Annotated in this window: 57 protein-coding genes (1 of these 57 cut by a window edge); 26 read left to right on the top strand and 31 right to left on the bottom strand. The window is 52.3% G+C overall.

Translation table 11 applies throughout. The annotated features are described in order from the left end of the window. Positions 1-36: 36 nt before the first annotated feature. Positions 37-615 (bottom strand): hypothetical protein, encoded by a 579-nt coding sequence (locus QMG16_RS16345; protein WP_281795971.1) that lies wholly within the window; start codon positions 613-615, stop codon positions 37-39. Positions 616-641: 26 nt separating this feature from the next. Between QMG16_RS16345 and QMG16_RS16340 the strand changes: the two genes are divergently transcribed. Beyond that, a complete protein-coding gene (locus QMG16_RS16340) occupies positions 642-1,187 on the top strand; it encodes a transposase (RefSeq protein WP_281795969.1) in 546 nt (181 codons plus the stop codon). Between the two features lie 380 nt (positions 1,188-1,567). On the opposite strand, the gene QMG16_RS16335 is transcribed toward QMG16_RS16340, so the two are convergent. Further along, complete coding sequence (locus QMG16_RS16335) at positions 1,568-2,644, bottom strand: branched-chain amino acid aminotransferase (protein WP_281795967.1); 1,077 nt, start codon at positions 2,642-2,644, stop codon at positions 1,568-1,570. A 246-nt stretch (positions 2,645-2,890) separates the two neighbouring features. Then, the gene (locus QMG16_RS16330) at positions 2,891-5,557 is read right to left on the bottom strand and encodes a 1-acyl-sn-glycerol-3-phosphate acyltransferase (RefSeq protein WP_281795966.1); all 2,667 of its coding nucleotides are present in this window, start codon (positions 5,555-5,557) and stop codon (positions 2,891-2,893) included. 166 nt (positions 5,558-5,723) lie between these two features. Here QMG16_RS16330 and QMG16_RS16325 point away from each other — a divergent pair, with 166 nt between their 5' ends. Both QMG16_RS16325 and recN read left to right on the top strand, forming a co-directional pair. After that, the gene (locus QMG16_RS16325; RefSeq protein WP_281795965.1) at positions 5,724-5,924 is read left to right on the top strand and encodes a hypothetical protein; all 201 of its coding nucleotides are present in this window, start codon (positions 5,724-5,726) and stop codon (positions 5,922-5,924) included. 128 nt (positions 5,925-6,052) lie between these two features. After that, positions 6,053-7,747: a DNA repair protein RecN gene (gene recN, locus QMG16_RS16320; protein ID WP_281795964.1), complete on the top strand. Its 1,695-nt coding sequence runs from the start codon at positions 6,053-6,055 to the stop codon at positions 7,745-7,747. Positions 7,748-7,751: 4 nt separating this feature from the next. Here the strand turns inward: recN and QMG16_RS16315 are convergent, their stop codons facing one another. Continuing rightward, positions 7,752-8,534 carry an ATP-grasp domain-containing protein gene (locus QMG16_RS16315; protein WP_281795961.1) on the bottom strand — a complete coding sequence of 261 codons (783 nt, stop codon included), beginning with the start codon at positions 8,532-8,534 and terminating at the stop codon, positions 7,752-7,754. A gap of 334 nt (positions 8,535-8,868) precedes the next feature. On the opposite strand from QMG16_RS16315, the gene QMG16_RS16310 reads away from it, so the two are divergent. The 7 genes from QMG16_RS16310 to QMG16_RS16280 all read left to right on the top strand — a co-directional run bounded on the left by QMG16_RS16310 (position 8,869) and on the right by QMG16_RS16280 (position 15,817). Beyond that, the gene (locus QMG16_RS16310) at positions 8,869-9,543 is read left to right on the top strand and encodes a TetR/AcrR family transcriptional regulator (RefSeq protein WP_281795959.1); all 675 of its coding nucleotides are present in this window, start codon (positions 8,869-8,871) and stop codon (positions 9,541-9,543) included. Between the two features lie 171 nt (positions 9,544-9,714). Then, positions 9,715-10,806: an aminofutalosine synthase MqnE gene (mqnE, locus tag QMG16_RS16305; protein WP_281795958.1), complete on the top strand. Its 1,092-nt coding sequence runs from the start codon at positions 9,715-9,717 to the stop codon at positions 10,804-10,806. A gap of 39 nt (positions 10,807-10,845) precedes the next feature. Next, positions 10,846-11,913, top strand: coding sequence for a cyclic dehypoxanthinyl futalosine synthase (gene mqnC, locus QMG16_RS16300; RefSeq protein WP_281795957.1), 1,068 nt, complete (start codon positions 10,846-10,848; stop codon positions 11,911-11,913). Next, positions 11,891-13,165 (top strand): amidohydrolase family protein, encoded by a 1,275-nt coding sequence (locus QMG16_RS16295; RefSeq protein WP_281795956.1) that lies wholly within the window; start codon positions 11,891-11,893, stop codon positions 13,163-13,165. The genes mqnC and QMG16_RS16295 overlap by 23 nt, the downstream gene beginning before the upstream one ends. After that, positions 13,138-14,067: a menaquinone biosynthetic enzyme MqnA/MqnD family protein gene (locus tag QMG16_RS16290; RefSeq protein WP_281795955.1), complete on the top strand. Its 930-nt coding sequence runs from the start codon at positions 13,138-13,140 to the stop codon at positions 14,065-14,067. Before QMG16_RS16295 ends, QMG16_RS16290 begins: the two co-directional genes overlap by 28 nt. A 336-nt stretch (positions 14,068-14,403) precedes the next feature. Continuing rightward, positions 14,404-15,201 (top strand): 2-amino-3,7-dideoxy-D-threo-hept-6-ulosonate synthase, encoded by a 798-nt coding sequence (locus QMG16_RS16285; RefSeq protein WP_281795952.1) that lies wholly within the window; start codon positions 14,404-14,406, stop codon positions 15,199-15,201. A 43-nt stretch (positions 15,202-15,244) separates the two neighbouring features. After that, positions 15,245-15,817: a UbiX family flavin prenyltransferase gene (locus QMG16_RS16280; RefSeq protein ID WP_281795951.1), complete on the top strand. Its 573-nt coding sequence runs from the start codon at positions 15,245-15,247 to the stop codon at positions 15,815-15,817. A 257-nt stretch (positions 15,818-16,074) separates the two neighbouring features. On the opposite strand, the gene QMG16_RS16275 is transcribed toward QMG16_RS16280, so the two are convergent. Next, positions 16,075-17,364 carry an IMP cyclohydrolase gene (locus QMG16_RS16275; protein WP_281795949.1) on the bottom strand — a complete coding sequence of 430 codons (1,290 nt, stop codon included), beginning with the start codon at positions 17,362-17,364 and terminating at the stop codon, positions 16,075-16,077. A gap of 278 nt (positions 17,365-17,642) precedes the next feature. On the opposite strand from QMG16_RS16275, the gene QMG16_RS16270 reads away from it, so the two are divergent. Together QMG16_RS16270 and QMG16_RS16265 are read left to right on the top strand one after the other, a co-directional pair. After that, positions 17,643-18,713, top strand: a complete 1,071-nt coding sequence (locus QMG16_RS16270) for a uroporphyrinogen decarboxylase/cobalamine-independent methonine synthase family protein (protein ID WP_281795947.1) — start codon at positions 17,643-17,645, stop codon at positions 18,711-18,713. Positions 18,714-19,281: 568 nt separating this feature from the next. Further along, entirely contained in the window at positions 19,282-19,749 is a 468-nt protein-coding gene (locus QMG16_RS16265; RefSeq protein WP_281795946.1) for an AbrB/MazE/SpoVT family DNA-binding domain-containing protein, read from the top strand. Between the two features lie 215 nt (positions 19,750-19,964). On the opposite strand, the gene QMG16_RS16260 is transcribed toward QMG16_RS16265, so the two are convergent. From QMG16_RS16260 to QMG16_RS16235, 6 genes are all read right to left on the bottom strand, one after another. Beyond that, complete coding sequence (locus tag QMG16_RS16260; protein WP_281795944.1) at positions 19,965-20,606, bottom strand: CDP-alcohol phosphatidyltransferase family protein; 642 nt, start codon at positions 20,604-20,606, stop codon at positions 19,965-19,967. Between the two features lie 170 nt (positions 20,607-20,776). After that, on the bottom strand, positions 20,777-22,015 hold the full coding sequence (locus QMG16_RS16255; RefSeq protein WP_281795941.1) for a molybdopterin molybdotransferase MoeA: 1,239 nt from the start codon (positions 22,013-22,015) through the stop codon (positions 20,777-20,779). Then, positions 22,015-22,581, bottom strand: a complete 567-nt coding sequence (mobA, locus tag QMG16_RS16250) for a molybdenum cofactor guanylyltransferase (RefSeq protein WP_281795939.1) — start codon at positions 22,579-22,581, stop codon at positions 22,015-22,017. Before mobA ends, QMG16_RS16255 begins: the two co-directional genes overlap by 1 nt. After that, positions 22,582-23,235 carry a molybdopterin-guanine dinucleotide biosynthesis protein B gene (mobB, locus tag QMG16_RS16245; protein WP_281795937.1) on the bottom strand — a complete coding sequence of 218 codons (654 nt, stop codon included), beginning with the start codon at positions 23,233-23,235 and terminating at the stop codon, positions 22,582-22,584. It lies immediately after the preceding gene. Between the two features lie 87 nt (positions 23,236-23,322). Continuing rightward, positions 23,323-24,750: an aldehyde dehydrogenase family protein gene (locus QMG16_RS16240; RefSeq protein WP_281795935.1), complete on the bottom strand. Its 1,428-nt coding sequence runs from the start codon at positions 24,748-24,750 to the stop codon at positions 23,323-23,325. Positions 24,751-24,843: 93 nt separating this feature from the next. Further along, positions 24,844-25,137, bottom strand: coding sequence for a DUF8180 domain-containing protein (locus QMG16_RS16235; RefSeq protein WP_281795933.1), 294 nt, complete (start codon positions 25,135-25,137; stop codon positions 24,844-24,846). Between the two features lie 85 nt (positions 25,138-25,222). On the opposite strand from QMG16_RS16235, the gene lgt reads away from it, so the two are divergent. The 14 genes from lgt (at position 25,223) to QMG16_RS16165 (ending at position 40,058) form a co-directional block, all read left to right on the top strand. Beyond that, positions 25,223-26,023 carry a prolipoprotein diacylglyceryl transferase gene (gene lgt, locus QMG16_RS16230; protein WP_281795932.1) on the top strand — a complete coding sequence of 267 codons (801 nt, stop codon included), beginning with the start codon at positions 25,223-25,225 and terminating at the stop codon, positions 26,021-26,023. Between the two features lie 33 nt (positions 26,024-26,056). Continuing rightward, a complete protein-coding gene (locus QMG16_RS16225; protein ID WP_281795929.1) occupies positions 26,057-27,988 on the top strand; it encodes a bifunctional acetyl-CoA hydrolase/transferase family protein/GNAT family N-acetyltransferase in 1,932 nt (643 codons plus the stop codon). Positions 27,989-28,020: 32 nt separating this feature from the next. Continuing rightward, complete coding sequence (locus tag QMG16_RS16220; protein WP_281795927.1) at positions 28,021-28,578, top strand: DUF4178 domain-containing protein; 558 nt, start codon at positions 28,021-28,023, stop codon at positions 28,576-28,578. Between the two features lie 43 nt (positions 28,579-28,621). Further along, positions 28,622-29,392 (top strand): hypothetical protein, encoded by a 771-nt coding sequence (locus QMG16_RS16215; protein WP_281795925.1) that lies wholly within the window; start codon positions 28,622-28,624, stop codon positions 29,390-29,392. A gap of 21 nt (positions 29,393-29,413) precedes the next feature. Beyond that, complete coding sequence (locus QMG16_RS16210; protein WP_281795923.1) at positions 29,414-30,259, top strand: DUF350 domain-containing protein; 846 nt, start codon at positions 29,414-29,416, stop codon at positions 30,257-30,259. A gap of 65 nt (positions 30,260-30,324) precedes the next feature. Next, positions 30,325-30,726, top strand: a complete 402-nt coding sequence (locus QMG16_RS16205) for a YbjN domain-containing protein (RefSeq protein ID WP_281795921.1) — start codon at positions 30,325-30,327, stop codon at positions 30,724-30,726. 132 nt (positions 30,727-30,858) lie between these two features. Beyond that, the gene (locus QMG16_RS16200) at positions 30,859-31,581 is read left to right on the top strand and encodes a PspA/IM30 family protein (RefSeq protein ID WP_281795919.1); all 723 of its coding nucleotides are present in this window, start codon (positions 30,859-30,861) and stop codon (positions 31,579-31,581) included. Positions 31,582-31,817: 236 nt separating this feature from the next. Then, positions 31,818-32,705, top strand: a complete 888-nt coding sequence (locus QMG16_RS16195; protein WP_281795917.1) for a cell division protein ZapB — start codon at positions 31,818-31,820, stop codon at positions 32,703-32,705. A gap of 129 nt (positions 32,706-32,834) precedes the next feature. Beyond that, positions 32,835-33,524, top strand: a complete 690-nt coding sequence (locus tag QMG16_RS16190; RefSeq protein ID WP_281795916.1) for a cell division ATP-binding protein FtsE — start codon at positions 32,835-32,837, stop codon at positions 33,522-33,524. Positions 33,525-33,648: 124 nt separating this feature from the next. After that, positions 33,649-34,542, top strand: a complete 894-nt coding sequence (locus QMG16_RS16185) for a cell division protein FtsX (RefSeq protein WP_281795913.1) — start codon at positions 33,649-33,651, stop codon at positions 34,540-34,542. Between the two features lie 162 nt (positions 34,543-34,704). After that, complete coding sequence (locus QMG16_RS16180; RefSeq protein WP_281795911.1) at positions 34,705-35,715, top strand: murein hydrolase activator EnvC family protein; 1,011 nt, start codon at positions 34,705-34,707, stop codon at positions 35,713-35,715. 10 nt (positions 35,716-35,725) lie between these two features. Continuing rightward, positions 35,726-37,042 carry a S41 family peptidase gene (locus QMG16_RS16175; RefSeq protein WP_281795910.1) on the top strand — a complete coding sequence of 439 codons (1,317 nt, stop codon included), beginning with the start codon at positions 35,726-35,728 and terminating at the stop codon, positions 37,040-37,042. 18 nt (positions 37,043-37,060) lie between these two features. Then, a complete protein-coding gene (locus QMG16_RS16170) occupies positions 37,061-38,626 on the top strand; it encodes a divergent polysaccharide deacetylase family protein (RefSeq protein ID WP_281795908.1) in 1,566 nt (521 codons plus the stop codon). A gap of 307 nt (positions 38,627-38,933) precedes the next feature. After that, positions 38,934-40,058: a DUF1573 domain-containing protein gene (locus tag QMG16_RS16165; protein WP_262987232.1), complete on the top strand. Its 1,125-nt coding sequence runs from the start codon at positions 38,934-38,936 to the stop codon at positions 40,056-40,058. 191 nt (positions 40,059-40,249) lie between these two features. On the opposite strand, the gene QMG16_RS16160 is transcribed toward QMG16_RS16165, so the two are convergent. From QMG16_RS16160 to rimM, 20 genes are all read right to left on the bottom strand, one after another. Further along, positions 40,250-40,771, bottom strand: coding sequence for a rhodanese-like domain-containing protein (locus QMG16_RS16160; RefSeq protein WP_281795903.1), 522 nt, complete (start codon positions 40,769-40,771; stop codon positions 40,250-40,252). 11 nt (positions 40,772-40,782) lie between these two features. Further along, positions 40,783-41,931, bottom strand: coding sequence for a heme b synthase (gene ahbD, locus QMG16_RS16155; protein WP_373878753.1), 1,149 nt, complete (start codon positions 41,929-41,931; stop codon positions 40,783-40,785). A 323-nt stretch (positions 41,932-42,254) separates the two neighbouring features. After that, entirely contained in the window at positions 42,255-43,229 is a 975-nt protein-coding gene (gene hemB / locus QMG16_RS16150; RefSeq protein ID WP_281795899.1) for a porphobilinogen synthase, read from the bottom strand. Positions 43,230-43,272: 43 nt separating this feature from the next. After that, entirely contained in the window at positions 43,273-44,460 is a 1,188-nt protein-coding gene (gene ahbC, locus QMG16_RS16145; protein ID WP_281795897.1) for a 12,18-didecarboxysiroheme deacetylase, read from the bottom strand. A gap of 22 nt (positions 44,461-44,482) precedes the next feature. Then, on the bottom strand, positions 44,483-46,261 hold the full coding sequence (locus QMG16_RS16140; protein WP_281795896.1) for an AAA family ATPase: 1,779 nt from the start codon (positions 46,259-46,261) through the stop codon (positions 44,483-44,485). A gap of 126 nt (positions 46,262-46,387) precedes the next feature. Then, positions 46,388-47,194 carry a glutamate racemase gene (murI, locus tag QMG16_RS16135; protein ID WP_281795894.1) on the bottom strand — a complete coding sequence of 269 codons (807 nt, stop codon included), beginning with the start codon at positions 47,192-47,194 and terminating at the stop codon, positions 46,388-46,390. Positions 47,195-47,270: 76 nt separating this feature from the next. After that, positions 47,271-49,316 (bottom strand): rhodanese-like domain-containing protein, encoded by a 2,046-nt coding sequence (locus QMG16_RS16130; protein WP_281795892.1) that lies wholly within the window; start codon positions 49,314-49,316, stop codon positions 47,271-47,273. Then, positions 49,309-49,827 carry a YeeE/YedE thiosulfate transporter family protein gene (locus QMG16_RS16125; protein WP_281795890.1) on the bottom strand — a complete coding sequence of 173 codons (519 nt, stop codon included), beginning with the start codon at positions 49,825-49,827 and terminating at the stop codon, positions 49,309-49,311. Before QMG16_RS16125 ends, QMG16_RS16130 begins: the two co-directional genes overlap by 8 nt. An 8-nt stretch (positions 49,828-49,835) precedes the next feature. Continuing rightward, positions 49,836-50,504: a rhodanese-like domain-containing protein gene (locus QMG16_RS16120; protein ID WP_281795889.1), complete on the bottom strand. Its 669-nt coding sequence runs from the start codon at positions 50,502-50,504 to the stop codon at positions 49,836-49,838. Positions 50,505-50,932: 428 nt separating this feature from the next. Continuing rightward, positions 50,933-51,970, bottom strand: a complete 1,038-nt coding sequence (locus QMG16_RS16115) for a hypothetical protein (RefSeq protein ID WP_281795888.1) — start codon at positions 51,968-51,970, stop codon at positions 50,933-50,935. Beyond that, a complete protein-coding gene (locus tag QMG16_RS16110) occupies positions 51,954-52,535 on the bottom strand; it encodes a glycogen-binding domain-containing protein (RefSeq protein WP_281795886.1) in 582 nt (193 codons plus the stop codon). The genes QMG16_RS16115 and QMG16_RS16110 overlap by 17 nt, the downstream gene beginning before the upstream one ends. 52 nt (positions 52,536-52,587) lie before the next feature. Next, entirely contained in the window at positions 52,588-53,193 is a 606-nt protein-coding gene (locus QMG16_RS16105; RefSeq protein ID WP_281795885.1) for an RNA polymerase sigma factor, read from the bottom strand. 75 nt (positions 53,194-53,268) lie between these two features. After that, positions 53,269-53,535 (bottom strand): isoamylase early set domain-containing protein, encoded by a 267-nt coding sequence (locus QMG16_RS16100; protein ID WP_281795884.1) that lies wholly within the window; start codon positions 53,533-53,535, stop codon positions 53,269-53,271. Positions 53,536-53,750: 215 nt separating this feature from the next. After that, positions 53,751-54,626: a 16S rRNA (cytidine(1402)-2'-O)-methyltransferase gene (rsmI, locus tag QMG16_RS16095; protein ID WP_281795883.1), complete on the bottom strand. Its 876-nt coding sequence runs from the start codon at positions 54,624-54,626 to the stop codon at positions 53,751-53,753. Beyond that, a complete protein-coding gene (locus QMG16_RS16090) occupies positions 54,604-54,969 on the bottom strand; it encodes a YraN family protein (protein WP_281795881.1) in 366 nt (121 codons plus the stop codon). The genes rsmI and QMG16_RS16090 overlap by 23 nt, the downstream gene beginning before the upstream one ends. Continuing rightward, positions 54,944-55,618 carry a ribonuclease HII gene (gene rnhB / locus QMG16_RS16085; protein ID WP_281795880.1) on the bottom strand — a complete coding sequence of 225 codons (675 nt, stop codon included), beginning with the start codon at positions 55,616-55,618 and terminating at the stop codon, positions 54,944-54,946. Before rnhB ends, QMG16_RS16090 begins: the two co-directional genes overlap by 26 nt. After that, entirely contained in the window at positions 55,619-55,960 is a 342-nt protein-coding gene (rplS, locus tag QMG16_RS16080; protein WP_281797100.1) for a 50S ribosomal protein L19, read from the bottom strand. Positions 55,961-56,025: 65 nt separating this feature from the next. Continuing rightward, on the bottom strand, positions 56,026-56,601 hold the full coding sequence (locus QMG16_RS16075; RefSeq protein ID WP_281795879.1) for an RNA methyltransferase: 576 nt from the start codon (positions 56,599-56,601) through the stop codon (positions 56,026-56,028). Then, positions 56,540-57,361 carry a tRNA (guanosine(37)-N1)-methyltransferase TrmD gene (gene trmD / locus QMG16_RS16070; protein WP_281795878.1) on the bottom strand — a complete coding sequence of 274 codons (822 nt, stop codon included), beginning with the start codon at positions 57,359-57,361 and terminating at the stop codon, positions 56,540-56,542. Before trmD ends, QMG16_RS16075 begins: the two co-directional genes overlap by 62 nt. Then, positions 57,351-57,671, bottom strand: the 3' portion of a protein-coding gene (gene rimM / locus QMG16_RS16065; protein ID WP_281795876.1) for a ribosome maturation factor RimM. The gene runs 216 nt beyond the window's last position; only the last 321 of its 537 coding nucleotides appear in the window; its start codon lies beyond the right edge, outside the window; it ends in the stop codon at positions 57,351-57,353. The genes trmD and rimM overlap by 11 nt, the downstream gene beginning before the upstream one ends.

Raw genomic sequence — 57,671 nt, 5'->3', positions numbered from 1 at the left:
AAGGTCTTCATGGGGAGCACGGCCATGATGAGAATTCTAAGCTGCGAGAGCGTAATGAGCGGTGCTTTTTTTTCCCAACCGTATCCGAAGATGCCAAAGGAAGAAGTGAGCGAGCATGCTGGTGAGGATATGGCGGTTCCACGCCGGATATTTTCTCACCTCGTAGTGATCCATCCCGACCTCTCCTTTGCTCTCCTCAAAACACTGTTCGACCGCCCACCGAATCCCGCTCAGCCAAACAAAGGTAGAAAGCCTTGTGCTGAGAGGGGCATTGCTGATGAAAAACCAGCATTTCGTATGGTCGAGGCTTCGCTTCATGACCAGCCAAACCGTACGGGCGGGAAGCCCGTCTTTGCAAAGAGTGACCCGTCTTTTGGTGAATTCGTAGGTGATGGGTCCTTTGGTCCCTTCCGAGACGGTTCTTCGATACCAGAAAGCATCGGGGATCTTCTGGGAAAGCGCATCGAGCCTCATAGGCTTTTTCTCCTCCTCGGATACGACTTTCTTCGAGCGGGCTTCCCCCCGAAACCGGTAGGTCTTTGTCTCAATTCCCGGACCTTCTCCCGGCCAGCACAGGTTACTCAATGCGACTTCAACAAAGTAGACAATTCCCATCTGCAAACATCCTCAGAGAGATAGGCATGCTGGACTCCTTTCCCGTTATTATGGCTTCTGAGAAGAGGAGCGGCAAGGCGCGAGTGGCATCCTTTTTTGCCAATAAGGGCTACTGCTCTTCCAAGAAGATGTACTACTATGGAGTGAAGGTGCATGTTCTTGGGCTCAGATCTCCCGGCACCCTGCCACAGCCTGACCGAGCTCTGGTCACTCCGGCATCAGAGTTCGATCTAAACGTTCTGGAAGGCATCGCCTCAGAGTTACACGACATCGATCTGTTCGTAGACAAAGCCTATATCGATTCACAGCTTTCCGAGCAACTTTGCCCTCAAATGGTTCACATCTATGCTCCTTTTAAGAAGAAAAAGGGGCAAGAGATTCTACCCCTTGCTCAGAGGGCCTTCTCTAAGGCGGTCAGTGCAATCAGGCAACCTCTCGAGTCACTCTTCTCCTGGATTGGGGAGAAAACGGGTATCGAGATCGCTTCGAAAGTCCGCTCCTTCAAGGGGCTCTTGGTTCATGTTTTTGGAAGGCTTGCGGCAAGTTTTCTGCTGCTGAGCCTCAACCCTTAATTCGCATTATATGTATACGGCCCTGAGCGGCGAAGGCGAAGACTTCGTTCTCGGGTATACGGAAAGTTTTTATGAGAAGTTCATGAAACAGTGGGAAACCGCCCTCAACAGTTATCTGCAGTACCTGCGTGCCAAAAGGGCGAAAGCTTGAGCTGCCTGAAGACGTTAAGACATGAAAAACCCCGTTCAGCCGGAGGGGGAAAAGCCGAACGGGGTTCGGAGGGGTTAGGAGAAGGCGACTTGTTGTCAACCTCGGCTTTATAGTAACCACCTGATCACAAGAATTCAAGCCCCCTTCTATTGCCAGCGATTTTCATTTTGAAAAACCTACACTCCCCTACTCCCCTCAAAGGGAGGAATTTTCAGGACAAAGTCCCGCTCTAAAATTTCACTTCGTAGATCCAACCGAAGGGGTCTTCTTTTTCACCATACTGAATGCCTACGATTTCATCGTAGAATCTCTGAGACCACTCACCGACTTCGCCCTTCTGAACCCTGTAGGACTTCTCCTTGTAAGACATCTCGGCCACGGGAGAAATAACGGCGGCGGTTCCCGTACCGAAGACTTCCTTCATGTCCCCGGACCTGATGGCGTCCACCACCTCGGCAATTTCGATGGGACGTTCGTGAACTTGAATGCCCCAATGGGCGGCCAGCTGGATGACCGAATCCCTAGTGATTCCCGGCAGTATGGAACCGGTCAGAGGAGGTGTCACCAGCTCGTCCTTGATGCGGAAGAAAATGTTCATGGTGCCCACTTCTTCTACAAAGCGGCGTTCCACACCATCGAGCCACAGGACCTGAGTGAATCCCTTTTTCTTCGCAACTTCGGCGGCATAAAGGCTGGATGCGTAGTTGGCCATGGTCTTGGCTTCTCCGAGTCCCCCACGCACGGTCCGCACGAACTCATCCGAAACATAGATGGTCACCGGATTGAACCCTTCGGGGTAGTAGGCCGCCACGGGACCCGTGATGATGTAGTAGAGGTACTCATGAGCCGGCCGCACTCCCAAGTGGGGTTCGCTGGCGATCATCGTGGGACGGATATAGAGGGAAGAACCGATGCTGTGGGGAATCCAGTCCTTATCGATTTTCAGGAGTTCATGAAGGGCTTCGAACTGGAATGCCACATCGATTTCAGGCATGCAGAGCTTGCGTGCGGAACGGTTAAGCCTTTCCCAGTTTTTTTGGGGGCGGAACAGATGAATTCTCCCATCCCGGCATCGATATCCTTTCAACCCTTCGAAAATGCCCTGACCATAGTGCAAAACCATGGCTGAGGGGTCCATTTCGAGCGCTTGATAAGGTACGACGCGCGGATCTTGCCAACCGGCCTCGGCCTTGTAATCCATGAGGAACATGTGGTCACTGAATGTTTTACCAAAAACGAGTTTGCTTTCATCTGCCGGTTTGGGACGTCGTTTGGCAGGGTCTACCGGTTGAATCTTAATCTTCATCTAAGCACCTCCCTAAAAAAGGATCATCACACTCCTTGATATGAAAAAAAGGCTCGTGGTTCATAGCTTATGGCTCATGATAATATCGTTTTTCAAGAACACTTCCCGCCTTCCCTGTCGCCTTGCATCGCATTGCCTTTTTTCATTTTTCGTTGTGACCGCCCCGTCATGGGGGTTAATATAAATTTATAGATAAAAATATGGCCTCTATCGAGAACCGGCACCGAGTGTAGACCTCTCCAACCATTACTGCAAGGCAAAATGTGGCGACCGCAGGAATCGACTGATCTGTTTGCTGTAGTGCTGCACAAGAAGCCGGTTCCCCGTATCGGCATAGCATTCGGCTTCCTTGTCCTTGCCCTTTTCCTCCTCTATCTTCTTTTCGACAATCCCTTTTTCGACATAAAATTTCAGGGCGTTATTGAATATGATCTTTGAAACGGATTCGGGACGTTCGACCAATTCCAGCTTGAGAGCTTTCTGGCCGAGGCTCAACACTTTTTTCATGAAATCCTTTTCACTGTAAGGATTTTTCTGAAGGTACCTGAAAGCGCGCAAAACCAGCCAATAGCCTTCAAAATAGTTGCGGAGCAATCCGTGGAAACAGTGCGCGAAGCGGAGTCCTTTGTGGGTCAGTATATACGGCTTGTCGTCTTCCCCCACCCGTTGCACCCAGCCCATCGCTTCAAATGTGGACAAAACTTCTGAAACCAGCTTTTCAGTGCTGACTTCGTTGTCGTAAACGAACTCGAATTTGAAAAAGTTGTTCATGAAATCCACATCTTCCAGAACCTCGGCCAGACTGAAGCGGAAGGAATCCTGGGCCAGAATGGAAGTGGAAACGAAAGCGGCGGGGAGCAGGAAGTGAATGATATTGTTCTTGTAGTATTCCAATGTCAAACGCTTACTGTCTTCCATGGTAAATACTTCTTCTTCCAGATCGTCATCCTCGTCTTTGAGCTTCCCCACGAGCTTGCTGCGTTCGAGATCCCAGAGTGTCTCTTCCATGCACTTGTCATAACTTTTGAAGGTCTTGGAGAATCTTACGCCGCAAATGGAGAGATAGTCATAAAAAGCCCTGGAAATCTCCTGCACTTCGGCCAGGGAAACACCATGCCGGGAAGAGGTAAGAAGGGCGGAAGCGGTCAGGGCATGAGGGGTCACCATGGAGGCCTTGTTGATGCTGTTGATGATGCGGTAGGCAAAGTCCCTGTACATGGCATGCCGCTCCTTGGGACGCATTACATGGGAACCGGTTCGGTAGCGTTCCAGATGGTTCTGCAAGGAGAGCGGTTCGGCAAACTGTACATAGACTCTTCCATATCGTTTCTTGAGAAAACGCCTCGCACGAACCAGTTGGCCGATATTTTCCTGCACCTTGGCTCCTCCCGAAATTTCCTTCAGGTAGGATTCTTCCTCGGGGATGCGGTCGTAACAGATGGATGTCGGAACGAAGACTAGATCGTCGCAGAACCCCTCCTCCACGGCCTGGATGAGGATGGCGAGCAGCCCCATTTTGGGCAAAACCATTTTGCCGGTCCGGCTTCGGCCGCCCTCTATGAAGAACTCGATGTTGTGTCCGAGTTGCACCATGGTTTTCACATAGAGGGAAAAGACTTCCGCATAGAACCGGAGCCCCTTGAAGCTGCGCCGAATGAAGAACGCGCCGCAACGCCTGAAGATGGGGCCCAGGGGCCAGAAGGCGAGATTTTTCCCTGCAGCCACAAAGGGAGCGAACAGGTTGTTCTTGAAGAGGAGGTACGACAGAATCAGGTAGTCGATATGACTCTTGTGGCAAGGAATGTAGACAATCGTATTGTGGCGGGCCGCACGTTTGACTCTTTGAAGGCTGTCCATATCCAGATCGATGCCGTCGAAAAGATTGTTCCAGACCCAGGTCAGGATCTTTGCCCCCAGCTCCACCAGGGGATAGCTGTAGCTTGCGGCGATCTCATCGAGATATCCATCCGCCTCCATTCGGACCTTCCAGATCTCCAGGCTGCTCGAACGGGCCCGCCGCTGCATGAAGGCCTCCAGCCTCGGGTGATGCAAAATGATTTCCTTTAGTTCGAGATTGCTCTTCATGGTGGGCCCCACGATGGCCCGCCGGATCTCATCCACAGAATCGATGAGTCCCCGCCGCACTTGAAAGATCTGCTTGCGCCGTTCGGAGATTTCCTCGGAAAGCTCGGGCAGGATCTCCTGAAGGTTCAGGGCTTCACCTGCCTCCAGCACGGCGTTCGAATAGCCTTGAAGAAAGGAAATGAGCTTTCGAAGAGGCCCGGGACAGTCCTTTTGTCCCTGAAAGAGATCCAGGAAACCGCGGCGTTCACGACTGGGGTGGCGAGTGTAAAGCAGCATGAGAGGAACGACGAAAATGGGACGCTCTCTCTCTTTTTGAATTTCGAAAAGGTGCTCTATAGGATCGTTTCCCACCAGAACGGTACGCTTGTAATAGCCTTTCTTTCCCAGAAGAAAGAACAACCCCGACTGCCCGGCCTGAATTTTTTCCCGGTAGTAGCCATCGTCATAGGGATCGGGAAGGCACCCGTGACGTATCAAGTGCCAGAAGTGGTACACCAGTATTTTGGCGGCATACCACCGGGGTTGCCAAAGATAGGGATGCTGGTCAAACACAAAGGACGCGGGAGGCAACCCCAGTTGATAGAGGCGCAGCGCCGCATAGACATAGTCAAACTGGGAACGATACTTGATAGCGTACACCACGGTCCCGCGTTTGGCGAGCTCCTCAAGCAGACGCTGCTGATCCTCGGGCATGGAGATCCTGGAGATCAAACGCTCGAACCATCCCTGCATCAGGAAGCGGGGTTTCCGCTGCACACTATACCCATAACGGTCTTCATCAACTGAAAGATTCAGATTTTTTCTAAATTTCTGCCACCACTGGCTCATGGCTTGTCTACCTTCCTCATTCTGCCTATGCAAAACAAAAGGGCTATAGATAATACAAAGAGCGCTAACTTAACAAAAAAGCCGAAGAGAGACCAAACTTTTTTATTCTCACGAAAGCCGGGGGGAAGTCTAGCCTGCACCGTTCCTTCAGCGGGGGGAAAAATCGATGAAAGGATTCCCGGGTAGCGCCGCCGTGGAAGGCGGCGCTACCGTTTTTAATGAAATCATGATATTAGATAAAAAGGAGAGTTTTTTAAGGGATGAGGGAAGTTTTGGAAAGGCTTTTGCAATGAAAATCGGAGAATGGCAATCAGAGACCTTTTCATTCTGTTTTTATCGGCAGATTGCTCAGATTTTCGCGGATTAAGAAGCCTTTTATCTTTGCTGGTGGGATTTATTTCATCTGTGCAAATCTGCGTAATCTGCGGATCAATTTAGCCCGATTTTTATCACACCGGGCTTTTGCCGACATGAAGGTCCGCGAGGAGAGACGGAGTGCTGAGCGAGCTGGTCGTACACAATTTTGCAATCATTCGACACCTGGACGTTTCCTTTCAGCCGGGACTGAATATCCTTTCGGGTGAAACAGGGGCCGGAAAATCCATTCTGGTGGGAGCGGTCAACCTCATATTGGGAAGCCGCGCTTCGCAGGAAATGATTCGCACCGGGACAAACGAAGCGACCGTCGAAGCCGTTTTTCTTTTGTCCGACCGGGCCGGGCTGCGTGAACGACTTCATGAGTGGGGGCTGGAAGCGACCGATGAAATATTGATTCGGCGAACCATCAGCCGCAGCGGTCGCAACCGGGTGCATGTGAACCATCAATTGCTCACTCTTCAACAACTCCAGCAACTGGCCAAGGGGCTCATCTCCGTTTCAGGTCAGCACGAACATCAACTGCTGTTGGACTCGGAAATCCACCTGGGGCTTCTGGATGCCTTCGGGAACCTGGAATCCGCCTCCGAGGCCGTGGGAAAGATTTACGCCGGGTGGTCCAAGACCTGGGAAGAACTTCATAAGCTTCGAAAATTCAAGCAGGATCAGGCCTCCCAGATGGACTGGATGCGTTTTCAGCTCCAGGAACTGGAATCCGCAAAGCTCGAACCCAATGAAGACAAGGAGCTGGAGCAGGAAAGGAATCTCCTGAAGCATGCCGCTACGATCCGGGATGCCGCGCAGGGTGCGCATCAAATAATCTATGCAGGCCGTGGAGCCATGCTGGAACAGCTGGCCGCCGTCGAGAAAAACGTTGAAACGCTCCAATCCATCGACCCGAGCCAGGCTCCTCTGACGAATCACCTGGAACAGGTCCGCATCCATCTCGAAGAGCTTTCCCATTCCCTGCAGCAGTACGCTCATAAAATTTCCTTCGATCCTCAGCGTATGTCCGCCGTGGAAGAACGGTTGGCGGTTTTGCAGAAACTGGGCAAGAAGTACGGGGGAACCGTGGAAGCCATGCTGCAGCGCCTGGAGGAACTGAAAAAATCTCTTTCCCTGGAAGAAGACGTGGAATTCCAGGAAGAGCAGCTGGAAAAGGAACTGGAAAAACTGAGCCGGGAATACCTCCAGGAAGCGAAAGAACTTTCGCGCCGGCGCCGCGAAGCGGCACTACGGCTTTCGGAGGAAGTGGAAAAGACTCTTGCGGCCCTGGACATGCCAAAGGCACGCTTCGCCGTGGGTTTTTACGAAGAGGACTCCTCTCAAAAGGATTCCAAGCCCCCCTTCACTCCAACGGGCATCGATCGCGTGGAATTCCTCCTCTCCGCCAATCCGGGCGAAGACTTGAAACCCCTGGTTCGAGTGGCCTCAGGCGGGGAACTTTCGCGCATCCTGCTGGCGCTCAAAAGCCTTTTGAGCCGCCGGGGAGAGGCGGAAACACTCATATTCGACGAGGTGGATACGGGAATCGGGGGCCGAACGGCCGAACTGGTGGGGCTGCAACTTGAACGTCTGGCCGCCCGGCACCAGGTGATCTGTATCACCCATCTTCCGCAAATCGCCTGCTACGGCGAACATCATTATAAGGTGATGAAGCAGACAGTGGATGACGAAACCGTGACCGACATCAGGCTCCTTTCTCCTGAAGACCGCATCGAAGAACTGGCTCGCATGCTGGGGGGGATCGCCATATCGGAAAAGACCCGCGCACATGCCGAGGAACTGCGTCAGCGAGCCCGGGAAAGCCGGTGACCTTTCACAAAAGCCCCTCGATATCCATTTGCTTCAGAATGTCATAAAAGTCCATGCCCGCCCGGCGAAATCCCTCGAAGCCGAATACCATGTTCGCCTCGATCACATAATATCTGCCATGCGCATAACACACATCCAATCCCACGTCGTCAAAACGGCACCGGCAAGCCACGTTCCGCGCAAACGCCAACCCCTCTTCCGGGATGTCATCGAATGAAATCCGAGCTCCCTGCGCGACATTGTTTCGAAAATTTCCCGGAGAATGAATCCTCCAGTAGGCGTGAACCACGTGTCCCTGGATCAAAACAACCCGCAGATCCCGATCGATGGGCAAATATTCCTGGATATAGGCGGGATTGTGGGCATTGAGATAACTCATCAGCGCCTCTTCGTTTTGGATGAAGAAGACTCCCTTCCCCTGAGAGGAACCCACAGGCGTTTTGGCCACGAAGGGAAAGGAGAAATCCTCGAGGACCCGCTTTTGGCGGTGACGACCATAGTAGACACGGGTGCGGGGATGGGAAATCTCCAAAAGACGAAAGAGATCGGTCTGCCGAATCTTGTTTCCCATGAAATAATAATAACTTCGAGGAAAAACCCTTTTCCCCAGGGAGCGGAAAAGAGGGTCGTACAACGGGCTGGGATAAAAGATTTCGTCTGCGGATTGAATCAGTTCCTTCACATGGAAATCATAATCCTCCCAGTTGGACATGACCCCAAAAGAACGGAAAGAAGGACACGAACGCAGTCTTTTTCCCAAAGAAATGCGAAGTTTTTTTTCTTCCATGTTTTGCAAACCTCATGAGGGGCTAACCCTCTTTTATCGGTTTTCCACACTCTTCTTTTGCAAAGATAGCATCAAACCCTTCGAACTGCACTTAATGCCTATCCGAAAATCTTCCTTCGCAGCGCCCCCCCCTTCAATTCCTCCCCGCGAGGGGGGGGACTAAGGGGGGTGTTCCAAAGTCCACAGGAGGTTTCCCGATAGGTATTATCCCCTGCGGCCCGCCTTCGACGTCTTTCCAATTCCGAGAAATGAACCCTTCTCATTTATTGACTTTCCGTTTCACTTTCCTATAATGACCACGTGGTCATTTTCAAAAAACAGCAATGAGTGGGATATGGCGCCTCGCGATACGTTCAAAAAACTTGAAGACGACAAACAGCTGAGAATCATGGACGCCGCCATCGATGAATTCGCAGACCATGGGTTCAAGCAGGCCAGCGTGAACCGGATGGTACAGAAGATCGGCATCGCCAAGGGTTCCATCTTTCAGTATTTCGGAAACAAAGAAGGGCTTTTCCATTTCATATTCAACCATGCGGTGGAACTTGTGAGGCATTCACTGCGGCAGGTCAAACAGGAAACGGCGGATACCGATTTTTTCCAACGCATCGAGCAAAGCCTTTTAGCGGGAATTCGGTTCATCGAGAAACACCCGAGGGTCTATCGCATCTATCTCAAGATGATTTTTCAGGAGGACTTCCCGCTGCGAACGGAATTTCTTCAGCAGGTGCACCTTTTTTCCGGGGAATACCTGAAGCCGTTGGTGGAAACAGGGCTTGCCAGGGGGGAACTGAGGCCGGACCTCAATGTGGACATGACGGTCTTCTTTCTCGACGCCCTCATGGACCGTTTCCTCCAGGCCTACTGCGTCTCGTTCCTGGATGCAGGAGCGGGATTGTACCAGGCGCCCGAAGAACAGATTCAGCAGAAAGTGAATGAATTCATCCGCCTGCTTCGAGCCGGCATGGGAAAGCCGGAAGGCGAATTTGGCCAATTATTAAGGGAGTGAGTCGCTCTTGAAATCCCCATTTACCACGGAGGCACAGAGATCACAGAGGAATTCCATAAGAATTCCAAAATCTTCTCCGTGCCCTCCGTGTCTCCGTGGTAAATAACGGGATATTGGAATCCGCCAACTTCCTAACTCCGAAGTCCCTAAATCGAGGAGAACGAAATCGAGATGTTGGATATCAAGTGGTATGAAAAGCTCGGCATGGGAAGCATCTGCGAAAAGGTTCTGGAAGGGCAACGCCTGGACATGGAGGACGGCGAGCGGCTTTTTGCCTGTCCCGATGTCGTAGCCGTCGGGTCGCTGGCACACCACGTGCGCACCAGGCTCCACGGGAATGCGGCCTATTATGTCATCAACCAGCACATCAACTACTCCAACATCTGCGTCAACGGCTGCCGCTTTTGCGCCTTTCACCGAAAGAAGGGTCAGAAGGGGGCTTTCCAGCTCACCGAAACCGACGTTCTCGATAAACTCAAGGAACGCGAGCACGACCCCATTACCGAAGTGCATATCGTGGGGGGATGTCATCCCGACCTCCCCCTTTCCTATTTTGAAACCATCCTTCGCGAAGTCAAAAAATTCCGACCGAAGGCTTTCATCAAGGCTTTTACAGCTGTGGAGATCGCTCATTTTGCAAAAAACGAGGGCATTTCCACCCGGGAGGTCCTTCTGCGGCTGAAGTCCGCTGGGCTCGATATGCTGCCCGGAGGGGGAGCGGAGGTCTTCAGTCCTCGCGTCCGGACTCTTCTCTGCCCTGAAAAATTGAGCGGAGAAGGCTGGCTGAACGTTTCACGCGAAGCACACCGGCTCGGCATCAAGTCGAACGCTACCATGCTCTACGGCCACATCGAAACGGTTCGCGAGCGATTGGAACATCTCGTGGCTTTGCGAGAGCTTCAAGACGAAACCCAGGGGTTTGTCTGTTTCATTCCCCTTTCCTTCCAGACCGCCAACAACCAGGTGCAGGGAGTTTCAGGATGTACCGGTGTGGAGGACCTGAAGACCATGGCCGTGAGCCGGCTCATGCTGGACAACGTGCCTCACATGAAAGCCTACTGGGTCATGCTCACCGTCAAGCTCGCCCAGGTGGCCCTCTATTTCGGCGCAGACGATTTCGACGGGACGATCATCGAGGAAAAAATAGGGCATATGGCCGGAGCCGATTCGGACCAGGCGCTCACCCGTGGGGAGCTGGAACAGATCATCCGCGAAGGGGGCTTCGAACCCGTCGAACGCAACTGCTTTTTCGAAAGGGTCTAATCCGGAAGCCAGAAACTCGAAACCAGGGATAAAATCGCTATGGCATTGAAAAACGTTATTTCCAAGATCGCTTCCCACGAACGCATCGATATGGATGACGCCTGGGATCTCTATCAAGAGGCAGACTTCCATCAACTGGGACATCTGGCTCACACGAAACGCCTCGAAAAACATCCCGAACTCGAAGTCACCTATGTAGTGGACCGAAACATCAACTATTCCAACATATGTTCCTGTGGATGCCGGTTTTGCGCTTTTTTCCGCCCCCCGGGACATCCCGAAGGATATGTCCTTTCCCGGGAGGAGCTGGCCCAAAAAATTGAGGAAACCCTGAGCCTTGGAGGAACGCAAATCCTCATGCAGGGAGGGCATCATCCGGACCTGCCCCTCTCTTTCTATGAAGAAATGCTCCAGTTCATCAAGGGCCGTTATCCCATTCACATCCATGCATTTTCGCCTCCGGAAATCGCCTATTTTAGCAAACGGGAAGGAATGGATGTCTCCAGCGTCATTGCCCGTTTGAAAGCCGCCGGTCTGGATTCCATTCCCGGCGGAGGGGCCGAAATCCTTGTGGACGAGGTCAGAAAGCGGGTGAGCCCCAACAAGTGCAGCACGGCGGAATGGCTCGGCGTGATGGAAGAGGCTCATAAACAGGGGCTCCGCACGACGGCTACCATGATGTTCGGCCACGAGGAAGAACCGAGGCAGAGGCTGGAGCACCTTTTTGCCCTGCGTGACTTGCAAGATCGCACGGGGGGGTTCACGGCATTCATCCCCTGGGCTTTTCAGCCCAAGAACACGGCCATCCAGCGTTCTCATCCGGAAACTCCCGTCGCATATCTCAGGCTCCTGGCGGTTTCGCGCCTGGTGCTCGATAATTTCGACAATGTTCAGGCATCCTGGGTCACCATGGGCCCGAAAGTGGCTCAACTGGCGCTCCATTTCGGAGCCAACGATTTCGGTTCCACCATGATCGAGGAAAACGTAGTGGCGGCAACGGGGGTCTACTTCCGCCTTTCCATAGAGGAGATCCAGAGGATCATCAGGGCTGCAGGATTCGAACCCCAACAGAGGACGATGGCCTATGAACGGGTCGAACGTAGTTAGGAAGCCATCCGCAAAGAGGTTTGAATTTCACCGGGCTGCATGGGTTCTACCCGTTTCCTCGCCCCCTATTTCCAATGGTGCCGTTCTGACCGACGGGGAAAAGATCGTTGCGGTGGGAAATTTCAAGACCCTCGGCGAACGATCCCCTAGGGGGGCGACGCAGGTGGACCATGGAAATGCAGCCATCATCCCCGCTCTGGTGAATGCTCACACACACCTGGAGCTTTCGGCCATGCAAGGCGCAATCCCATTGCCTCAAAGCAGTTTCGGGACCTGGGTGCAGGAGCTCTTTTCCAGGAAATCGACCCTTTCACCGGAACCTGCCGCGGCGAGCATCGGAAAGGGAAGAAGGCAACTCTTTGAAAGCGGAACCGGCCTCTACGGGGATATCGCGAACACTCCGGAGCTGAAGCATGAAGAAGACAGCCAAACTCCTGAAGGCGTGACTTTCCTGGAATTGCTCGGTTTCGACCGCAAAGAAATGGAAACGCCCGATCCGGACCTGCTTCGGAAGTTCCTTGATGAAGCCGAAACGGATGCTTCCCTGAGCATTGCGGCTCATGCCTGCTATTCGACTTCAGCCGGGGTCATTCAGAAGGCCAAAGAGTGGGCGCGCGTGCGGCAGCGGCCTTTCAGCATGCACGTGGCCGAGCATCAGGAGGAAATGGAATTCCTGCAGACGGGCAACGGCTTTTGCCGGCAGTTGCTGGAAAACCTGGGCCGCTGGGTCCCGGAATGGGAACCTCCGCAAACAAGTCCCGTTCAATATCTGAAGCGGCTGGGAGTCCTCGATGCCGGAACACTGCTGGTTCACGCAGTGCATATGACACCGTCCGACTGGAAGATTCTGGCGGAAAATCATTGCCCCGTCTGCTTCTGCCCGCGAAGCAACCGCCATTTGAACACTGGGCGCGCCGATATCGGTTCCGCTTTGAAATACGGGCTGGTGAGCGCTCTCGGCACGGACAGTCTCGCCAGCAACAAGGATTTGAATCTTTTCGCCGAAGCGGCATTTGTTCTGGATCACTACCCGGAGGTTCCCCCCACGGATCTTCTGACCATGATGACTTTGGGCGGAGCCAAGGCACTTCGGCACGACAACACATTCGGAAGCCTCGAACCCGGCAAGAGACTGGCGTTTCTTGCCGTATTTCTCCCTGAATCCACGAGACTCCCGCAACTCTTCGAGACGATCATCGATCAAGGAAAAAAAGGAGCATGGCAATGGGCCCACTGTCTCAGGAACAGCTGAGGTTGGGAAGAATCGGCTATCTCAATGTGCTGCCGATCTATTATCCGTTGGAATCGGGCATCGTGTCTCATAACTTTGAGATTGTTTCGGGCACCCCTTCCTTTTTGAACGGCCTTATGGCCAGAGGAGACCTGGACCTGAGCGTCGTTTCTTCCATCGAATATGCTCGCCATCCCGAACGTTACTTTATCCTCCCGGACCTTTCCATCAGCTGCCGCGGAGCTGTCAAGAGCGTTCTTCTTTTGAGCCGGAATCCCATCGACCAACTGGACGGCGAAACGATACTGGTGAGCAGCCAGTCCCATACCTCCGTGGCCCTGCTCAAGATCCTGCTTTCCCTCTTTCTCGGGAAGAAAGCCGTTTTCGAACCCGCTTCATGTACCGAGGCTTTGGAGAGAGGCAAACAGCCCGTGGCTTTCCTCGCCATAGGAGATGAGGCCCTGCGGCTGAGGCACCACCCCGAATATCCGTACCAATGGGATCTAGGACAAGTCTGGCGCGAATGGACGGGACTCCCCTTTGTTTTCGCCCTTTGGGTCATTCAAAGACAGGCAGTCGAAAGATGGAACGGGCGTCTGGCCCCCGCCATCCGCTCGCTTTCTTCCGCCAAGAAATGGGGGCGCACTCACCTGAATGAAATATGCCTGCAGGCTACCGGAGAGAACATTCTCGATATAGAAGAGCTTCACGCCTATTATGATTGTCTGGGATACAATTTGGATAGCGATGAACAAAGGGGACTGGAGCTTTTTTACCGCTGCCTGCACCGGATTGAAGAGATCGGCGAAGTCCCGGGCCTGGAAATCTATTCCATTTCGGAACATAGCGGCGGGAGTTTTCAGCCCATTGAACGATTCAATTTCCCTCTCAATGGGGCAATGTTGTTCAATCAAACCAATTGATTCACCTCTTGAGAGAGTAAGCGGCAATGCAGTTGAATCAAACCGGTTGATTCCCCCCCTTGAGGGGGCAGGGGGGTGCAAAGCTCAGAAAACATCCCCCTAAATCCCCCTCTAAAGGGGGACTTCAAGATAACAAGGGCAAGTCGCAGCGGTGCAAAACGCCAGGAAAATATTTGCTCAAGTACTTATTGCAGTATTGTCATATAAACCAGCGAGATACAGAGGGCACGGAGAAAAACCTTCAAATGAAATCTCCGTGTCTCGGTGGCTCAGATGAAATCTGACAATGTCGTGTTATTCGGGCCGGAATGGGTCAACTGAGAAGGGATAGAAGCGATGAGCGGAAAAACATTGAGGTTGAAACGTTTTCTGACACCACTGAATGGTCGGCTGGTCATCTTTCCCTTGGATCATGGGGTCACCTGCGGTCCGGCTTCAGGGCTTCGTCAAATGGGCAAGGTCATGCGAATGGGAATTCGCGGGGGAGTGGACGCCATTGTCATGCATAAAGGAATGCTGCCCCTGCTGGAAACTGTCACTCAGCCCCTGCCCGGAATTTTCATGCACCTTTCCGCCAGCACGCAACTCGGGGAGGCGCCCCATCATAAGGTTCTCGTGGGAACTGTCCAGGAGGCCATTCGCCGTGGAGCCGACGGCGTATCCGTTCATGTGAATCTGGGAGGCAGCCGCGAGCCCGATATGCTCCGGGATTTGGGAGAGGTGGGAACGGACTGCGCCAAATGGCAGATTCCTCTCCTCGTGATGATTTATGTTCGCGGGGAACAAACCCCTTCACCGGTTCCGGACGACACCATTGCCCATGCAGCCAGGGTGGCGGCCGAACTCGGTGCGGACATCATCAAAATCCCAGCCCCCCGCGACTACGATGTGCTGGCTCAAATCACCGAAAGCCTCCCCGTCCCCGTAGTGGTGGCAGGGGGCAGCAAGTACGCCGATACGCGGCTCTTTCTGGAACACCTGCAAAAAGCCCTGGGATCGGGGGTACGCGGAGTCGCCATCGGCAGGAATGTCTTTCAACACGATCGCCCCGAAGCGCTTCTCATCGCCATTCGGAACATGGTGCACCACGGTTTCACCGCCGCACAGGCGTTGGATCAATTTTCTCAGAAATAAGGCAGGTAATTCGAGCAGTACCGGAACCCAAAGGAAAGAGTGGTTGAAGAAAAAAAACCTGATCGTGGCCATCACGGGAGCGAGCGGTTCGCCATACGCTCATGCCCTTCTTCGTGCGCTCCCCATGGATGAAATTCAAATCCATCTCGTGGCTTCAAGCGCCGGAAAGCTTGTTTATGGACTGGAGATGGAAAGGCCGCTGGAAGAAGATCTTCCCACAGGCGTTCGTCTCTATGATGAAAAGGATTTCACGGCCCCCTTTGCCAGTGGATCTTTTCCATCGGCGGGCATGATCATCGTTCCATGCTCCATGGGAACCCTGGCGGCCATTGCCGGCGGCATTTCACAGAACCTGATCCACCGCGCGGCGGATGTGTGCCTGAAAGAGAGCCGGAAACTGGTGATCGTGCCGCGGGAAACTCCTCTGAACCGCATCCACCTGACCAATATGCTTCGCGTCTCCGAAGCGGGAGGGATCATACTTCCCCCCATGCCAGGCTTCTATCATCGCCCCAAAACCATCGATGAACTGGTTCACTTTGTCGTTGCGCGCATTATGGAACAGTTTCAGATACCTCAAAATCTGGTCACCCCATGGGATCCCGGTGGTTCATAGTTTGTGGCTCATAGTTTGTGGCTCATGGCTCATGGCTCATGGCTCATGGCTTGTGGCTTGTGGCTTGTGGCTTGTGGCTTGTGGCTTGTTGGGCACGATTTGCTTTTGGCCCACACCCTACGAGCATGAATTTTCAAAAGAGCTCTAAAGCCCTTGAGGCGTCATGTCATCGTTTTCCTTCGGATTGCCACAAACCATGAACCACAAACCATGAGCTATGAGCTATGAACTATGAACCATGAACCAAGCTGCATCTTTCAGTGTTTAAAGGCCCGCTGCCCCGTAAAAACCATCGTCGCATTGGCTTCGTTGCAGGCTTCGATGACTTCCCAATCCCTCATGGAACCTCCCGGTTGTACCACTGCGGATATGCCCTGACGGAGCCCCACGTCGACACCATCTCTGAAGGGAAAGAAGGCATCGGAAACCATGGCTGCACCCTTTAACCCTCCATTTACCGCCCTGGTTTCAGCATCGATTTCTTCCTGCTGTTCCCTAGGGCGATTCCCTTTTTCGATAGCCAGTTCCAGTTCCTTGTACGACATTTGATAGCGCTCGTGACAGAGAGCATCCGCGTATTTTTGATATGCCTTGTATACCGCAATCTCTGCAACTCCTACACGGTCCTGTTCTCCGGTGCCGATTCCGACAGTGCATCCATCTTTCACATAGAGCACGGAATTGGATGTCACCCCTTGTTCGATGAACCACCCGAAAAGAAGGTCCTCCATTTCCCCCGGCGTGGGTTCCCTCCGGATTTTATAGGTTTTTCCACTGGAAACGGTTTCGGCGAGTTTCAGATCTTTCGCCTCCAGGACCCGGTTCAGTGGGGATTGCTGCACGATCAAACCGCCATCGATCAAAGACTTGAAGTCTACAAACCGACGGGAAAGGAAATCCGTCAAACGGTCGATCTTCCTGACTTGAATGATCCGCAGATTGGCCCGTTTTTTAAGAAGATCCAAGGCGCCTTCCTCGTAGTCGGGCGCCGCCACGACTTCGAGATAGTTTTGGGAAACGAGTTCCGCGGTTTCTTTGTCCAACGGGCGGTTGAGCACCAGGCATCCGCCGAAGGCGGCAATGCGGTCGGCCCGATTGGCCCGGTAATAGGCGTCCGCCAGGGTCTTCCCATATGCCGCCCCACAGGGATTGTTATGCTTCAAAATGACCGCGGCGGGCTTTCCCATGAGGTATTTTAGGATATTGAGGCCATTGTCCAGGTCCGTGAGATTGGTCTTCCCGGGGTGCTTGCCTTCCTGCAGCATGTCTTCCTCGCGAATAGCGCTCACGAGGCCGCTGTTGGGATCGATGAACCGGCAATCTCCCAGAGTGAGGTTGCCCCCGATCAACTCATAAAGAGCCGCTTCCTGTCCGGGGTTTTCCCCGTAGCGAAGCCCTTTTTCTATGAGTTCGCCGGTTTTGGGATCGGGAAACTTCCAGGAGCGCTTTCTATACTTCAATTCCTGGTCGCCAAAACGGATGCAAAGAGAGTCTGGAAAATGGTCTTCCATAATGGTGCGGTACATTTTTTTGAGATCTTCAGCCATATGTTCTCCTCTTAAAATGCAAAAAGCCCGGGGTATGCTCCAGGCTTCTTGTAAGTCATGAACACCAGGGAAATCAAATCAAAAAAGGGGAATTTTATCTTAAAAATTCCCCCCTCGAGGGGGAAAGGGGGGTGTAGATTTTTCAAAATGAGAATTCCTGCGTCGTTGTCGTAACAATTGACCTCCCAAGACTGCTATGATATTGGTGATATCCTTTTTGAAACATCATCTCTTGATGTCTGTAGAGCACTCAAAAAACTTGAACGAGGAGAGACAGAGTGAGGCAAGACTGGCTGGCATCCGCTTCCGCAACCCTGGTGGGGAGCATGCCCCACACAGACCGTTCAAAAGTCATAGATCTGATTCTCAGGGAAATTCCTGAAATTCCCGTATGGCCGCAGCTCCCTGCATTCCAGGCCGAACAGATGATGATTCAATATCTGGAAGGACTTCCCGGCCTTTCCACTCTGGAAGGACGAACCTGTATACAAACGGACGCTCCGGAATTCGAAGAGCAGTTGTATGCGTTCTATGAAGAATACCTGGAGGTGGAAGGAGAAACCCGAAGTCTGGACGATTCCCGGTTCCAATTGGGACCGGAAACAGGAAAGACGTTCTTCCGGTTTCTTGAAGCTCTTGCTGCAAAGAGATCACGGCTGCGGGCGGTAAAAGGCCAGGTAGTCGGGCCGTTTACACTGCTCACTTCTCTCAAGGACCAGCAGGACCGCCCCACGCTTTATGATGATCGCCTGCAGGATGCGGTCGCCAAACACCTGGCCATGAAAGCCAAATGGCAAATCCGGCGTCTGAATGCGTTTGGATGCCCGGTGATCATTTTTTTGGATGAACCCGCCCTGGCCGGATTCGGGTCCTCCGCTTTCATCAGCGTTTCCTGTGAGCTCATTCAGCAACTGCTCAAAGAGGTCGTGGACGTCATTCACCAGGAAGGAGCCCTGGCCGGCGTGCACGTATGCGCCAACACCGACTGGCTCCTGGCCTTTGATGCCGATATGGATATCATCAATTTTGATAGCTACAATTATTTTGAAAAGTTCGCTCTCTACCGGGAGAACTTCTTGAAGTTCATGAAGGAGGGACGCACCGTTGCCTGGGGGATGGTTCCGACTTCAGACATTGCCGCGATTGAAAGGGAGACGGCTCAAAACCTCGCAGATCGTTGGCTCAAAGAGCTGGAGCAGCTCGTCTCACCGGAGGTATCTCTTCAGAAAATTCTCTCTCAGTCTCTTTTCACACCCAGCTGTGGCTGTGGAAGCCTTCCGGAACCGATGGCCGAGAGAGTGGTGCAGCTCACACGGGAATTGAGTACAATCATGAAAAGCCAGTTGTAATACCTGAGATATAATTTCTTTTCACATCACCGTAGCAGTTCCTGTTTCCCCCGGTGGAAGGAACGGGCTCGGAAGAGATGACTTCGTGAGGAAAAGTGCATCCGAAGGATTTTAGCGTGCATTCATCTCTTGACAAGAATGATATGATTATTTACTTAGTGGTGTGTCTTAAAGCTTATCGAAAGACTAAAAAACATCTCCCTGAAAGTTTAGATTCACTCCCTAAAAGGTGATTTCAAATTCGAGGTCAGAGATTTAGTTTCTTTTTTCCCTTCCCATCAACCGGAAAGAAGAGTCGCTGGGGTATAGCTGGGGTCTATCCGCCTTACTTTTCCCGCCGGAGTTTATGGTGCGAAGGTCGTACTGTGTGGACTGCATGGAGTACGATGAAAAGCGAAGATGGTCGTACCACCTTGGAAGTACAAAAAATTCTCGATTCAATTCAATGAGGCAAAAGAGAGAATCCTCAAACCGTTTTCGGAAGCCCGGGCGGTTCAAGTCGAGACATCCGATTCAACAACGTACATCAATTCAATAAGATACAAAATATCTTAAAGGAGAAAGCATCATGTCAACGCAAGTGGAGTACAAGAACATCGACGCCAAGCTGGTCGTTAATGAAATACGAAACGGTCGCTCTTTGGAGTCGGTACAGAAGCTTTTTGGAATCAAGTTTAAAAGCGAAGTGCAGGACCTGTATTTGCAGGGGCTCATGGAATTGGGAGAAATTCCGAGGGTAGGCTTCAATAAGCCGGCCCCCGTAAAATATAAGCCTCCCGTAGCTGCAGTTCCGGATCGTCCTGCCGTGGCGACTGTTCACGATCGGCCCATGGTGCGCCGCCGTGAGAAGGTTGTTTCCAAACCGCCTACAGTGATCAAGACCGACAATTTCAGGACGATAGGTCAGAGCGGCAGTATCACCTTGAACAAGGCGCTTTTGATCGAACAACTGGGTTTTGCGGTGGGGGATTCTTTTGAAATTTTCAGAGAAGATGACCGGGTTGTCCTCAAGAAGACCGCAAATCCTGTACAATAGTCATGCTTCATTGGAGAAAATCTGAGAACCGACCATGAAAGAACGCAGAAATCCGACACGCAACCGTTTACCTGCCCTTTTCATAGTTTCTCTCGCATACACGCACGAAACCGGTTCGCTATAAGAAAGCTTCTCTCCATAGATTACCGAATAAATCCGAAAAGACTGGGTGAGCGACAATCGGCCCGGGAAAAGCGGGCGAGTGACGGAACGACTCAGCTGCGCAGGCTGTTGAGCACATGCAGGAATCGCCACAAGGCGGTCAAGTTGGTACCCACGGCCAGCAAAAGGAGAGCTACGACCAGAACGATGTCCCTGGCCCAGTGAGCGGTGGGAAAACCGGTGAGCCAGTTGAACAGCGAATTGAAAACACCGGCAAGGCCGATGAGGATGATGCGTTCTCCCCTTTGGAAAAAACCGACCAGGCATCGGACGCCAAGGCCTTCGGCCCGCGCCCTCGTATAACTGACCATGAGCGAACCAAAGAGAATGAGCAGAATAGTGATCGAAAAGAACGGAGTGGTTTCTCCCTGCCGGTAAAAATAGCACCAGATTCCCAAATAGATGATCAGCTCGGTATAACGGTCCAACACGGAATCCAGGAAAGCCCCGAATTTCCGGGTCTGTCCCAGGGATCTCGCAAGAGAGCCATCCAGAGTATCCAGCAATCCGGTGAGAAGCGTCAAGAGGCCTCCCCAGACGGGAGAGAACACAAAAGCGATGCCCGCCAGCATGCTCATCACAAAACCGGTAAGGGAGATATGGTTGGGTTTGAGCTTTAAATGAATGAGACCGGGGACAAGATACCGTTCCAGTAAGTGATAGTAGCCCGTTTCAATGGGTGTCCCTTTTAGCATAAAAACCTCTCGATCGGCAGAACGTCGCTGAACCCATGGGATATGGCAAGGAAATATTACACAGTATAAAAGGCCGCTTAAAGCCCACAAAGCCTTCCGTCGGGAATTTCCCGCAGATAAAAACCGGCATCGACTCAAAAACGAACACTGAAAGAACATCAACCCAAAAATCAAACTGTTCCGATCAGGGGATGAGCCAGTAAGGGAAAATCGTGTAAAAAAACCCGGACCTCTTCCCCTGCCGCTACTTCTACCACAGGAGCATCCAAAAGCATATAGGCAAAACCGCTCTTGAGATCGGCGAAAAGAGACCGGCGTCTTCCCCCATAAACAGAAAAAGAAGGGGGAATCGTTCTCGTGTCCAAAACGCCGCGAAACACTTTTACAATTCCCTTCTTTTTCTTCAGCGGAGTCTTCAGCACGGCCTGAAAGGAAGGAGCTTCCGGATTTCCACAGCCGGCCAAACGCCTGAGAGCGGGAGCTACCACTTCCTGGAAAACCACTTGCGCTCCCCAGGGGTTTCCAGGAAGTCCCCAAAAAACCTGTCGGCCCCTCGACCCCAGAGCACTGTTTTTTCCGGGGGAAAGATTGATTTGGCGAAAATGCTCTTGAACCCCCAGCCTCCGCCATACATCCAGGACAAAATCCCGATTGCCGCGGCCCACGCCGCCGGTAGTAATGACAAAATCGGCTTTCACATCCTGAAGTCTTTGAACAATATCCAGCGGATCGTCCTTTGCCCGCCCGAGGCTAACGGGGTCCGCTCCCTGCAAAGCGACCAGCCATGCCAGCAAGTAGCGATTGTTGCAGTAGGTGTACGGCCCCTGGGTTGAATCCCCCAGCTCGATCACTTCATCCCCTGTAGCCAGGAGAGCGACTCGAGGCCGGCGATGCACCTTGATTCGCTCCCTTCCCAGGGCGGCAACGAGAGCACACCGGGTAGGAGAGAGAATTTCTCCCGCAAAAAGGAGACTCTCCCCTCTTTTGATCTCTTCTCCGGGTGAAGTCACTCCGCTTCCCCTGGAATAAGCACGGTTCAGAATCAAACGATTCGCTTCTTGCAGGGCTTCCTCTTGAGGAACAACCGTGTCTGCATGAAGAGGGAGGGGTGCACCGGTCAGAATGCGAAGACATTCACCCGGTTGCACGTCCTGTTTGGAGGAATGGCCAGCCGCAAGCAGTCCGGAAAGAATTCTCAATGAGACCGGTCCCTGCGCCTCCGTATCGACAATATCGGAACTGCACACTGCAAATCCGTCAAAACGCGAACGGGGCTCGCCTGGAAGGTCCCTGTCCGAGACAATCGTTTCAGCCAGTATGCGTCCCAGGGCATCCTGAAGCGAAACCCATTCCCATCCTCCGGGAACCACAAGATCCATAGCCAGCGTCCTGGCTTCGGAAAATTCCATCAAAGGCTATCCAGGTCTTCAGGTGTATTTACATTTTTGAAACTCAACCCTTGGGGATCTACTGTACGCCATCTTCTTTCCGTGACTTCTCTCACTTTGATTTTCTTGTAAAAGCTGATGATCTTGCGTTCATCCGTTTCCAGCACATCAGCAATCAACGGAAAGCAGCGGCGGTGGTACAGGGCGAAAAGAGGCTCATACCAGCCGTCCAAAAGAGGGACAACCGCATCGAAGTTTCCCCTCATTCCCAGCATCGTGGTCAAAAGCTCGGGAACCAGAAAGGGCATATCCGTCGCTCGCGCGAAAACCCAATCGTGAGGGCTGAAGAGCAACGCTGTATAGATTCCACCCAAGGGCCCCTGGTCTGAGAGAATGTCTCGAACAAGGGTGGCGTGGACATCGAAATAGAGGCTCAGATCATTGGCTACGACCAGGATGGGATCACAGAACGGTCGAATGGAATCGATCCCCCAATCGATGAGGCGTTTGCCTCGAAAGATTTCAATCGCCTTGTTCCTTCCAAAACGGGAGCTTCTGCCGCCGGCGAGGATGGCACCTGTGAGCACTCAATCCTCCTGCCGGATGAAAATATCGATTTTTTTCGGAGACTTCCAACCTCTCAACGTCGAGAGCATTCCCACAATCCCTCCGGCCACGAAGTCTTCCACAAAATCCTTGAGAGGAAGCCTCCTGCCGTCCAGATTCACTAGAATACGGCGTTTCCTCCTGTTCTTGAGAAAACGTTCTTCGATAAAATCCGCGACGCCGCTGACCTGGGAAAATCGAAAGACCGGGACCTCCACATCCACGGCATCATCCGTCACCATGGCTATGAGGTTGTCCGAGGCCCCGCATATGGGTGCGGCCTCGACGACTTTCCGGAACACCTCGATTTTCGGATAATGAGAACGTTTGTACCCCTCCGTGATGAGGAGATCTTCCTGCCAAAAATAGCGCCCTGCGATCTCTCCCAGATCCATTTCCGCTTCAACCGTGCGAATGGATGCGATCTGAACGGGTGACGATATGGCTATGGTTTGAGCTCCCGCCTTGCGATGCTTCCAGGTGTCCTTTCCCTCCCGGTCCATCTCGAAGCCATGTGCGTCATGCTTTACTGTTCCAATACGGTATCCTCTTTGAGACAGTTCGGGAATCAGCTTTTCCAGGAAGGTGGTTTTTCCCGAATCTGAAGCGCCGACGATGCATACGATGGGAATCATGGTGGTCTTACCTCGCTTTTTTGAAATATGTCGCCGCAAAACGCTCAAGCGGACGTGGACCGGCCAAACCAAAGGGCCCGAGATGCTTCAATAAGACAGGTAGACTGTCTTCAATTCCGTGAATTCTTCCATCCCATAACGGGACTTTTCCCGCCCAAGCCCACTTTCCTTCATTCCGCCAAAGGGAGCCTGAGGATAGGCCTGATGGATGCGGTTGACCCAGACGCTGCCTACTTCCAACCGCTCCATCCCTTCGAGAACTTTAGCAAGATCTTTTGAAAAAAGATAAGCGGCCAAACCATAAGGGGTGGCATTGGCTTCCCGTATAGCTTCAGAAAATTCCTCAAAAGGAGTGACGATGACTACGGGCCCGAAAACTTCCTCCTTCGTGATGGACATTTCGGAAGTCACTCCCGTGAGGACAGTAGGGGAAAAATAGAATCCCCCCCCTGCAACGGGCGGGGAACTCCCCCCAACTTGGATACGGGCGCCTTCCTTTACTGCCGTATCGACCTGTTGGCGGACTTTGGTGAGAATGTCGGCATTGTTGAGAGGACCCAGTTCCACAAAGGGATCCGTAGCGGGACCGATCCGCAGTGCGGCCACTCTCTCTACAAAGGCCGTCAGAAATTCATCGTAGATTTTCCGTTCCACATAGATGCGACTGATGCGGTAACAATACTGACCACAGTTTTTCATGCTCTGTGAGACAAGCTGCGGCAGCAGCTCCCGCCAGGAGGCATCGTGACAAACGATGGCCGGACAATGCCCTCCCAGCTCCAATATGGCCTTCCGCACCCATCTGGCACCGGCAGCCTGGATCTCTTTGCCCACCTCGGTGCTCCCGGTAAAAGTGATGAGCCGCGGAATGGGATGTTCCACCAGAAAGCGCCCCGTTTCCGGTCCAGGTCCCGTGAGCACGTTGAATACTCCCGGCGGCAGTCCCGCCCGAACCGCCATTTGAGCCACCTTCAAAGTGCTAAGGGGGGTGTGTTCATCGGGCTTGGCCACCAGGGTGCATCCCACCGCCAATGCCGGAGCCATCTTGACCGCAAGCGTACTGAGTGGATAGTTGAAGGGCGTGATAGCCACAACCACTCCCACGGGCTCCCGTACGATGAGGACCTGTTCGCGAGGATAGCCCAGAAGGGGGATCTGTCCCGTGAGACGAAGATTTTCTTCGGCAAAGTAATCCATGAGGAAGGCGGTATTGAGTACTTCGTCCAAAGCGGCCTTCAAAGGCTTACCGGCCTCTTCGCTGAGAAGGGATGCCAGAGCATTCCGATCCTGGCGAATGAGTGCCGCAAGATCGTGGAGAAGAGCCGAGCGTTGAGGCGCCGGCACCCGGCGCCATTCCTTTAAAGCTTCCCGGGCGCCGGTCAAGGCGGAATCCACCAGTTGCCGATCAGCAATGGAAACTTGAGCAAACACTTTCCCCGTCGAAGGATTGACAAGGGGGTACCGTCTCTTCCCTTCTCTCTCCTCGCCTTGCACCCAGCATGCGTAAGAAACCACCCGGTGATTCTCCACTCTCTCATTCTCCGCAATCAACAAAATCCCTGTCCCTCGAATCTGGCAATATGGCACACGCTCTTCAACCTGTCAATCTTACGACGTTTTCTCACCCAAAGCGGACAAGACCTTTTCCAGATTGCGATTCTGGAGATCCGTTTGCTCCGCCACATCTTCAAGAAGATGATGCACATCTCCAAGCCCCATTTCATGAGCGCGATGAGCCCATTCCCTGTAAGACCTGGCATGATCTTCATTGTGCTGAATCCAGTGGGAAACTATTTTAGTCAGTTTATCTCGTTGTGAAAGGCTTTCCGGAGCTTTTTCGTTTTCGTGTTCTGCGTGATGGTGGTAATGATGATGATCGTCATGATGATGGTGATGACTCATACATTTCTCCTCTCTTGTTGCGGATTGACCCAGTGAGCCGCCTATGTTAGCTTCCCTCTCGAAGAGGCACAATAAAAGGTAAAATATGATTCCCTATCCTGAAATTGATCCCAATTTGATCAGTATCGGCCCCATCCACATTCGTTGGTATGGCTTCATGTATGTTTTAGGTTTTTTCGCAGCTTATTTCCTCATTCAAAAGCAGAAACGCGCCCGGGAAATAGGGCTGGTGGGCGTGATTGCACAGGATCTCGTTTTCTACCTGGCCATTGGACTCGTTATCGGAGCGCGCCTCGGATATGTTCTCTTCTACCAGTATCACGATTATGTCACCTATCTCAAAAATCCCCTGGAAATCATCGCCACATGGCACGGAGGCATGTCTTTTCACGGTGGGCTGCTGGGTGCAGCCCTGGCCGGCTGGCTTTTCTGCCGCCGCAAAAAGCTGCCCTTCCCCGCCGTGGCCGATTGCGTGTTTGTCACCGTTCCTGTCGGCCTCGGACTGGGCAGGATCGGGAACTTCATCAACGGGGAACTCTGGGGCCGCACAACGAATGTCCCCTGGGCCATGATTTTTCCGGGTGGAGGTCCTCTTCCGCGTCATCCCTCCCAGCTTTACGAATCCCTGGGAGAGGGCTTTCTGCTTTTTATCCTTTTATGGAAGCTACGTCAAAGATCATTCCGTGATGGAATGATGGTTGTATTCTTTCTTCTGTTTTACGGAATCGTGCGCTTTTTTCTGGAGTTCTTTCGAGAACCCGATCCCCAATTGGGTTTCCTGGCAGGTTATTTTACAATGGGACAGTTGCTTTGTCTGGCCATGATTCTGGGTGCGACCATTCTGGCATATGCCATCCAGCACGGTAAGCCGGGAAAGAGTGCATAGCCGCAGTTACTAGAGCATCCAAGGAGAAACCCGATGGCACAGCCCATAAATGAAAGTTCCATATTCAAGCTTCAGGATTTGTCACCCCGCCCATGGTATTCCCTTTACGAAGAGAAAAGGACCAGCGCGGAAAAGGCCCTGCGCGCCATCAAGCGAGGCCATCGCGTTTTTATAGGGTCCGGCTGCGGCGAACCGCAACATTTGGCCCAATGCCTGGAAGAGGTCATTCCTCAGCTTTCGGATCTGGAAATTCTCCACATTTTGAGCGTCGGCAAAACGCGTTACACGGAGGCCGGTCTTTTCGATAAATGCCGGCTGAAATCGTTTTTCGTGGCCACAGCTACCCGTGAGGCCGTGGCGGAAGGGCGTGCGGATTATACCCCCATCAACCTGGGAGACATTCCGGGACTCTTCCGAAGCGGGGCCATGCCTATCGACGTGGCTCTCATTCAGGTCTCCCCGCCCGACGAACACGGTTTTTGCAGCTACGGCATCTCTGTCGACATCGTGAAGGCGGCAACTGAAAGCGCCCGCCATGTCATCGCACAGATCAATCCTCAAATGCCCATGACTTTGGGTGATACCTTCATTCATGTACGGGATATCGATGCCCTGGTGGAATACGACGAACCTTTGCTTGAAGTGGGAAGCCCCATACTCAACCCCATCGCCCAGGATATCGGCAAGCACGTCGCCAAACTGATCGAAGATGGATCCACCATACGTGTCGGAGTGGGGAGCATGTCCACAGCGGTCCTCTATGCTCTGGAAGATAAAAAAGACCTCGGGGTCCATGCGGACATGCTGACAGACGCTTATCTCTATCTCGTCAAGAAAGGGGTCATCACCAATTCCCGAAAAACGCTCCATCCTGGAAAGATTGTCACCAGCTTCTGCCTGGGGACACGGGAACTCTACGATTTTGTGAACAACAACCCCATGGTGGCGATGTTTCCCATCGAGTACACCAACAACTACCTGGTCATTTCTGAAAACGACAAAATGATTTCCATAAACTCGGGGCTCGAAGTGGACCTGACCGGACAGGTCTGTTCCGATTCCCTGGGGTATGAAATCTACAGCGGCGTGGGCGGCGCCGTGGATTTCCTCCGCGGAGCCAGAAGTTCCAAAAAGGGAAAGGCCATCATCGTGGTTCCCTCCACCACCTTCGACGGGAGTAAATCCCGCATTGTCCCCGTGCTGTCCGAAGGCGCGGGCGTGGTGACCACTCGCGGCGGAGTGCAGTACGTGGTGACGGAATACGGCATTGCAAGCCTCAATGGGAAGAGCATTCGCGAACGCGCCCTGGCTCTGATCGGAATCGCACATCCCGATTTCCGTGAAGAATTGATGCAGGAAGCTCAAAAGCTCAACTATCTGCGCCGTGAACTGGTCTACATTACGACCCCCAAAGCCCTTTACCCTTCCGAATGGGAAATGACACAGATATTCGAAGGCGATACCCGCATCTTCTTCAGGCCCGCCAAGCCGACGGATGAGCGGGCGCTCAAAGAGTTCTTCTATTCTCTTCCCAAGGACGAATCCTACATTCGATTCCTTTCAACCATGAAGGTTTTTCCGCATTACGATGTCCAACGCATGGTGAACATAGACTATCATCGCGAGATGTGCATCATCGGGTTAGCCGGCGAAATGGATGCGGAGCACATTATCGCTGTGGCCCGCTATGTTTTGGATGATGAAACGATGGATGCCGAAATTGATTTTGCCGTTCATCCCGACTATGGCCGCAAAGGTATCGCGAGCTTTCTCATACAGGACATTGTGGACATAGCAAAACACAAGGGAATTCGAACTCTCAGAGCCTACATCACGGCGGGAAATGAAAAGGTTTTCGGAGTCTTTCAAAAATTGGGATATGTTGTGGAAGGTTCCTATACGGACGGCACCTATGAAATCAGGCTGTATTTTGACCGGCCGGCTGAAATTTGCCTGCTGGATTGATCTGCTGCCGAAAGGAAGAAGCGGGATAAAATATGTCATTTTGGAAAAATCTTTTTGGGAAAAAAGAGGAAAAGCCTTCGCTGGATCCATTGGCGGACCTGGTGTTGGAGAAGTTGAAACCCGGCTATTTATTGGATTACGATCTGCGCACCTGGCAGGTAGTCGCTCAGCACTACCACGATATGGGTGACGGCTATCGAAGGGAGGAATGGGAACTGCGCAGTGACGGGGAAATTTATTTTCTCAATCGTGAGGAGGATGAGGGGGTGTACTGGCATTTGACACGCCAGGTGCCTGTGGATGCAGTGGACAGAAATCTTCGCAACTATATTCGGGAACACAACGATCCTCCTGAAACCCTGGATTACGAGGGAGTCCACTTTCGTATGTGCAGTTACGGGGGAGCCAAGTTCTACCGAAATGGAGAAGGACCGCCTCAGCCCTTTCTCTATTGGGATTACGAGGACGAAAAGAGGGAAAAAATCCTCACCATAGAACAATGGGGAGACATCGAATTTGAAGCCTATTTCGGGCAATATGTCGAAGAATATCAATTCACGAACATACTTCCCGGCAAACTTTCGTCATAGCCGTTGAGAAACCGAGAGACAAACGATGAAGAAGGAGGCCCCCATGAGCTTTCGCCGCATGCTGATCCTATGGGTGTTGCTCCCCTGTTTTCTGGTGGGCTGCGGGAGCAGCCAACCCATCGAGCGATTGCGCCGGAGCCTGGAATCCTATCCCGAGTACAGTATCGTCCTGCAGGACATGTACTCTCAGGGACTGTTTTTTCAAGACTATTTCCACCGGTACCGGCTGATCTACCTTCCCGCGACTCAGCAAACCCAAAAGGATGGAACCCCCAACCTGCAGCAGGCCTTGACGGATTGGATCCGGGTGGATCAATCGACCTTTGAACACTTCAAGCCTTACCTGGGGATGGTCATCCTCTCCAAGGAAAAGGACGGTACCATCAACGATGTCCCCCATCCAGTGGATTTCAAGTACGTGGGCGATTCCCGGTTCGGCCAGTGGAAAACCGACGACCAGGGCAAGCGCTCCTGGTCCTGGCTCGCCACGGCCTTGATCCTCTCCGAGGTAGTGGACGCGATAGGAGACGCTCAGAGAAAGGGCCATTATCCCATCGACTATGGAGACTACCAGGACTACCGGAGATCGACCCAACAAAGAACACCTTACTATGGCAAAAAGAATGAAGCGGGGAGACCCCAGTTCGGCACTCAGGGAACCGTCACTCAAGAACGGAACACCGGCTTTTTCGAACGTCAGCAGGCACGCATGGCCGACCGAAAAGCCACTTTTTCCCAAAAAGTCGAGTCCCGAATGGGGCGCACCAGGGTTTCCGGGTTCACTCCGCGCAGTTCCAGCCGACTGAAAAGGTAGTCGAAAAGGGGGGATAGAAAAATGTTTATGGGCGCATTGTCACTGGGCGTAGTTTATCTGATAGCCGTCTTCATTTTGTTTATGCTCGGCAAGTATTTTTTTGATCTCACGCACCGTAAAATCAACCTCAAGGAGGAGCTCGTCGAGCGCGACAATCTGGCTTTGGCCCTCTCCATGGGGGGGTATTTCATCGGATTGACACTGGCCGTGGGGGGAGGATTGGCCGGCCCTTCCGTTTCCATCACCATGGACTTGATCGATATCTTTCTTTATGGAATCATAGCCATCTTGCTGCTCCATCTCTCTGTGCGCATCAATGACTGGCTGATTCTCTATCGGTTCAGCAGTGAAAAAGAAATCATTCAAGACAAGAATTGCGGCGTTGGAATCATTGAAGCGGGCAACCATGTGGCCATGGGGATGATCATAAACGGCGCCGTCGCAAGCGGAGGGGACATCAAAACGGTCCTTGTCTTCTGGATTTTGGGCCAGCTCACGCTTGTCGTTGCTTCATGGGTCTATTGTAAAATAACGGGCTTCAATGTTCTCGATGCCATCGAAAAGGACAATGTGGCGGTGGGAACCGCTTTTGCCGGAATGCTTCTGGCTGTGGGAAACCTCATACGCTTTGCAGTATCGGGAACTTTTGTTTCCTGGGCCCAAAATCTCGGTTTTTTTGCGACAGTCGTAGTGTTTGGTTTGATTGCGCTTCCTTTGGTCAGAAAAGCCACGGACAAGCTGGTTCTTCCGGGACAGCGCCTAACGGATGAGCTGATTCACCAGGAAAATCCCAACATCGGGGCTGGAGTGATCGAAGGGGTGGTCTACATTGCCATGTCCTTCCTGATCGGATGGTGTTTCGCCTGAGTCCGGCCGCGGGGTAGCAAAGCAAGAAACCCGGTATACAGACCGGGAAACAGGAGGAGAAGAAGATGTCGGACAACATGGAAAAGGTCAAAAGCTTTTTGATAGACCTCGATATGGTCATTACTGAAGAAGATCCAGCAGAAGAACTACTCATAGTGGAAGACGAGGAAAACGGCATCAAAAACCTCATCCTCGATTGTGAAGATCCCATTCTCATTGTGGAGCAGCTGATCATGCCCGTACCGCCGGCGAACCAGCTGGACTTCTTTCGAAGACTTCTGCAGATGAATGCAACCCTGGTGCATGGAGCTTTCATACTGGATGAGGAAGCCCGGTACGTTTTTTTTCGAGACACTTTACAGTTGGAAAATCTGGACAAGAATGAGTTGGAAGGTTCCATTCGGGCTCTGGCGTTCGCCCTTGCGGAACACGGCAATGAACTGATCCGGTTCAGTACTGAAGGTTAATGCGACATTGTCACATCAACCACAAAAACACGGAGAATACAAAGATTTCATTTGAAAGTCTTTCTCTATGCCATCAGTGTGTCTCCGTGGTTCCGATGAAATCTGACAATGTCAAGTTAAGGAGGTCGAAAAATGGCAGGTATTTTTAGTCGATTGTTCAAAATCGGTCAGTCGGAAGTCCATGCCGTGGTGGATCAACTGGAAGATCCCATCAAAATGACCGAACAGGGGATTCGGGACTTGAAGAAGGACTTGGCGGAAGCCATGCAGAGCCTGGCGCAAATCAAGGGGCTCGCGATCCGCCTCAAGAAGGAATCCGATGACGCCTTAAAGCTTTCCCAGGATTATGAACGCAAGGCGATGCTGCTGATACAGCGGGCCCAGAATGGCGAAATTGATGCTCAGAAGGCGGAGCAACTGGCCATGGAAGTGCTCAATGAAAAGCAATCCTTCGAGAAGCGCGCCCTGCAGCTTCAGACGGAATACCAGGCACAAAATGGGATGTCTCAGCAACTGCAGCACAAGGTTGATGAGCTCCGCAAGACGATTTCCACCTATGAAAATGAACTGGTTACCCTGCGGGCCCGGGCCAAGACGGCGAGTTCCATGAAGAAGATCAATCAGCAGCTCTCCCGAATAGACTCTTCCAGCACCATCGCCATGCTCGAAAAGATGAAGCAGAAGGTCTCAGAAGAGGAATCCCTGGCCACAGCCTATGGTGATATCGCTGCACAGAATGCGAGCATCGAAGTGCGTGTCAATGAGGCTTTGGCCAGCCCGTCGATGGACTCAAAGCGTTCTTTGGAAGATTTGAAGCGAAAAATGGGGCTTCTGCCCTTTCCAACCGGTTCTTAATGCGACACACTGTCACATTACCCCCATGACGGGACGGTCACAATGAAGAATGAAAAAAGGCAATGCAATGCAAGGCGACAGGGAAGGCGGGAAGCACTCTTGAGAAGCGATATTATCATGAGCTATGAACCATGAGCCTTTTTTCATATAAACCACAGAGACACGGGGGACAGGGATTTCATTTGAAATTCTTTCCCCGTGCCCTTCGTGTCTCCGTGGTTCAATAGAAGGGCACGATGGACCAACTCCGGCGACTGGAACAGGAAGTGGAAGCTCTAAAAGCCTCGGTGGCCCAATTGCAGCAGGAAATTCAGGCCTTGCGCCAGGAACAGGCTCTGAGGGCACATCCCGTCGAGGAGGCTCTTGGACAGAGGGGATTGCCGGTTTTCTTCCATGGAGACCAGTCTCAGATCATTTTTCCTCCCGATTTTTCATCCTTACAGAAAGAACGCTTCTATCGACTGATGCGGCGCTATTCCTTTCGCCTTTTTCTCCGGGAACTCATCCAGGCCCCGGAAGGAAGCGATTGGCGTGCTCTCAACCGTTATTGTTCCCTCAAGACCGTTCGTTCCTATATGAAGGAACTCTCCCACATGAACATAGTGGAACTTCTGCCGGATTTTGGCTACCGGCTGCGCAGCAGTCCTATTCCGAGTTTCGGCCCCACTTTGGAATGGTATGTGTGCGAGATCTTCCGACGGGAATTCCTTGCCCCGGCACTCTTCAATATTCGACTTCGGCAGACGCGCTTCGGCGGGGATTACGATGTGATCAGCATCGTTGCGGGATATCTGGTGTACGTGGAAGTAAAATCATCCCCCCCACGTGGAGTGGAAAGTCCGGCCGTTATAGCTTTCCTCAACCGGATTCGAGATCTTCAGCCACACATGGCCATTTTCCTCGTGGATACCGAACTGCGCATGAAGGATAAAATGGTGCCTCTTTTTGAAGAAGCCTTTGAAAGAGAACACCGAAACCCCGAGGAATGGAAGGCAAAGAGACTCGTCAATGAAATATTTCAGATTCGTCATGCTATTTATTTGATCAATAGCAGAAAAGGAATATATAGCAACTTGAGGCATTGCTTTAGAGATTTTCTCAGTGGTGAGAGAAAGATATCCTGATTGCATTGGGAGCCTTCGCTCGTCCGGATCCCCGATGAAGAATGTCAAAACTTTAGCCCTTGGAAGAATGCAAAAAATTCACCTTTGCCTCAAGCGCACTGCCCTGTTCACGATGGTCTCGATCAGCATATGATGTGTTTGATTCAGTGCCTTCATGTTTTCAAAACGTATGACTCTCCAAACCCTGTTTTACAGGATATCAACCTGGAAATCTTTCAGGGGGACTTCGTCTTTCTGCTGGGAAAAAGCGGGTCCGGCAAGAGTACCTTTCTGAAGGCGCTTTTCGGCCTGACGCCCCTTGATCGCGGCCACATCTTTATCGAGGGAAAAGACATTTCCCAACTCACGCCCAGGGAAGTACCCTATTTCAGGAGAGAGGTGGGAACCGTTTTTCAGGATTTCAAACTCCTGACACACAAGAGTGTTTTCAAAAACGTTGCTCTACCCCTCGAAATTGTCGGCAGAGACGATCTTTTCATCCAAAAGAGGGTGCACACGATCCTCAGCGATTTGAACCTGGATCAAAAAGCTGACGTTCCATGCGGACATCTATCGGCAGCGGAGCAACAGAGGGTCGCTATTGCACGGGCGGTCGTAAACGATCCGGTGATCTTTTTGGGTGATGAACCGACGGCAAGCCTGGATGCCCAGGAAGTGCGGCAGGTATTGAGATTGTTGGACGATATGCGGATCATCGGCACAACGGTGGTTTTGACTACACACAATGCATCGCTACCGGCCATGGTTCCCCAAAGCCGCGTAGTGGTCCTTCACCAGGGGAGACTCATAGAACAAACCGCTTCGTCTCCATCTTCATGAACGTTTCCGATGATTTCCACAACGAAGCGGCTCGGCTGACACCAACCCCTCTCAGCCCAGTGAAACCAACCGGATGGAAAGGCCTACACCGGCCTTCCAGGGTTTTCCAAAACTAGAACACTCGATGAACAAAAAAATCTTCACTCTTCTTCTGGAACGCACTTGGGACAGTCTTTGTTCAGACGCTATTTCCTGGACCGCAGGCTTCCTTGCTCTCTCACTCTGTTTCTTTGTCCAGGGCCTTCTATGTCTGGCTTTCATGACCTCGGAGATCGTGGCTCCTTCATGGATGGAGAACGACAGAGCGACAATCTATTTTCGTCCCGGAGCATCTGCCCAGGAACAGGATCGCCTTGCCCAGGAACTGAAATCCTGGCCTGAAATCAAAACGGTTTCCCTCAAATCGAAAGAAGATGCGCGAAAGGAAATGGAAAGCCTGCTGGGGCAAATGAAAGGGATTTTGCAAGACCTTGGCGACAACTTCCTTCCCTCCTCCCTGGACATTGAATTCCATTCCAAAATAGCGGCGGCGGAAGGAACCGACGCCCTTATAGAAAAAATCAGACAATATCCGCAAGTTGACGAAGTCCTCTATGGAAAAGGGCAGTCAAAAGAGGTAAAATTATTTATAAATTTGTTGAAATATATAGAGTTCGGGGGGATGGGCTTCATCACTCTTGTCTCCATCCTCATTATCTTTGGCATCGGCAGAACGACTGTTTGTGTTTGTCATGACACGGTGGTGATATACAACCTGGTGGGAGCGCCCCCTATTTACAATAAATTGCCCTTCTATATGGCAGGCATTCTTCTGGGAATGACGAGTTCGTTTCTTGCAACCGGCGGTTTGATCTTTTTCTTCTTTCAATTCAGACCGGCCCTGCCCGATTTGCTCGTGTCGGCCATCCCTATGAAGTCCTCCCAAATGGCACTGATCGCTTTGGTGCTTTTGACTTCCGGTATCGTGGTCGGTTGGACCGGCTCATGGCTTGCTCTGAAAAAGAGTGTGAGATTTTGAAAAGTGACTGCACCGTTAACGACATTGGTTGTTTTCCTTTACCTGTCGGCATTTGCATCAGTGAATCCAGTCTTTACGACAAGAACTTGCAGCGCCCAGGAAAATCCGGCATCTTCCCCTCCCCTTTCGGCGGGGGAGACGAATCAAAGTGCGCACATCCCCATGCCCCCGGAAAAAAAAGAGGCTCTGGTGAATCAGCTCAACCAATTGGACGAAAGGTTGCCCCAGCTTGTCTCCCAAAAGGAAGAGGCTTCAAACGAGATGAAAAGACTGGAAGTGGAACAGGCGGATATTCTGGACACATTGAACAATTTACGGGGATACACCCAGCGGTTGAGCGATTTGGTGAAAGCCAGGTTGGTGACTCTTTACAAGTTCAAGCAAATGGGCTATGCAATTTCTTTGCTCACTGCCGCCGGATCAAACGGCGCCATCAGGGGAGGCTACACTGCGGCAAGGATTATGGAGGAGGACCAACGAATCCTAAAAGTCCACCAACAAAAGCAGGCTGAAATCGAGAATTTCGAAAAAATACTTTCTCAGATGGGTGACCGATTCAATGCGCTGAAGTTTCAAAAGGAGGCTCACGAGCGAGAAATTCTAGCCGTACAGGAGCAGAAGGCTGAACTTCTGAAGCAGGTTCGTCTGGAGGAGGGCCTTTATGCACAGTATAATACAAAATTTATTGAAAGTCAGAAGAGACTGGGCGAAAAAGCTTTTTACCGAAAACCCATCTTTGATTTTCGTTCAAAGACCTTTTCTACACTTCAGGGGACGTTGCCGCTTCCCACTCCTGGGAAGGTGATTCATACTTATAAATCGGGGACAGAAACCTACACGCATTCCTTATATCAAAACGGGATAGTCCTCCTGGCCCCGAAAGGGCAACCGGTGCAGGCTATTCATGGCGGCATCGTGGTCTATGCCGACTGGTTCAAAGAATACGGAAAAGTGATGATTATCGATCACGGAGATCATTACTACAGCCTGATTGCCCATGCTGACCAGCTCCATAAACAAGTGGGAGATAGTGTAGAAGCAGGCGAGAAAATTGCGTGTGTTGGAAATTCCGGTTCTCCCGATGGAGCGAAGCTCTATTTTGAATTGAGGCATTACGGAAAAGCGGTTAATCCCATGGAATGGTTGGCGGTTCATAATTTTTCGAAAGAGTGAGGAAGTCCTTATGTTGAAAAAAAGAAAAAAGGCAATAATTCTGATTGCTGGAGTCACTTTCCTGCTCATGGGTTGGTCAGGCCTCAAAGCCAAAACAAACTCTGAGAATTCAGATATTTATCAATATCTAAAACTCTTCAGCGATGTTCTGAACATTGTCCAGGACAACTATGTGGAGAAAGTGGAATCCAAGAAGCTCATCTACGGGGCCGTTACCGGAATGCTTCGTGAATTGGATCCTCACTCTTCCTTCTTGAAACCTGAAGACTATAAAGAACTGCAAATCGAGACCAAAGGAAAGTTCGGAGGGCTCGGTATAGAAATCTCTATTCGTGACGGAGTCCTGACGGTGGTCTCGCCTCTTGAGGACACCCCGGCGGACAAGGCAGGCATCCAGGCCAATGATCAAATCATCAAGATCGACGACCAGCCGACTCAGGACATGTCTTTGATGGATGCCGTCCAGAAGATGCGGGGCCCCAAGGGTACCAAGGTCAAACTGACCATCATTCGGAAGGGAGAGCGCAAGCCCCTGGAATTTGAATTGACACGGGATATTATCGCCATCCAGAGCATTAAGTTCAGAACGCTTGACCCCGGTTATGGATACCTGCGTATCTCCAGTTTCCAAAGCGGCACCACCAGCGATCTTCGCAAGGCGTTGGACAAACTGGAAGAGGAAAACCGGCCCTTGAACGGTTTGGTTCTCGATTTGAGAAACGATCCCGGCGGGCTTTTGGACCAGGCGGTCGAGGTCAGCGATGAATTCCTGGACAAGGGGTTGATCGTTTATACGGGTGGAAGGCTGGAAAGCCAGAAAATGCGGTTTGAAGCTCACAAGAATTCCAAACCGCGGGATTACCCCATTATCGTACTGGTCAATTCAGGCAGCGCCAGCGCCTCGGAAATCGTGGCCGGTGCGTTGCAGGATCACAAGAGAGCTCTCATTTTAGGAGAACCCACCTTCGGCAAGGGATCGGTCCAGACGGTAATTCCCTTGAGCGACGGCTCCGCTCTCCGCCTCACCACGTCTCTCTATTACACCCCCTCGGGCCGGTCCATACAGGCAAAAGGCATCGAGCCGGATATTTTAGTGAAGCGTGAAATGCCCCAGAAGGAAGACGAGGAGAGCACAGAAGAAGTACGCCGCATTCGAGAGAAAGACCTCCCCAGGCATATGGAAAATCAAAAACAGGAGACCCCTTCGGAAGTGAATGAGACGCAGGCGGAAACGCAAAAAATGCTGACGGAAGACAATCAGCTTCGGAGAGCCCTGGACCTGCTCAAAGGCTACAAGATCATGAACCAAACCATCTCGAATAAGTAGTCACATCCCGCGGTTGCCATGTCTTCTTCTGCAACGCCCAAAAAAACCCAAAAAGCTTCGGCGGGGCGCAGTTCTTCCACTTCCAAAGGAGGAAAACGCCCCGCAAAGAAGATTCCAGGTAAAGTCGGTCGGGGGGGATACAAATCCCCTTCGACCGCGACACGCAGGTCTTTCTTCCTTCCCCTGCTGACTTTATGGCTGCTCGCCATTGTTGTTCTGTCCGGTTTGGTTTACTGGGGAGAAGGTCCCGAAAAAATTTCTCCAAAGCAGGAATCCATTCAACCTTCTTCTTCCCCCGTTCGAGAAAAAGGCCCGTCATCCTCCCGGCAAAATCCGGATTCCAAAAGCCCTACCACACTTGTTGATCCAAAGGCTTCTTCCTCCGCACATTCTTTTCCTTTCCGGGAAGAACCGGCGAAAACTCTGAAACCAATGAAGCCCGAGGAGGAAAGAGACGGAGGGGCGACGCCTTCGGCCAGGACTTCGGTTCCGCCGAAGGAAGACCAGCCGGCGCAGAAGAAATCTTACAACGAAATACGAAATTCCATCGAGGCGGAGACAAAGGAATCCGAAATTTCGCCACCACCAGACTCCACGCCAGACAGAGTGTCCGCCAAAGACGATGTGCCGGATCTGCATCCGAAACCCGGAACATCCGAGAAGATTCCTGGCAAGAGCTCGTCCGAATCCAACCTGACAAACGACGCTTCTCTACCCCCCTTCAAACCAATTACCCCTTCCGGGGAACCCCCGGTGTCGGTTTCCCCACCCAGAACACGGCAGGACGAGCCCCGCCCCCCCAAAGAGAGTCTATCCCTTGCCTTGCACCTCCCCGAAGGCGGTCAGAAACCAGCGTTGAAACCTTCCGCTCCGCCCGTGCAGTCTCCCACTGCACCTGTAGCCAAGGTAGCGATCGTAATTGATGATTTTGGTCAGAACCTTGAAATGGCCAAAAATTTTCTCAAGGTACCCCTTCCCCTCACCTTTTCCATTCTCCCCTATCAACGCCATAGCCGGGAAATAGCGAAGCTCGTGCACGATCACCATCGCGAGGTGATCCTCCACCTCCCCATGGAGCCGCAGGGATACCCCAAAACCAATCCAGGGGAGGGAGCCTTGCTCCTCTCCATGTCCGAAAAAAAAATCCAGGACGCCCTGGAATCTGCAATCGATTCCGGCTTCCACATCTCTGGAGTGAATAACCACATGGGATCCCGGTTCACAGAAAACAGGGACTCCATGAAGATTCTCATCCGGGAGCTGAGCCGGCGAAACCTGTACTTTCTTGATAGTTACACCAGTCCACGAAGTGTAGGAATGGCCATAGCCAGGGATTTCCGTGTTCCCACCGCACGGAGGGACATTTTCCTGGACCATGTTACGACAGAGGATTTCACGCGCTCCCAAATCAACCAACTCATTCGGAAAGCCAAAATCGAAGGCACTGCCATCGCCATCGGTCATCCCCATGAATCCACTCTCCGTGTGCTTCTTGAGGCCTCGAAACTGTTTGAGAAGGAGGCTGTTGCCGTAGTCCCCGCCGGTGAACTCATGAAGAACCACCCCTCGCCATCTGAAAAGTAGGCGGGATATTTCCTTTATATGAAAAAGCTCATGGCTCATAGCTCATGGCAATTTTCCATAGCGATTCCCGCTTTCCCCGGCTCTTTGCATCTCTTTGCCGTCGTTTCATTTTTCGTTGTGTAGCCCAGCGGGTCACGAAGGTTCCTTCAAAAAAATCATGACATAACTCTGCAGAGGCACGGATTTTGATCTTGACCTTTCCAACCTGAAAAGCTATCCATCATCACGAACTTTTTGAGTGAGACAAGACAATCAAGAACTATTTTGTATTAATTCAAATACTTGAATATGGAGGAACGCTGACGGTATGTTTCGATTCATTCATTCCTTTTTTGTAATTCTCTTTTGTTTCCTGTGGACGAGCATCGCTTGCGCCGGAAACCTGCCGGCAGTGAAAGCCACGGCTCCCCGGCTTTCACTTGCCGCCAATGTTCAGGACACTCCTTCCATACAGGTTCCTGAATCCACTTTTGACTTCGGCGAGGTTATGGAGGGGAGCGAAATCGTCCACGATTTTGTGGTGAAAAACACTGGCAAGGCAGTGCTGCAAATCGAGCAGGTCCGCCCCGGGTGAGGCTGTGCTGTTGCCCAGTTTGACAGGGCGATCCCTGCCGGCGGCGAGGGAAAAATCACAATGAAGGTAAGCCTGAAAGGCTATCGAGGAAAAGTAAAGAAAAATGCAACCGTTATCAGCAATGACCCGCAGACTCCCCGTTTGACACTGGCTCTGCAGGGAACGGTCAAAACTCTGATCGACATTCGTCCTAATGACAACATTTCCTTTCGGGGGATGAGTGATCAGATTTCGGAGAGCACTATCGACATTGCATCGGATGTCCAGCCTTTTCACATCCTGAAAACGGAAAGCAATTTGGAAGAACAGATCGGCTATAAACTGGAAACGGTGGAAGATGGCAAGCACTACCAGCTCAAGGTCTCCAACAAGCTGAAAGAGGGAAGTTATTCCGGATACATTAAGTGCTCTACAGACCTCGAGCAAAAGCCCGATTTTCTCATCCGGGTGAGCGGGTACATAGAAGGGGAGATTGCGGTCAAACCCAAGACGGTTTTGGTGGGAAACCTCGCAGCACAGCAACCCACACGCATGGGAAAGATCATCGTGATGAGCAACAGTAACAAACCCTTCAAAATTTCAAAGTTGACCTACGATCAACGCATGATTGAGGTTACTCAACAACCGATCGACAAACAGAATGGATTCATCCTGGAAATCAATCCCAAAATGGAAAATGTACCATCGGGTTCCCAGCAAAGGACATCTCTTTCAGTGGAAACGGACGCGGCTCCCGGCGATGCACAGGAAGTTCAGATCCACCTGATCAACGCGGCGCAGACGCCTCCTGCCGAGGGAAACGCTTCCGGCTCAAGCCAACCGGCGAACCCAGACGATCCCGGGAGAGTTCTCAAGTAGTACGGAATCCCTATCTGTGCATGTTGCACCTGGTCATGGAAATTCGTGCAAAATAAAAAGAGCCCCTGCTTCCTCCCTCAAAAAGGAGAAGGCAGGGGCTCTACTATTTCGTCTTCTTTCCTGCACATCGAGGCGGATTTCTTGGATTCTTAAAAGGAACTTTCCTCACTGGCCCGCGATGAGCCTTATCTCTATTCTTCACCCGTGGGCAGATGGGATTCCTTCCAGAGGGACCAGCCATTGAGAAGGACCCGCACCTCCGTATAGCCCTTTCCCAGGAGGGCAAGGGCCAGATCTTTGCTCAAGGAACAACTTTCACCGTCGCAATAGGTAATGATCAATGTTTCCAGGGGAACGTCCCCCATCACATCCTGGAAACGATTTTCGAAATCTTCCCAGGGGAGATTCCGGGCCCCTGCAATATGGCCGAGCCTGTAGAATTCTTCGGACCGGGAATCCAGAAAGAGGGCTCCCCGAATCACAAAGAGCGCTTTCGCCTCTTCAAGGGAGACGGTGAGGTTTTCATCGGGTTTGGCGGAAGCGAGCTGGGCTTCCATGGACCAGTTTGCCACGAGGGGCAATCCGTCGGGGCGGAATTGATTGAAAAGCAGTCCCACCGCTGCAGCGAGCAGGAAAACGGCCCCACTTTGCCAAATCGCGTGAGGCCAATTTCTGCAGGGTTTTCCCCGTTTATCGGCTCGAGTATCGGACATGTCTTCGATCATCACGATACAACTGAAGAGTCTTTCCTCCCTCTGGGCTGGTAGACGCAGAGAGGTTCAGGAGCCAAATAGTTGCCCGTACTTTCATAGGCCCTTGCACGGCACCCACCACAAACACGCACGTATTCGCACCTGCCGCATTTGCCCTCGTATTTTCCGAAATCCCTCAGATCTTGAAAAATGGGCGATTTCTCCCAGATTTCTCGAAAGGGTTTTTCCCGGACATTGCCGCAATTGAGCTCCAGATATCCACAGGGCTGCACCTGACCGACATGGGAGATGAAGACAAAACCGGTTCCGCCCAAGCACCCTCGCGTAACGGCATCCAGACCGAAAGTTTGAAAATTGACATCCTTCCCCTCGGATTTGGCTCTTTGCCGCAAAATACGATAATAATGCGGCGCACAGGTAGCCTTCAACTGCAGAGGGACCTTGTCTCGCTGGTCGTAGAACCAGTGGAGCGTTTCCTCATACTCGCGCGCATTGATTCCCTGTTCCGCCAGGTCCTTGCCCCGTCCCATAGGAACCAGGAGAAAAATGTGATGGGCCACCGCCCCAAGAGAAACCACCATATCCTGGATGGCCGGCAATTCATGAAGGTTCTGCTTGGTGATCGTGGTATTGACCTGAAAGTCCAGCCCCGCCTCCCTGGCATGGGCCATACCTCTGAGGGCCCCGTCAAAGGCGCCCTTTACCTGGCGGAAAGCATCATGGGACTCGGCAGTAGCTCCATCCAGGCTGATGCTGATCCTCTGTATCCCCGAATCGAGCATCTTTTGGACCTTTTCGGGCGTGACCAGGGTACCGTTAACGGCCATGGTCATGCGGAAACCCTTCTCATTGCCATAGGCCGCAATTTCGAAGATATCGGGCCGCAGGAGAGGCTCGCCTCCGGTGAGGATGACAATGGGTTGAGCAAAAGCCGCGATGTTATCCAGCAACTGGAGGCACTCTTCCGTTTTCAGTTCATTTTCATAGGGACGATCCTGGGCTGCGGCGCGGCAATGGATACATGCAAGGTTACAGCTTCGGGTGACTTCCCATGCCACCAGCCTCAAGGTTCCAACAGCAGCGCCGCGCCCCTTTCCCTCGGGAGAGGAGGAGCGCGGAGAATGAGGATGGGCAGGATGTGAGGACGAATGAGAATGCATCAAAATCCTTCTTTCATTCAATGCCGGCTTCCACGAATCGGGAAGCTGCACACCATACAGGCAAAGTACCAAAAATTGTAAATTCACAGCCATTTCTTTGTAGGAGCGGCTTCCAGCCGTGACAGGAACCGGCAATCGTACACTTTGTCGCGGCAGGATGCCGCTCCTACGAAAACACATGGGTAAACGGCTGCATGATTGCGAAGACCAGTACTAAAAGGCTATCCGAAAACCTACCTCGGCAGCGACACCCCCCTTAGTCCCCCCTCGAGGGGGGAATTGAAGGGGGGTGTCGCAAAGTCCACAGGGGAGCCGGACAGGTTCTATGACGAGAGCAGTTTGGCGGCATCTTTAGCAAAATAGGTCAAAATGAGATCGGCTCCAGCTCTTTTGATGGCGATCAACGTCTCCATCATCACTTTTTTCTCATCCAGCCATCCCTGGGCTGAAGCGGCCTTGATCATGGAGTACTCGCCGCTGACATTGTACGCCGCCACCGGTCGTTCAAATTCCGCCTTCACTCTATAAATCACATCCAAATAGGCCAGAGCGGGTTTTACCATGACCATATCGGCGCCTTCCTCAATGTCCAGGTCCACTTCCCGCAAAGCTTCATCCGTATTGGCCATATCCATCTGATAGGAACGGCGGTCGCCAAATTGGGGGGCGGAGTCGGCCGCATCCCGGAAGGGGCCGTAGAAGGCCGAGCAGTATTTGGCGGAATAAGCCAGGATGGCCACCTGATCGAAACCGTTTTCGTCCAACGCATGACGGATGACCCCGACACGACCGTCCATCATATCCGAAGGGGCCACGATGTCGGCTCCCGCGCGGGCATGAGAAACGGCAACCTTCGCAAGCACATCCAGGGTGGCATCGTTATCCACCTCATGGCCGCGTAGAATACCGCAATGACCATGGCTGGTGTACTCGCACAGGCAGACATCCGTGATCACCACCAGGTCGGGATACTTGTCCTTGATGGCCCGAATGGCTTCCTGGACCACTCCATTCTGGGAATGCGCTTCGCTGCCCCGTTCGTTTTTCTCATGGGGCAGACCGAAGAGGATGATGCCCGGAATCCTCAACTGGACCACGGATTTCAGTTCTTCCAGAAGCTGATCCAGGGAGAACTGATAAACATCCGGCATGGAGCGTACAGGATTTTTCACCCCTTTTCCGGGCATAACAAAAAGAGGGTAAACCAGTTGGTCTACCGTCAGCACCGTTTCACGAATCATGCGGCGTAAATTTTCGGTACGCCGGAACCTTCTCATCCGATACTCAGGAAAATACATACGCTTTTCTTCCTTCCCGCCAACTCGATACGCCGGAATGATTTTATATGGTTTGGGAAATCTCTTCGTCCGTGAGGTAACAGGCGGGATCCGGCGCCCACAGGTCTCCCGTTACTGCTTCGGCTCGCACACGAAAGTTCCCCCCGCAGACATCCAGCCAGCGACAGCTGGCACAGCGCCCTGTCACATATTGCTTCTTGTCTTTGAGCTGCTTCATGAGGGGGTTGGAAAGGTCGCTCCATATTTCACTGAAAGGACGCTCCCGAACGTTTCCAAAAGACTCATGACGCCAGAACTGGTCAGCATGCACCACACCATCCCAACTGATGCATCCGATCCCGCGTCCGGAACTGTTCCCTTCGTTCATCTTCAGGAGTTCGAGCACATCTGCAGCCCTGGGGGATTTCTCCTTCAGCATGCGCAGGTACACATAAGGACCATCGGCATGGTTATCCACCGTGAGCACTTCTTTCGGCTTTCCCCGCCGGTGAAGGTCGGCGGTCCGATCGATAATGAGATCCACCGCTTTTCTCGTCTCTTCGTGGGAGAGATCCTCCTCGATGAGCTTGCTTCCGCGCCCGGCATAGACCAGGTGATAGAAACAGACCCGCGGAATATCCCGTTCTTCCAGGATATCGAAAATGGAAGGAATTTCCTTTACATTCAAACGATTCATGGTGAACCGAAGACCGACCTTTATACCGGCTTCCTGACAGGCTGTAATACCTTCCAGAGCTTTTCGAAATGCGCCCTTGACTCCTCGAAACCGGTCATTGATTTCCTCGAGGCCGTCGAGGCTGATGCCCACATAGGAAAGTCCGACTTTTTTCAATTCCTGCGCCACCGGCCGGGTGATCAGAGTGCCATTGGTGGAAATAACGGCGCGCATTCCTTTCTTCACGGCATATTCGGCAAGTTCCACCAAATCGGGACGCATCAGGGGCTCCCCCCCTGAAAAGAGGACGACCGGAACTCCGAACCGCGCCAGATCGTCCAGAACGACTTTACCCTCCTCAGTGGACAATTCATCGGGAAAATTTTCGTTCCCGGCATGCGCATAACAATGCACACATTTCAAATTGCACCGTCGAGTGACATTCCAAACCACCACCGGTTTTTTGTCCGCGGAAAACTGGAGCAGATGAGAGGGCAGGCTCCCGCTGTGCCGTCCATACCTCAAGGCATCGGAGGGCTCAACTGTGCCGCAATACAACTTTGAAATACCGATCATGTTATTTGTTTCCTTTTGGAGGTTATTTTTCTGTCTCGGAGGGGCTTTGAGGATACCTGCGGAAGTTTTCCCGGATCAGTGCATCCATGAAAGCATCGGGATGGATGACCGCGCCTTTGGGCAAAAAGAATTCCATTTGCCCGCTCCGGTCGGCGATCAGCTTGAAACCGTGGCTATAATCCGTTGAAATTTCAAGACATACAGCGGTAGCCGAAGTGTCTCGAATCAGCGCCTCTTCAATGATCTCGTTTACAGCTTCTTCGTTGAAATGGATCTTGAAACCGTATTTCTCAAAATAATCCGTTTCGAACACTTTGATCTGATTGTATTGCAGTATAATTTCATCGAAAACGGTCTCGATGGAAAGCCCCGTTCTCAAGTGATGGTCCACGACCAGGTCGATCCGTTCAGAACTGAAAACCAGAGGATAGTTCTCTATGTAGTGCTTTTTTCTCTTCAGCATCATCTCGCGAATTCCGCGTTTTTCCTCCTCGAGAATCAGCTCATAAATTCTGTTCCTGTCGGGATCATCCGGATGGGTCAGGATACTTTTCAACTCGCCCTGAGGATCAAGAACCACCTGTCGGGTCACCACAAAAGAACGCACCTTGGACGAGGGGAGACTCTTCTCGAAAGGCAACAGCACCTTTTCAATGACGCTCACCAAACCGCGCGCACCCGTTTTTTCTTCCCCCGCCTTTTCAGCCAGAAGGCGCAGAGCCTCGTCTTCAAACTTGATATCTATTCCATAACAGCGGAAGTCTTCCTTCTTCCCAAGTATAATGGGGTTGTTGGGATTTTTGAGGATTTGGTAAAGATGCTCCACCTCCAGGGGGTCCAACGTCGCCACAACCGGTAAACGGCCCACGAACTCACTTTCAAATCCATAGGAAATCAAATCTTCCGCTTTGACAAACCTTGAAAGCTTCGCATCCTCTTCTTTACTCTGTATGGTTGCCCCGAAGCCGATGCCCTGCCTTTGCAGCCTTTTTCTCACGATCTCGGCAAGACCATTGAAGGCTCCACTCATGATGAAAAGAATGTTCCTGGTATTGACCGTCTGCCGCTCCCGTTTCCCCGTTTTCCTGAAATGTTCGATGGCCTGAAGCTGGGAGATGGGATCATGAGGCACCTTGAGGTCCACTTCCGTTTCTTCCATGGGTTTGAGAAGCGCCCTCTGAACACCGGTCCTGGATACATCCGGCCCAAGAATATTATGAGAAGAAGCGATCTTGTCGATTTCATCTATGTAGATGATGCCGTGTTCCGCCAGCTCGATGTCCTCTCCCGCATCAACGAACAATTCCCTCACGAGATCTTCCACATCCCCACCGACATAGCCCGTTTCGCTGAATTTGGTGGCATCCCCCTTTACAAAGGGCACACCCAGCTTTTGAGCGATCAATTTGACCAGGTAGGTCTTCCCCACTCCGGTAGGCCCGATGAGAAGAATATTGTTCTTTATCCGCCCCACGAGGGGTTCGGTACCTGAACGGGCCTTGCGCCGCTGAAACTTGATCCGATTGTAGTGCGTACAGATCTTGGTGGCCAATACGGATTTTGCTTCATTCTGCTCGATGACATACTGATTCAAATAGCTTTCGAGCTCTTCAGGCTTCATGTCAAACTTGATCTTGTCCACACCGCTTGGGGAACCCGTCTTATCCTGTGAATCCTTCGCTTGGGGCATCATCATGGGCGAGATCACCTTGATACGATAACCGTATTTCTTTGAAAGATATTCACTCAGCTCTTTTTCCAGCTCTTCCTGATCTGGAAATTTCGGGAAATCTTCCGACATTACCACGTCCTTCCAAGTATTTATTCTTCATAAAAATTTATTGAATTCAAAGTAACACGCATTAAATATAAACCCTTGCCCCTGCCATTTCAACCAACTCTACCCTTCCTGAAGAGACGCCCCCAACTACCACTTGATCACACGCACGTTGGAAAGCGTCCGCCCCAGAAAGCGTTCCCCGATGGATTGAAACCTCAGGGGAACATCTGTGACATAGAAACGGTAATCGGGCAAGACACGCTCAGGATTCCATAAATTCTTCTCGCTCAAAACGGCTGCGGTCTGTTCCGCCATGGCCTCGGCGGAATCCACGAGCTGGATGCCCTCTCCGGCAACTTCCTGAAGCAAGGGCTTCAACAGGGGATAATGCGTACAGCCCAAGACAAGCGTGTCGATTTCGTGGCAGAGGACGGGTTTGAGATATTCCTGAGCTGTAAGACGCGTGACCATGTGATCCAACCAACCTTCTTCCACCAGGGGCACAAAAAGGGGGCACGCCTGAGAAAAGATTCGGATTTCAGAATCATACCGGTGAATGGCGCGCGCATAAGCATTGCTGTTGATGGTTGCAGGGGTCCCGATCACCCCCACATATTTCACCCGCGTCACGGCCGCTGCAGTGCGAGCCCCCGCGCTGATGACATCCAGAACCGGCACGGGCGACAGGTCCTGAATCACCTGGTAAGCCACAGCCGCCATGGTGTTGCAGGCCACAATGAGAAGCTTCACCTGCTGCTGCAAAAGGAACTGTGTGATCTCACGGGCATAAAGAGCGATCGTCTCAATGGATTTCACCCCGTAGGGCACACGCGCGGTGTCCCCAAAATAGATAATGTTTTCGAAGGGAAGGCGTTCCATGAGCGCTCGAACCACCGTGAGCCCTCCAACGCCTGAATCGAAGACTCCGATGGGATTGCTGAGCTGAGTTTGCATAAGACCTCGAGAATGATTTTAGAATCGAATCAGAGTTAAAGGGCCTTGCCAGCCTCCCTTTGCCGGGCATCCCGTTTCACTTCGCATCTCCCGCGCCGGTATCGACAGGCAATTCAGGACGTGCCGCCCATTCCGTCCAGCCGGCGTCATACCATAAGACGTTCGGATACCCGAGTAGATGCTTCAGTACGAAGTAGGTCTGACTGGCCTGATGCCCCGTACGACAATGGACGATCACCGTGGAATCCCTGGAAGGAATCAGCGATGCATACGCTGTAGCCAGCTCCTCCCTGGATTTTAAGCGTGAGTACTTGTCCGTCTTGAGTACATCTTCTGAAAAGGGGCGATTTATGGCTCCCGGGATGTGGCCGGCTCTGGCTTCATCGGACTTTTTACCCGCATAGTAATCTGCAGGCCTCACATCCAGAATCACCGCTCCCCCATTTTTTACGAAATCATGGACCTTCAGGTAGTCCACTGTGAAATCATCCACTCCATTACCGACAGGATACCGGGATTCCACGATGGGCGGAAGCGCCGCATCTACCGGCCGGTTTTCCGAAGCCCATTTGTCAAAGCCTCCGTTCAAAACTGCATAGTTTTGGTGACCGAGACGTTGAAAAGCCATGCCCACCAGAGTGGCATCCTGAATTTTGTCGCCCGGTACGATGATGACCCTGTCCTGGGGGTGAATCCCCATCTGGGACAGGTGGAGCGCAAGCATTTCAGACGGCAGGAGCATGGAGGGAACCCCGCGCACAACCCCTCTAAAGCTCTCCACCGACACATAAATCGCACCCGGAATGTGACTCGAATTGTATTCTGGCTGACTCCGCACATCAAGAATCTTCAAATCTTCCCGACCGAGTTGACCAGAAAGCCAGTCCGTTTCCACAAGCCACGGAAGAGTCCTCTCAAAAGGCGAAATCACTCCCCCTTGCGCCGGGACCGTAGATTCCCGAGCGGCAGAAGCATAAAAGAAATTCCTCCAGGCACGGATTTTCCGGGCGAAATCTTCCGGCACAGGCTCCGTTCGCAAAGAAGCAGGTTTGAGGCAGGTTTCCATGAAGCCCGTCAATCCATCGGTGAGGATATAAAGATTTTGGTGGCCCATGCGGAAGAGAGCATCACGGGCCTGGGCTGGGTGAGTCATGCCATTGGAATAGAGGACCGTAATCCCACGATCGGGGAGGGACCTAAGATATTCATCGAGTTGCGTGATAGGAACGTTGACGGCACCGCGAATGTGAAACCGGTTATATTCATCGGGCGTTCTGATATCCACTACTACCAGCCCCGGTTCACCGTTCATGAGCCGGTCGGCCAGTTCTGCCGGTTCCATATGATCCCCGGCTTCCTGCACCAGTTGAAGAAGGCCTTTTTCCATCTCCGCTACTGCGGCTGCCCTTGAGCGAGGGGAAGGCCTTCCTTCCGAAGCCAGATCGAGCTGGGAAGTGGGAAAGATGAAGAGCCCCCCTGCAAAGATCAGGAGGGCGAGGCTGAAGGCTTTGAGGAAAGGGGTATTGAAGCAGGCGCCTCCGGTGGATTTCTTCTTTTCGATGTATTCAGCCCCCCAGAAACAGCCTACCGCCATTAGAGTGAAGAGAAAAGCAAAGGCCGCAAGGGACATTCCCAGAGCGTTATAGACGAAGCGAACTCCGCTTTCCCCCCAGGAATAAAGCGATTTTACCAGGGGAAAAAGTTCATTGAAAAGAACACTCCCCAAAACCGCCCCTAGGAGGAACAGGAGTGCGTCCAGTTTCCCGGAAGCCAGCCCCACGGCTCCAGTGCCGGGACACCAGCCGCTCATGACGAAACCGACTCCGAAAAGAAGCCCCCCAACGACTTGGGCACCATAAACCGTGGGCATGAAATAGAGTTGACTCGGCTCGATCCAGCCCAGTGCGATAAGATAGCTCAACCCCAGCATGGCCGTGATGAGCGCCGTGAACATCACTTTGAGAACCGCCATGTCCCTGAAATAAAATATTCCGGCAAGCCGCCTGGAACTCCCGAAACCTGCTCGCTCCAGGGCAAATCCAAAGAACAGCCCGATAACAAGAGCAGCAACAAAAGCCTGGGGAGATCCAATGGTTCCAGACCCAAAGAAAGTTTCAATCATCCCACTGCCTCCTTACAAAATAAGCGGCGGCGTAGCCTCCCGCGAAAATGCAGACGAGAAAAATGAGGCTTCCGGTAAGGAGCATCGCCCCACCCGTGAGTGCCTGGCCGGATGTGCAGCCCTGGGCCAGCCGGCTGGCAAATCCGACAATGATCCCTCCGCAAAGAGCAAGGCCGGCTCGCAAGCCAGGAGGGGACGCCTTGCCCCTCTCCAGTTTGAATGCAAGCCTCTCCGCCTGAACTGCTGAAAAAAGCCCCCCCAAAAATGTTCCCAGCAGCATGAAGACCAGGTAGTAGCTCATGGGAGAACTCCCCCACCTCCCGAAGTATTCACTGGAAAGAGTGTGGCTCTCCGCCAGCGCCCCCTCGAGAGATGCAGCAAACCGGGCGATGCCCCCCGAAGCTCCCAGCCCCGCCCCCAGAACGATGAAAGAAGCCAGAAGCGTAAAGCCAAGCAATACCCCGGCCAGGTAAGGATTCATAAAATCTTTTCGCATTTGCTTGTTTTTCATCTTCATCCTCAGCACCCCGCACTTGTGGATTTCGGCCTTTGCGGCGCTGGTGGCGCAGGCTGCGAGGGTGCGGCGGGTTTAATCGCTCCTCCCTCGCTCGAAGGAGCGCCCCCTTTCAGAGTTTGAGGGGTTTCAACGGCGCGGCCCGTTCCTGGAAGTACTCCTGTCACTCCCGGAGCGCCTCTCCCTCCCACGGCGTTTCTCAATTCCGATTCGGCCCAATAGGCTTCAACTCCTCCATGCAGAGCCTTGATGACCCGCTGGGTTTTTTGGGAAAGTATGCCGGCAACCGCCATGGCAAGGGAACCGTCACGATCCGCAATGATGAGGGGCCCCACCCCCGTGAGGTACACCGGGTTGGACATGAGCTCCACAATGTCCACATTGATGGAACCCGGCAGTGCGTAATCCGCGAACTGCTGCGGAGGGCGAATGTCCACCAGATCGAAGGTGCCGGGCAGATCCAGGATGAGGCGCTTGAGATCGGACGCAGAAATTCTCTCGGGAAGGCGTAACTCAGGCCTGGAAACGGCTGCACCGGAGGAAACCGCTGCGGCCCCTTCCTGGGAAACCGACTTGGAGTCTTTGATTTCGCTCGCAGGTAGAGTAAAAGTGAAAACGCATGTCTCAGCAAGCAGTACAACCGCAAAGATTTGAACCTTACGCCAAAGCCTCATTCTTTTGCCTCCTTGTCATTTGGGATTTGAACCTCCCTTGCGGCCGAGAAAAAATCGTTGGAATCGGCACTCCGGCCCCACGGGGCCCTTTTCTCTCACGGAAACTGCTGAATGCTCATTGGCCGACATCTGAATCACGCCCTGATGTCCACTCTGTTGCGACTCTAAACACAAAGAATCGATTTTGCAAGTTTTGCCGGGGGGGATTATACGACGGTTGTCACCGAGAGGGACACATAAGAAACGCCGAGTCCATGGACTCGGCGTGGGCGGTCGGCACTATTAATCTCACTGAATATTACAGAATATCTGGATTCAGCTTTTTCGTTACCGTGAAAATACGCTATCTGCAGGTTGAGATTCCTTTACCGACGGTGGACGTCGGGTTTCCAAAATCGACCTAATCGAGAGTAAACGACTACCATACATCATCCGCGTCCACCACCGGAGCCTCCTCCCGAACCTCCACCACCTCCGCCAGCGCCCCCACAGCCACCAGAGCCGCCGGAACCACCTCCTCCACCGGAGCCACAGCCGGAATCACCATGACCAGATTCACCGCCCGTTCCTCCACCGTGGTCCCCGCCTTTTCCACCTTTTCCGTCTGGCCCACCCTCGGTCCCACCGGATGGACCCTTCCCCCCACCCCTTGATCCGGAAAAGCTACCCTTGCCCAACTGAGGACCATGATGGCCAAAATCCTCGGCAGTGACTCCGACCCGCGTTGAAAATTCCCTCAAGGATCCATGCTTTTCCATACCGGCTATGGCGGCGGCCGCAATTTCCTTTTCAGGAACCCCTTTTGCTTTGGCGATGTCGATGGTCCGAATAAAATCCAGTTCATTGGAAATGAAGAAATTTTGTTTCAGCCCCTCAGAAACGATCTCCCTGGAAAGCTTTGCATCAAACGCCATCTGCCTGAGGGAAGCAAAGATTTCCATGCCCTGTGTCAGGGTAGATAACGAAACGCCCGGGTACTGATCCAACATGGTACGGAGTTCTTCTTGTGAAAGCCCACAGTAAAGAGTTTCTGTCAGTCGGATGAGCATTTCATGGGAAACAAGCAGGTTTTGCCCTCGCCTTTTGTTGTGTTCATTGATCAGCGACACCATTTCCCTATAATCATTCAATTTTTTCGCAACCACTTGCGAAACCACATCTGCAGGTATGCGTTTGGCTATCCCTTCATCTATCTTGCTCAAAAGAGGCTGCAGTGGAAGGTCTTCCTTTCCTGCCTGTGTCAAGATGCTCACAAGGTTTGCCATCGCCTCGGATTCCACCTGATTTTCATAACCAATGGTCAACAAACGGTTCAGGGTTGCCGGAGGAATGCCTGCATCCTGAGCTTCGGCCACGGCCGTTGCAAGTCCTTGAGCGTTATCAGCGGCAAAGACATTGCATATCCCCGGGAGAAGAGCCAGGATCACCGGCAACGCAAAAAGCAATCTCCTAAATGTTCTCTTCATGGTGGTTTCCTACTATCAACACCGCATTTCGATTCCCAAAACCATCGTCCTGGTAAAAACCGGCTCGAGGATCCGGAACGATTTTGTCGTCATCGACCTTAAAAGCATATTCATATCGACCTCTTGGAAGGTTTATACTCAGTGTCCACAACTCCTTGCCTTCTTCCTTACGCATCTCATAACCCTGTGCGTTCCAGTCATTGAAAGAACCCACCACCTGCACACGTTGAGCACCGGCCAGGGTCAGGGAAAGGGTTACGGGGATTCCATCGAGCGGTGGAACTTGAGTCGACCGTCCTCCGTTTCCATCAAAAAGGGTGTATATCGAGAGGACAAAAACGCCCATCAATACGCCGACAATCGGCGCAATCCGGAGAGGAGTAAAGGTAATGGACCGAGGCGCTCTGGCCCATCTATAAAACCGGTACCACCATGGCATCTTTTTTGTGCGCACGGCATTCATGACAAAGGGCAGAAGTGATGGCGGCGGATCCAAAGACGGCATTTCACGGACACCGCACTCGATTCGGAGCAATAGATCATCTCTTATCTGTTCGTCACCCATGGCTTCTTTCTCATGATCTCCCCTGACGGGAAAATTTGCCCCTGAACATTTTTTATGCAATAGATCTCTTCTCAGAAAAAGCCGATTGGGACTCATTTCTCTCTCCGCAGCGCTTATCGCTCAGCATTTCCCGGAGCTTTGCAATCCCGCGATGGACTCTCATTTTAGCGCCGCTCACCGAAAGCTCTAAAGCTTCAGCTATATCTTCCATTGAAAAATCCTCCTGATAGCGCAGGATGATAGCTTCCCGGTAATCGACGGGGAGCTGCTGGACGGCTTCCTGGACCAGTCGGGAGTCGAGACTGTCACACAGATTATCTTCTTGCTGCGATGGATGATCCAAACCCGAGCCGGGATCAAAGTCTTCAATGGAATACGTCTGCTTTACCTTCCGCTGCCGCAGAAAATTCTTGGATCTGTTCAACCCTATCGTGTAGAGCCACGGAAAGAATTTCTTCCCTTCCTCAAAACGGTATAGCTGCTCATAAGCCTTGATGAACGTGTCCTGAGCCAGATCCAAGGCATCCGCATGCGAACCGGTCATGCGGTACATGAGATTGAAAATCGGCTTTTGATAGCGTTCCACCAGGACGGCATAAGCATTGGCATCACCGGCCAAAACAGCGGATATTGCTTCCTGATCGTCTGAAGAATTCATCAAACCACTCTAGTCCTCGAATGTGAGAAGCACCTTTCTTCGATTTATACAAACGTGAGCGGCCTGGAGTCACAATCATTCCACGATCAGTACTGAATTTTTTCCATCAAACCCGTTGTCCTCGGAGAGAATCGCTCCGGGGTCTGGGCGCCAGGATTTGCCATCGATCACCAGAACATATTGATATCTCCCAGGAGTGAGGGGAACGCTCAAAGACCACAATCCTTCCTTCTCACTCATGCAGTGCGACCGTTGAGACCACTGATTGAAGCTGCCCGCAACACACACCTCTTTTGCGGTGGGATCAAAATATTGAAACTTTACCGGAACTTGTGCATCCATTGGTGCGGTTCTGTTCCACTGCTGCGCGCAATGGCAAAGGAAAACGGGGAGAAGTATGATAAACAAAAGTCCGAAGATAAATTTTCCGGCAGGATGCAAACCAAACATTGAAATATCCCGAAGTAAGTCCCGAAATTTTATGGAATATCAACTTGAAAGAACGCAAAAACAGATCGATGGAACTTATGGTATTTTAATGATCCACGCATCGAAAATCACGTCTTCTTTATTTTCAGAGCCTCCTGATAAACCACTCTTCGAGATAAATGGTATTGGCTATAGATTTTTTCCGTGGCCTCTTTGACGGATAAATTTGTGACCGAAATGAGTCGACCCAATTCCTCCTTCCAGTCTTCCTCCAACACCTCCGGTTCATTTTTTTCCTGAGCGCCCTGGACCACCAGCACCAACTCCCCCCTCACATTCTCGGAAAAATATTCCAAAGCTTCAGCAACGGTCCCGCGGAAAATCTCTTCGTGCTTTTTGGTCAGTTCCCGGGCGACGGAAATACGTCTGTCCCCCCAACTGTCCAGAATATCCTCCAAAGTGCGTTGTAGGCGCTGAGGGGATTCGTACAGAATAAGAGTCATGGGCACGGCGGCATAGGACGTGAAGAAGCGACGGCGTCCTTTGCCACGGCTCGGAGGAAACCCTAGAAAGGCAAAGGGGTGAGTGGAAAGGCCAGAAACCACCAAAGCGGCGATGAGGGCGGCAGGGCCGGGGATCACGGTGACTTCGACTTCGGCTTCGAGGGCCTGAGTCACAAGCAAGCCTCCGGGATCCGAAATCGCCGGCGTTCCGGCATCCGTCACGAGGGCGATCTTTTCCCCCTGGCGCAGCCGGTCAATGAGTTCAGGACCACGTTCTTCCGCATTATGCGCGTGGTAACTCACCAGCGGTTTGTGTATGTCGTAGTGACTCAGGAGTTTTCGAGTGTGGCGGGTGTCTTCGGCGGCGATAAAATGGACGGAACGCAATGTGTCGAGGGCGCGCAGAGTGATATCCGCGAGATTCCCTATGGGAGTCGCCACCACGTAGAGGATTCCGGAACTCGGGGATTCATCGGTTTTACTCACTGGCTTCAAAGGCATTGACAATCCAGGTCAATTCGGCTTCGCCGCCTTTCCAGAGTATCGCAACCACATCAAAGCGCGCAGGCTGCCGCTCCAGCCCCTTGCTTTTCAAATACCACTGCGCCAGGCGGGTAAGCTTTTTCTGCTTGGTTCGGGACACGGATTCCTGGGGCAGGCCAAACCGATGCGCATAGCGGGACTTCACTTCTACAAAAACGGTGGTCTTCCCGGTTCGGCAAATCAGATCGATCTCTCCGAAAAGGCAGCGGACGTTTCTGGCTACGATTTCCATTCCTTTTTTGCTCAAGAACTCCGCAGCCACCTCTTCGCTTCTTCTACCTTTTTGTTGACGGGTCTCCATCCTCTTTTACCCCGTCTCCACTCACGGCAAGAACTCCTCGAAAACTCAAACGGTGTATGGGGCACGGGCCATATTCCCTCAAAGCCTGGAGATGCTGGGCCGTTCCGTAACCCTTGTTGCGGTCAAATCCGTACATGGGATAGCGTTGGTGATAGTCACTCAACAACCGGTCCCGGTGAACTTTGGCCACTATGGACGCAGCCGCAATGGAGAGACTTCGTTTGTCTCCTTTGGGAATTCCTTCCTGGTGGATTTCCATCCGGAGTTTGTAAGGTCCGTCGATCAGCAGAAAATCGGGCGGGCTTTTGAGGGCTTGGACAGCCAGAAGCATAGCCTGGAAGGTGGCCTGGAGGATGTTGATTCGATCGATTTCTGATGGACCGATGCACCCCAACCCCACATCGCTGGCACACGAAAGAATTTCCCGGCAGCAGGCTTCGCGCTGAGAGGGTTTGAGTTCCTTGGAATCCCGAACTGCCGGCAAGTCCACATCCGGGGGAAGCACCACGGCAGCAGCAACAACTGGCCCCGCCAGGGGCCCACGGCCCACTTCATCGATTCCAGCAACTCTTTTGAAGCCCCGGTCTCGAAGCTGCCCTTCAAAAAAGAGCATTCCCTCCGCCAGGGCTTCCAGAGTTTTTCGCACCACTTAGCGCTTCTCGCGAATACGGGCAGCCTTACCCACGCGATCACGGAGATAGTAAAGTCGTGCACGCCGCACACGCCCACGGCGGAGCACTTCTATCCGATCGATGCTGGGGGAATGTAAAGGGAAGATCCGCTCCACCCCAACCCCGTACGATACCTTTCGCACAGTAAAAGTGGCGCCCATCAGCCCCTTGTGATGGCGGATCACTAAGCCTTCAAACACCTGGATGCGCTCCTTGTCTCCTTCTCGAATCTTCACATGCACTTTGACCGTGTCACCGATCCGAAATGGAGGAATGTCTCCACGCATCTGCTCTCTTTGCACAGTCTCAACCAGCCTCATCCCCATTTTTCGTCCTCCATTCATCTAAATAAATAAGAGAGGCGTCCTGGCCTCCCGCTATCCTATCATCTATCCAGAGAGAGTAGGCGATCCATCAGTATGGCCGCGGCACACCTTACCGAAAGGTGATTGTAGGCCGCCTTGCCCTGGATGGCCTCGAGAATGTCGTCAACTTCCCGCATTACCGATGGCGCCAATCCCCATCCGGTACCCAGCAAGAGAAGCACCGGCCCTGAATCTTTCTCTAAATAACGACGAGCATCCCCATGGCTGAGGCTTTCGACATCCGTTCTAGCCGTAGTCGCCCAAATCCGGGGCCTCTGCCCCCATTCGCCCTCAATATCTTTCAGCACCGACGGGATATCGTCCACAACGCGCAATCGCCTCAACGCCAATTCCCGGTCCGGGTGCAGATCTTTCCCGATTCTTTTGCACCAGTGATCTGTCAGTCGTTTTGTGAGTATCTGCTGATCTTTCAGCGGGGTCACGATATAACATATGGGTATATCATAGGTGCAACTGGCCCTTGCCAGATCGTGCAAATCCAAATTCGTGACGGCAGATGCAATGATCTCGCCCCTACGATTCAAAACCGGATAATGAACCAGAGCCACATAGAGTGGAACCCTTTTCTTGAACATCCGTTGTTTCCGTCTTTCTTGAAACTTCCTCGAACTCTTCTTCCGCCAGTCTCAAGAGTTCCCGATCCTCTTCGGACAGATCCAGCCTCAGAAAAAGGTCCGGTCTGCGAAGCTTCGTTCTGAGCAGAGCCTGCCCACGACGCCAGCGATGAATGACCTCGTGATGCCCGGACAGCAATATTTCCGGAACCCGGTATCCGTTGAACTCTTGTGGACGCGTATATTGCGGATACTCCAGGATCGGTTCGCTGAATGATTCTACAAGGGCTGAACCTGCGTTTCCAAGAACTCCGGGGATCAACCGCGTCACGGAATCCGTCACAACCATTGCGGCAAGCTCCCCACCCGTCAGCACATAATCGCCGATGGAAATCTGTTCATCCGTGTAATACTCGGAAACCCGTTCATCGACCCCTTCATACCGTCCGCAAATCAGCATCACTCGAGGCCGCCGGCTCAATTCCCAGGCGATTTTCTGATTGAACAACCGCCCCTGCGGACTGAGCAGAATGACCCAAGGACGAGGACCTTCGCGGCACAAACCCTCCAACGCGCTCACGATCGGCTCAGGCTTCATGACCATCCCCTCGCCCCCCCCGAAAGGGCGGTCATCGGTCATTTGATGCTTGTCCGTCGCATAATCCCGTATATTATGCACCCGAACCTGGATGATCCCCCTCGCCTGAGCCTTGCCCAGAATGCTCTCCCCCAAGGGGGCCTCAAACATGCCGGGAAAGATCGTCAGTATGTCAAAGATCATCCATCAGACCTTCCGGTGGATCGATCACCATCTTCCCCAGCGCCAGGTCCACCTCACAGATGATCCCTTCCACCGCAGGAACAAGTAGTTCTTTGCCTTCGCAGTTCACAACGTAAACGTCATTAGCGCCCGTTTCCATGATACGCTCGAGGATGCCGAGATATCTCCCCCCGACAGTCACGACAGAAAGCCCCAGCAATTGGAAGTGGTAATATTCCCCCTCTTCCGTGGGAGAGAGGCGATCCTCCGGCACAAAAAGCTCTTCACCGACGACCCGTTGTGCAGCATCCATATCCGAAAGCTCATGAAA

It is taken from the genome of Desulforhabdus amnigena (genome assembly GCF_027925305.1).
Taxonomy (GTDB): Bacteria; Desulfobacterota; Syntrophobacteria; order Syntrophobacterales; family Syntrophobacteraceae; genus Desulforhabdus; species Desulforhabdus amnigena.
Note: the sequence above shows the minus strand (reverse complement) of the source record. Positions and strands in the feature narration are given on the sequence as shown.

Coding starts and splice junctions, on each gene's coding strand:
- QMG16_RS16345 (WP_281795971.1), bottom strand. CDS start 615: ATGGGAATTGTCTACTTTGTTGAAGTCGCATTGAGTAACCTGTGCTGG.
- QMG16_RS16340 (WP_281795969.1), top strand. CDS start 642: ATGCTGGACTCCTTTCCCGTTATTATGGCTTCTGAGAAGAGGAGCGGC.
- QMG16_RS16335 (WP_281795967.1), bottom strand. CDS start 2,644: ATGAAGATTAAGATTCAACCGGTAGACCCTGCCAAACGACGTCCCAAA.
- QMG16_RS16330 (WP_281795966.1), bottom strand. CDS start 5,557: ATGAGCCAGTGGTGGCAGAAATTTAGAAAAAATCTGAATCTTTCAGTT.
- QMG16_RS16325 (WP_281795965.1), top strand. CDS start 5,724: ATGAAAGGATTCCCGGGTAGCGCCGCCGTGGAAGGCGGCGCTACCGTT.
- QMG16_RS16315 (WP_281795961.1), bottom strand. CDS start 8,534: ATGGAAGAAAAAAAACTTCGCATTTCTTTGGGAAAAAGACTGCGTTCG.
- QMG16_RS16310 (WP_281795959.1), top strand. CDS start 8,869: ATGGCGCCTCGCGATACGTTCAAAAAACTTGAAGACGACAAACAGCTG.
- mqnE (WP_281795958.1), top strand. CDS start 9,715: ATGTTGGATATCAAGTGGTATGAAAAGCTCGGCATGGGAAGCATCTGC.
- mqnC (WP_281795957.1), top strand. CDS start 10,846: ATGGCATTGAAAAACGTTATTTCCAAGATCGCTTCCCACGAACGCATC.
- QMG16_RS16295 (WP_281795956.1), top strand. CDS start 11,891: ATGAACGGGTCGAACGTAGTTAGGAAGCCATCCGCAAAGAGGTTTGAA.
- QMG16_RS16290 (WP_281795955.1), top strand. CDS start 13,138: ATGGGCCCACTGTCTCAGGAACAGCTGAGGTTGGGAAGAATCGGCTAT.
- QMG16_RS16285 (WP_281795952.1), top strand. CDS start 14,404: ATGAGCGGAAAAACATTGAGGTTGAAACGTTTTCTGACACCACTGAAT.
- QMG16_RS16275 (WP_281795949.1), bottom strand. CDS start 17,364: ATGGCTGAAGATCTCAAAAAAATGTACCGCACCATTATGGAAGACCAT.
- QMG16_RS16265 (WP_281795946.1), top strand. CDS start 19,282: ATGTCAACGCAAGTGGAGTACAAGAACATCGACGCCAAGCTGGTCGTT.
- QMG16_RS16260 (WP_281795944.1), bottom strand. CDS start 20,606: ATGCTAAAAGGGACACCCATTGAAACGGGCTACTATCACTTACTGGAA.
- QMG16_RS16255 (WP_281795941.1), bottom strand. CDS start 22,015: ATGGAATTTTCCGAAGCCAGGACGCTGGCTATGGATCTTGTGGTTCCC.
- mobB (WP_281795937.1), bottom strand. CDS start 23,235: ATGATTCCCATCGTATGCATCGTCGGCGCTTCAGATTCGGGAAAAACC.
- QMG16_RS16235 (WP_281795933.1), bottom strand. CDS start 25,137: ATGAGTCATCACCATCATCATGACGATCATCATCATTACCACCATCAC.
- lgt (WP_281795932.1), top strand. CDS start 25,223: ATGATTCCCTATCCTGAAATTGATCCCAATTTGATCAGTATCGGCCCC.
- QMG16_RS16225 (WP_281795929.1), top strand. CDS start 26,057: ATGGCACAGCCCATAAATGAAAGTTCCATATTCAAGCTTCAGGATTTG.
- QMG16_RS16220 (WP_281795927.1), top strand. CDS start 28,021: ATGTCATTTTGGAAAAATCTTTTTGGGAAAAAAGAGGAAAAGCCTTCG.
- QMG16_RS16215 (WP_281795925.1), top strand. CDS start 28,622: ATGAGCTTTCGCCGCATGCTGATCCTATGGGTGTTGCTCCCCTGTTTT.
- QMG16_RS16210 (WP_281795923.1), top strand. CDS start 29,414: ATGTTTATGGGCGCATTGTCACTGGGCGTAGTTTATCTGATAGCCGTC.
- QMG16_RS16205 (WP_281795921.1), top strand. CDS start 30,325: ATGTCGGACAACATGGAAAAGGTCAAAAGCTTTTTGATAGACCTCGAT.
- QMG16_RS16200 (WP_281795919.1), top strand. CDS start 30,859: ATGGCAGGTATTTTTAGTCGATTGTTCAAAATCGGTCAGTCGGAAGTC.
- QMG16_RS16195 (WP_281795917.1), top strand. CDS start 31,818: ATGGACCAACTCCGGCGACTGGAACAGGAAGTGGAAGCTCTAAAAGCC.
- QMG16_RS16190 (WP_281795916.1), top strand. CDS start 32,835: ATGATGTGTTTGATTCAGTGCCTTCATGTTTTCAAAACGTATGACTCT.
- QMG16_RS16185 (WP_281795913.1), top strand. CDS start 33,649: ATGAACAAAAAAATCTTCACTCTTCTTCTGGAACGCACTTGGGACAGT.
- QMG16_RS16180 (WP_281795911.1), top strand. CDS start 34,705: ATGCCCCCGGAAAAAAAAGAGGCTCTGGTGAATCAGCTCAACCAATTG.
- QMG16_RS16175 (WP_281795910.1), top strand. CDS start 35,726: ATGTTGAAAAAAAGAAAAAAGGCAATAATTCTGATTGCTGGAGTCACT.
- QMG16_RS16170 (WP_281795908.1), top strand. CDS start 37,061: ATGTCTTCTTCTGCAACGCCCAAAAAAACCCAAAAAGCTTCGGCGGGG.
- QMG16_RS16160 (WP_281795903.1), bottom strand. CDS start 40,771: ATGTCCGATACTCGAGCCGATAAACGGGGAAAACCCTGCAGAAATTGG.
- ahbD (WP_373878753.1), bottom strand. CDS start 41,931: ATGCATTCTCATTCGTCCTCACATCCTGCCCATCCTCATTCTCCGCGC.
- hemB (WP_281795899.1), bottom strand. CDS start 43,229: ATGTATTTTCCTGAGTATCGGATGAGAAGGTTCCGGCGTACCGAAAAT.
- ahbC (WP_281795897.1), bottom strand. CDS start 44,460: ATGATCGGTATTTCAAAGTTGTATTGCGGCACAGTTGAGCCCTCCGAT.
- QMG16_RS16140 (WP_281795896.1), bottom strand. CDS start 46,261: ATGTCGGAAGATTTCCCGAAATTTCCAGATCAGGAAGAGCTGGAAAAA.
- murI (WP_281795894.1), bottom strand. CDS start 47,194: ATGCAAACTCAGCTCAGCAATCCCATCGGAGTCTTCGATTCAGGCGTT.
- QMG16_RS16130 (WP_281795892.1), bottom strand. CDS start 49,316: ATGATTGAAACTTTCTTTGGGTCTGGAACCATTGGATCTCCCCAGGCT.
- QMG16_RS16125 (WP_281795890.1), bottom strand. CDS start 49,827: ATGAAAAACAAGCAAATGCGAAAAGATTTTATGAATCCTTACCTGGCC.
- QMG16_RS16120 (WP_281795889.1), bottom strand. CDS start 50,504: ATGAGGCTTTGGCGTAAGGTTCAAATCTTTGCGGTTGTACTGCTTGCT.
- QMG16_RS16115 (WP_281795888.1), bottom strand. CDS start 51,970: ATGAAGAGAACATTTAGGAGATTGCTTTTTGCGTTGCCGGTGATCCTG.
- QMG16_RS16110 (WP_281795886.1), bottom strand. CDS start 52,535: ATGGGTGACGAACAGATAAGAGATGATCTATTGCTCCGAATCGAGTGC.
- QMG16_RS16105 (WP_281795885.1), bottom strand. CDS start 53,193: ATGAATTCTTCAGACGATCAGGAAGCAATATCCGCTGTTTTGGCCGGT.
- QMG16_RS16100 (WP_281795884.1), bottom strand. CDS start 53,535: ATGGATGCACAAGTTCCGGTAAAGTTTCAATATTTTGATCCCACCGCA.
- rsmI (WP_281795883.1), bottom strand. CDS start 54,626: ATGCCTTTGAAGCCAGTGAGTAAAACCGATGAATCCCCGAGTTCCGGA.
- QMG16_RS16090 (WP_281795881.1), bottom strand. CDS start 54,969: ATGGAGACCCGTCAACAAAAAGGTAGAAGAAGCGAAGAGGTGGCTGCG.
- rplS (WP_281797100.1), bottom strand. CDS start 55,960: ATGAGGCTGGTTGAGACTGTGCAAAGAGAGCAGATGCGTGGAGACATT.
- QMG16_RS16075 (WP_281795879.1), bottom strand. CDS start 56,601: ATGTTCAAGAAAAGGGTTCCACTCTATGTGGCTCTGGTTCATTATCCG.
- trmD (WP_281795878.1), bottom strand. CDS start 57,361: ATGATCTTTGACATACTGACGATCTTTCCCGGCATGTTTGAGGCCCCC.